Origin of the sequence: Nitratidesulfovibrio sp. D1 (genome assembly GCF_051133415.1) — a bacterium.
Lineage (GTDB): Bacteria > Desulfobacterota > Desulfovibrionia > Desulfovibrionales > Desulfovibrionaceae > Cupidesulfovibrio.
Genome location: NZ_JBPGNZ010000007.1, coordinates 1 through 57,671, shown reverse-complemented (window position 1 = coordinate 57,671; position 57,671 = coordinate 1). Strand labels below are relative to the sequence as shown.

Here is a 57,671-nt window from a genome sequence, read left to right as displayed (position 1 = left end):
TGCAGGATGCGCGGCAGGTGCGCGGCGATTTCGCGGTGGAAGCCCAGGGTTTCCAGGTTGTGCATGTCGCCGATGTGCTGACTGACGAACGCCTTGTCCCCCCGCGTGACACACAGGGTGTTCTTGAGTTCCGGCCCCATGGCCAGCACGCACGGGCCGTCGCCCTCCAGGAACACCGGCCGGGGGGTGAAGCCGCGCGCCCGGCGCAGGAACTGCGGCGCGCCGGTGACCGGGTTGACCCGCGTCACCGAGTCGTCGGTGCGGATCAGGATGTCGCGGTCGTGCAGCAGGAACACGTCGGCGATGGACCGCAGGCGGCGCAACGCCTCGCGGTTGCCGAGGCAGATGGGCTCGCCCCCGGCGTTGCCAGAGGTCATCACCAGCGCGGGCGCGCGCCCCTCGGGCAGCAGCGCGCCGTACAGGCGCAGCAGCACGTGGTGCAGGGGCGTGTAGGGCAGCATCACCCCCACGAAGGGGGTGTCCGGTGAAACGAGGGGCGAGATGAGCGGAGAAATGGGGGGCGGGGTTGCGGAGGGGGCGGAGGCCAGCGCGCGGCACAGCACGATGGGCCGCTCGCGCCCGGCCAGCAGGGCTTCCTCCGCCGGGGAAACGTGCACGATGCGCCGGGCCGTGCCCAGGTCCGGCACCATGATGGCCAGCGGCTTGTGCGGGCGGTGCTTGCGGCGGCGCAGTTCGCCCACGGCCGCGTCGCTGGCGGCGTCGCAGGACAGGTGGAACCCGCCCAGCCCCTTCACGGCGGCGATGCGCCCTGCGGCCAGGGCGGCGGCCAGCGCCCGGATGGCCGGAGTGCCCTCGGGACGGCCCGCGCGGGGGCCGGTGTCGTGCGCCGCCCCCTGCGGCGCGCCGTCCACGTACCACACGCGCGGCCCGCACGCCGGGCAGGCGTTGGGCTGGGCGTGAAAGCGCCGGTCCAGCGGGTTTTCGTACTCCGCCGCGCACTCCGGGCACAGCGGAAAGCAGGCCATGGAGGTCTTGTCGCGGTCGTAGGGGATGAACCGGGTGATGGTGTAGCGCGGCCCGCAGTTGGTGCAGTTGGTGAAGGGGTACAGGTGGCGGCGGTTGGCCGGGTCGTCCATGTCGGCCAGGCAGTCGTCGCAGGTGGCCACGTCGGCGCTGATAAGCACCTCGTGCCCGGCCCCGCCGTCGCCGCTGGCGACGATGCGGAACCCCTCCTCGCCGTGCGCCACGGGGATGTCCTCGCGCGTGCACGAGACCACCCGGGCCAGCGGCGGCAGCTTGTGGGCCAGGTCGTGCCCGAACCCGTCAACCGATGCCGCAAGTCCCTGCACTTCGATGAACACCCCGGCGGCGGTGTTGCTCACCGTGCCGGTCAGCGCATGGTCGGCGGCGATGCGGTACACGAAGGGGCGGAACCCCACCCCCTGGACCTGCCCGGAGACGGTGAACTTGCGGCGCACGAGATCGTCTGGCATGCGGCGACCATAGCGGAAGACCCGGAACGTGAAAAGGCATGCGGCGGCGCGGCCCCCCGTACCGGTTGTCATGGTGGCGGCGCTCTTATAAAGTGCCGCAACGGTCGCGCCACGTCGGGTGCGTCTGGCCGCTTCGCGTCACGTGGCCGGGACGGCTCCGGGGGGCCGTGGCGCGACCGGTATCCGCGCGGAAACGCTGTTCGCGCGCGCAGTCCGGGGTATTTCCCTTGTACAGCGTGCGCCGGTCGGCTAGATAAAACGATTCCCGCCGCATTTCGCCGCCGCATTCCGCCGCCGGACGCGGACGGGAGCGATGCAAACCAATCCGCTTCAAGGAGGAGCCATGGGCGCTGACAAGCTTGGCGCGCGCGTGCGCAAGTACAGGGAAGACCGCAGCCTGTCCCGCGAGGAACTCGCGGACGCGGCCGGTCTCAAGACGGAATTCATCGCCGCCCTCGAGGACGACAACATGTATCCGTCCATCGGGCCGCTACAGAAACTGGCCCGCGCCCTGAACGTACGCCTTGGCACCTTCATGGACGACGCGGTGAGCCGCGACCCCATCGTGAGCCGGCAGGGCGAACGCGAGGCGGACCTGACCATGCAGAAGGCGCGCAACAGGTGCGCGTCGTTCCGCTTCCACTCGCTGGGCAAGGGCAAGAGCGACCGGAACATGGAGCCGTTCTTCATCGAGATCTGTCCGGAGCCCGTGGAGGACCGCAAGCTGTCCTCGCACCAGGGCGAGGAGTTCATCTTGGTGAACAAGGGCTCCATCCGCGTCGTGTACGGCAAGGAAGAGCATGTGCTCGGACCGGGCGACAGCATCTACTACAACTCCATCGTGCCCCACTACGTGGGGGCCGAAGGGGACGCCCCGGCCGAGATCTACGCCGTGATCTACTACCCTTAGGAGTGGAAGGGGCATGGACGAATTCGCAGTGCGCGAACGTACCCTCGGCCAGATACTGGACGAGACCGTCGCCAGATATCCGGACAACGACGCGGTCATCTACGTGGACCGCGACTACAGGCAGACCTACCGGCAGTTCGCCCAGGTGGTGGACGACCTTGCCAAGGGGCTGATGGCCCTTGGCGTGGGGCACGGCGAAAAGGTGGCCGTGTGGGCCACCAACGTGCCCTACTGGGTGGCGTTGCAGTTCGCCACGGCCAAGATGGGTGCCATCCTGCTCACGGTGAACACCAACTATCGCGAGCACGAGATCCGCTATCTGCTCACCCAGTCGGAATGCGAAAACCTGTTCATCATCGACGGGTTCCGCGACCACGACTACGTGCAGACCATCTACGACATGATCCCGGAACTGAAGACGCAGCCGCGCGGCCAGCTTCGCTGCCCCTCGCTGCCGCACCTCAAGCGGGTCATGTTCCTGGGCGCGGAAAAGCACCGGGGCATGTATTCCGTGCCCGAGATCATCAGCATGTCCGCCATGGTCACGGACGAGGAATACGCCGAGCGCCAGCGCGCCCTTGACCCGCACGACGTGGTGAACATGCAGTACACCTCGGGCACCACCGGGTTTCCCAAGGGGGTCATGCTCACCCACGTGAACATCGGCAACAACGGCTACTGGATCGGCAAGAACCAGCACTTCACCGAAAAGGACCGGGTGTGCCTGCCGGTGCCGCTGTTCCACTGCTTCGGCTGCGTGCTGGGGGTGCTGGCCGCCATCAACCACGGAGCCGCGCTGGTGATCCTGGAGAGCTTCAGCCCCATGCACGTCATGGCCTCCGTGGACCAGGAGAAGTGCACCGCCCTGTACGGCGTGCCCACCATGTTCCTGGCCGTGCTGGAGCACAAGCTGTTCGACCGGTTCGACTTCAGTTCGCTGCGCACCGGCATCATGGCCGGTTCGGTCTGCCCGGAACCGCTGATGCGCCGGGTGATCGAAAAGATGTACATGCGCGAGATCACCATCTGCTACGGCCTTACCGAAGGCTCGCCGGTGATGACCCAGAGCCTGGTCACCGACCCGTTCGAGCGCCGCGTGCAGACCGTGGGCCGGGCCATGCCGTGCATCGAGGTGCGCATCGTGGACCCGGAAACCAACGAGGAAGTCCCGCGCGGCGCCCAGGGCGAGGTGGTCTGCCGGGGCTACAACGTGATGAAGGGCTACTACAACATGCCCGAGGCCACGGCCTCCACCATCGATCCCGAGGGCTGGCTGCATTCCGGCGACCTTGGCGTCATGGACGAGGAAGGCTACGTGGTCATCACCGGCCGCATCAAGGACATGATCATCCGGGGCGGCGAGAACATCTACCCCCGCGAGATCGAGGAGTTCCTGTACGGCATGGACGGCGTGCAGGACGTGCAGGTGGTGGGCGTGGCCAGCCGCAAGTACGGCGAGGAGGTGGGGGCGTTCATCATCCCCAAGCCCGGCGTGGAACTGGCCCCCGAAGACGTGCGCGACCACTGCCGTGGCCGCATCGCCTGGCACAAGGTGCCGCGCTACATCAGCTTCATCGACGCCTATCCCATGACCGCCAGCGGCAAGATCCAGAAGTTCAAGCTGCGCGAACTGGCGTCGGAGCTGTTTCCCGAGGCCATGAAGTAGCGTTGGCCCCGAATGGTCTTTTCGTCCGTCTGATTGACGACAGCGCCCCCGGAGCATGCCGCTCCGGGGGCGCTGTGCGTGCGGCTTGATTTCCGGTGCGGTTCCGCGCAGAGTGAAGGTGCGTTGAAGCGCCGCCCCGCCGGGGGCGCGCCTGCCGGTGTCCGGGGCTGGACCCCGCGCACCGGCACGGCGGATACATGCAATGCCACGGAGCGTGAAGGAAACCGCATGTCGCTGGAAGCGGATGTTCTCGTTGCCGGGGCCGGGTTTGCCGGTCTGCGCGCCGCCGTGGCCGCCGCCCTTTCGGGGCGCGGCCTGCGCGTCATCGTGCTGGCCCCGCACGAGGGGCCGGGCGGGTCGTCCTTCGCGGGGCATGCGGGCTCGCTGGGCGTGCTGGCCCCGGCCGACGACGGGGAGCGCGACGTCATCCTGGAGCGCGCCCTGGCCATCGCCCATCCCGGCACGGCGGACCCGGCGCTGGTGAGCCTGCTGCTGGAGCAGGGCGAGGCGCGCCTGCGCGAACTGGAACAATGGGGCGTGCCCCTGACTACCGGGCCGGGGGGCGCGCGGCTGCGCCGTGCCGCCTGCTTCCTGCCCGAAATGGACGTGGCCGCCGTCATCCCCGACTGCGCGGCGGCACACGCGGTCCTGCTGCGCGTGGCCGTGGCCGCCGGTGTCGAGGTGTTGCCGGGTTTCACCCTGGCGGCCCTGGGCGTGGAGGGCGGTCCCCCCGGCAGCGCGCTGTGTCTGGAACCGTCCGGCGCCGTGCTGCCGGTGCGCGCCCGGTCCGTGGTGCTGGCCGTGGGCGGGCCCGCCTCGCTGTTCGCCAGCGACGTGTCCGGACTTGCCCGCACCGATGCAGGACAGACCGGCGCGGGGCTGGGCCTGGCCCGCGACTGCGGAGCCCGCACCGGCAACGCCTCGTTCCTCCAGTTCATGTGGTACGAGGGCGGGCATCCCTTCGCCTTTCTGCCCGAACGGGCTCACGAACTGGAGGTGGCGGGGATGGACGGCGTGCCCGCCGCCCTGCCGCGCGAACTGCGCGGCCATGTGGCCGGTCGCGCCACCCATGCCCCGTGGGGCTGGGGCCTGCCCGACGCCGCGCTGGACGCCCATCTGCTGGCCCGGATGACTCCCGCCGGGGTGGTGCCGGTGCGCTACCACGGCGAACGGGAACCGCGCCTGCTGTCGCTCATGGCCCATGCGGGCAATGGCGGCGCGCTCATCGACGGGGACGGGCGCACCTCCGCGCCGGGCCTGTTCGCCTGCGGCGAATGCGCCACCGGCATGCACGGGGCCAACCGCATCGGCGGGGCCATGGTGCTGGCCGCCCAGGTCTTCGGCCATCGGGCGGGCATCGCGGCGGCCCTGCACGCCCATTCCGTGCTGATGCCCCCGCCGCCCACCGCGCCCGATGCGGCGGAGCGCCAGTCCTCGCGCCATCCCCTGCGCCTGCGCGAGGCCATGCAGCGCCACTGCCTGCCGGGCATCCCCGGCGAGGCGTTGCAGACGGCCCGGCCCGGGCTTGCCGGCGCCACCGGCCCGGAACGGCAGCGGCAGGAACTGGAATTGTTCGTGGAACGGCTGAAGGCCCTGATGCAGTTGCCCGCCGTGGACCTGCTGGACCGCGCCCGCGTGCTCTCCGCCCTGACCGTGGCCGAACACCGCCTGCGCCGCCTGCGCGCCGAGTGCGCATCCAGTGCGCCCAATGCGCCCGGTGCGTCTGACGCGCCCGTCGCCGTGGCGTAGGGGCCCACGCGGGCGCATTCGGGCGCATTCCCCCATTCCCCCGCTTCCTTCATGGCCGCATGGAGCTCACGGACGCTTCCCGGCCCGCCGTGCGGTTGCGCACGCATCCGCGCGTCCGCGCCGGTATCCGCCTCCTGCGGCGCGTCACGCGCCAAAAAGGAAGGCCGCCCCCGCGAACGGGAGCGGCCTCGAAATCAGGCGGAAACGAAACCTACTTGATGATCTTGAACTCGCCGCGGCGGTTCTTGGACCAGGCAGCTTCGTTGTGACCTTCCACGGCGGGGCGTTCTTCGCCGTAGCTGATCATTTCCAGCTGACCGGCGTTCACGCCGGACATCACCAGGTACTCGTAGGCGGCGCGGGCGCGACGTTCGCCGAGGGCCAGGTTGTATTCCTGGGTGCCACGTTCGTCGCAGTGGCCTTCCACCAGCACGCGGATGGAGGGGAACTTCTTCAGCACGTCGGCCTTCTGCTTCAGCACTTCTTTGGATTCGGCCTTCAGGTCGAACTTGTCGAAGTCGAAGTAGACTTTGGCGTCGGTGATGATCTGCTGGGCCCGGGCAAGGGCTTCCAGCTGGGCACGACGGGCGGCGTCGTCCTCGGTGGCCATGGGGGCGCTGGTGCCTTCAGGGGTGGCGGCGACCTGCTTTTTGGCGCAGCCGAAGCCGGTGGCGAGAACCAGGGCCAGAGTCAGGACAAGCCCAAAGCGCTTTGCGGTGTTCATGTGATTCCTCCTAGACAGCTCTTCGCTCCAATAGAATTATGCAGAGAACGGTTCCTTTCCTTTATCCCTTTCCGTCGGCTTCGGCCGCAACCCTAACACCCCCGGAGTGGGACAGCAGTAATGGTATCTCTACGCCGTTTTTTGTCAAGATGGGGGATTGCGGTATCTCCACTTTCCCGCACGATTTTTTTCCGGCCCGGGCGGCCGGGGGGCCGCAATGCCCCGCCCGGAACGTTTCCCGCCGCCGCGCTGCAACCCCCGCCCCGTGAAACATCAGGGGCCGGGGACCGCCGCGCGCCGTGCGGGCCGGTGTCGATGGCGGGTTTGCGCCCCTAGTCGGGGATCATGCCCCAGTCGGGGAACGACGCGTCCCCCGCGCCCGTGGGCACCCGCTTGGCGTCGCCGCCGTGCCGGGTGATCAGGTAGATCTGCTTCGCGCCGCTGCGGGTGGAGGTGAACGCCAGGAAGTAGCTGTCGGGCGCGAAGGACGGGGTTTCGTCGGTGCCGGGGCCGAAGGTGACCTGCCGCTCCGACTGGGTGACCATGTCGTACACGAAGATGCGGTGCCCGAAGTCGGTCATGCGGGCAAAGGCGATCAGCGTGCCGTCGGGGCTGATGGACGGGGCGGTGTTGTAGTTGCCGCTGCGGCTGATGCGCGTCACCTGCCCGGTGGTCAGGTCCTTCAGGAATATCTGAGGGCCGCCCAGGCGGCTGGAGCAGAAGGCCATCTTGGTGCCGGTGGCGTCGAACGAGGGCGAAACGTCGATGGAGGCGCTGTCCTCCAGGGTGCGTTCCTTCTGGAACACGTGGTTCAGCAGGAAGATGCCGGGGTTCTTGCCGGTGGAAAGGCTGACCGCCACCTTGTTGTCGGGCATGAAGGTGGGCCCGATGACGGTGTTGCCCGGAAACTTGATGCGCTGGGTCTGGCGGGTCAGGCGGTCCCATACCCCGAGGGCGTGGGTGCGGTCGTCCATGTGGCTGAACACGATGAACCGCGCGTCGGGCGACCACGACGGGGACAGGGCTTCGCCCGGCAGGTTGGTGATCTGGCGCAGGTCGCGGCCGGTGGGCTTGCTGAGCCAGACGTCCTTCTTGTTCTTGCCGCCGGACTTCACGAAGGCCAGGGTGGACTTGAAGAACTCGCCCCGGCCGGTCAGGGCCTTCATGAGGTCGGAGCAGAACCGGTCGGCCACGTCGGGCAGCTGCGTTTCCTGGATGTCGTAGTAGCCCTTGCCGAACACCAGCTTGCCCGAATACGCCTCGTACACGCGCAGTTCGACAAAGGGCTTGCCGGGCGCGTCGCCCTGCGGCCAGCCCGCCGTGACCACAAGGTCGGTGCCCGCAAGCTGGAAGCGCTTGAAGTCGATGTCCGGGGCCTTGTAGCTTTGCAGCACCGTGCCGCCCAGGATGGCCTTGGGGTCGGTCAGGCGCAGGAACGGCAGGAAGCTCAGGTTTTCGCGGATGATTTCGTTGAGTTTCGCGCCCTGGCCGGTCACGGGCGTTCCGGGCGCGGGGCCCAGCGGGTCGGCCAGGGCGAGGTTCAGGCTGCCCTGGCCGGGGCCGTAGATGTCGATCTGCACGGGGCCCGCCGCACGGGCCGGAGCCGCCAGCGCGCAGCACGCGATGAGGCACACTGCCGCCAGAAGGCGGTGGATGGCACGATGCTGTCTCATCTTTTTCCGATCATTTCCTGAAGGTTGAAGTTGAGCACAAGGTCCTGGAATTCCGGGCTGGGCGGCGGCGGCAGCATGCCGGTCTTGCCCAGCGCCTTCAGGGTCGACGAGTCGAAGTCGGCCCGGCCCGAGGATTGCTCCACGTTGAAATCCTGGATCTGGCCGTTGGGGGCCACCTTCACCCGCACCCGCACCTGGAGGTTCTCGCGGTTGGCGAGGGCGGGGAATTCCCAGTGGCTGCGCACGATCTGCATGACCTGCATGGTGTACACCCCGGCGATGCCGACGCCGCCGGAGCCGTCGCCCCCGCTGCCGTCACCGCCGCCCGCCGCGCCGCCCCCGCCGCCGCTCTTGCCCACGGTGGCCTGCAGGGCGGACAGGGCGCTGGCCACGTCCTTGGCCCCCTGCGCGCCCGAGGTGACGCCCGCGCGGGACTTGCCCTGCTCGGGCGCGCCGCCGGTCTTGGTCTGCACGTCGGCCAGAGCCTGCTTCAATACGTCCTTGGGGTCCGGAGCCTTGGGCGCGGGCTTGGGCTCCGGCTTGGGAGGTGCGGCGGCCGTGGCGTTCTTGGAAACGTCCTTGGGCGGTTCCGGCTTGGCCTGCTGCTCGTCCTTCTTTTCGCTGATGGCCTTGGCGTCGGGCTTGGGTTCCGGTTTCGGCTCGGGCTTGGGCTCCGGTTTGGGTTCAGGCTTGGGCTCGGCCTTGGGCGCGGGCTTTTCCTGCACCTCTGGCGTGGCCACGGGCGCGGCCTTGGGCGACGACGCCGTGGGCGCGGGAGCCGGGGCGGCCTGCGGCTGCGCGGGGCCGGGAGCGGGCGCGGGCGGGGCCTTGGGGCCGCCGGGCGCGCCCAGGCTCACCAGGTCCACCTGCACCACGGGCATGTCCAGGCGCACCGGCGGCGACGCGGGCCAGAAAAAGACCAGCAGCACGATGGCGCAGTGCAGGCTGAGCGACAGCAGGAAGCTTGTGTAGCGCATGTCGACCCCGGCCTACCGCGCGGCCTTGCCGCGAAGGATGTGGAACCGGACCGTGCCGTCCTTGCATGATGACGGGATCATTTCTTCTTCGGGTCCTCGCGTTCCGCCACGACGCCGAGCTTCTCGATGCCCGCCGCCTTGATGTGACCCATCACGTCCACCACCACGCCGTAGGGCACGGCCTTGTCGGCCTGGAGGAAGAGCAGCTTGTTCTTTTCCTTGACCAGCCGTTGCAGGTAGCCTTCCAGTTCCTCGATGGTCACCTTGTACTCGTCGAGGTACATCACCCCGTCCTTGCGCACGGTGAGCAGCAGGTGGTCGCTGTCCGCGGGCAGCACCTGCACGGTGCGCGTCTGGGGCAGGTCCACCTCGAGGCCCTCGGTCATCATGGGGGCCGTGACCATGAAGATGATCAGCAGCACCAGCATCACGTCCACGAAGGGCGTGACGTTGATTTCGGCGACGAAGCCGCCCTTGTTGCCGACGGAAGCGCCCATGGGCTACCCCCGGTCCGTGCGGTCGGCGCGTTCAGCAGAGGGGCGGGCCGCGCCGCGATGGGCGTTGATCTCGCGCTGCACGCGGTTCAGGAACGCGCCCGCGAAGTTGACCAGCTGCACCTCGATGTTGCTGATCATGCCCAGGAAGATGTTGTAGCCCACGGTGGCAGGGATGGCCACGAACAGGCCGATGGCCGTGGCGATGAGCGCCTCGGAGATGCCGGGGGCCACGGTGGCCAGCGAGGCGCTCTTCATCTGGCCGATGGCGTGGAACGAATGCATGATGCCCCACACCGTGCCGAACAGGCCGATGAACGGGGCGGTGTTGGCGGCGGTGGCCAGGAACGACAGCGAGGCGGAAAGCCGGGTCATCTCGTTGCCCACGCCCTGGCGCAGCGAGCGGCGCACGTTGTCGGCCACCACGTCGCCCGAGCTGCCCGCCTCTTTCAGGCGGTTGAACTCGGCCACGCCCTGCTGGGCCACGTGGTACAGGGGCGAGGCGGCGTCGCCGCCCAGCGACTGCACGGCCTCGCGCAGGTCGCGGGCCTTCTGGAAGCGGTCCAGGCCGTCTGCGGCCTTGCGCTGGGCGGCTTTCAGGGCGAACCACTTCTGGAACATCAGCGTCCAGCTGCCGATGGACATGAGCACCAGAAGGGCGAGGACGAACTTGGCCACCAGGGTGGCCTGGGAAAGAATCGAAAGAATGCTGGTATTATCCATGACGTTGGGTGTCTCCACCGTAGTTGAGTTGTACCGTGCGGCTGGCTGGCGGCAGAGCGCCGTGGCGCCGTGCGTGGCCGGGAGGGGGGCGGGCGGGGCGTGCTGCGCGGCGCCGCAGGCGTCCGGTTTCGCCGGGCCGCGCCACACCGTGGGCGCGTCCGGCACCCCGCCCTCCATTTAGTCGTCTCGGGACAATGATGCAATGGGATTCCGGGGCTCCGGCCCGAAAAGGGGCGCACTTTTCCGGGAGCGGCGGAAAAGCGGCGCGGGGCGCGGGCTGCCGCCGCCCGGCCACGGGCCGCCGCCCGTGCGCATGCGCACCGCGCCGCGCGCCGCTCCATTCGGCCGGGTTGTGCAAAGGCCGCACTCCGCGCGGCGAGGGCATGTGCACATTGTTGCAAGTGCGCCCGGCCCCGGCTACACTCCGGCGCGTATCCGGTCCAGCCATGGGTGCCGTGCCCGGCCCGGCCCGGCCATGGGTGCCGGACCATACCATATCAAGCAGCCGCATGTCCGGGCTTCACCCCCGGCGCACGCCGGACACACTCCCCATTCCACGCAGCCTCCGTCAGGAGTATCCATGCATCGCACCACCGCCACTGGCCCGTCGATGACGCCACGCCGCATGCGCCGCCCCGCGCTCGCGGCCATTCTCTTCCTGGTGCTGGGCGCGGCCCTGGGCGCGGTCCTGGCCGGTCCCGGACTGATGGTTCCGGCGCTGGCGGCCGACGCGGCCGCGCCCGCTCCCGGCATGCCGGGGGGCATGGCCGCCACGGCCAGCGGGGGCGAATACGACATGCGCCGCGCCGTGGAATCGGCCCTGCGCGACAATCAGGGCGTGGTGGCCGCCCGCGCCGGGCGCGACGCGGCGGAAGAAGGGCGCAAGTCGGCGCGCGGCGCGTTCGGCCCGGCCGTGTCCACCTCCTACGGCTACGACCGCCTGAACGAGAAGCCCCGCTCCATGTCGCGCGAACTTGACGACGACACCTACACCTGGACCGTGGGCGTCAGCCAGCCGCTGTTCACGGGGCTGAAGCTGCTGTCCACCTACCAGAGGGCCGCGCTGGAAACCGAGCGCCAGTCCCTGACCCTGGACAAGTCGCGCCTGGACCTCACCGTGCAGGTGCAGGAGGCCTTCCTGGCCTACCTGAAGTCGGGCGAGAACGTGCGCAGCGCGCGCGACGCCCTGAACCGCCTGCTCGAACAGGCCAAGGTCACCCGGGCCTTCTACGACGTGGGGCTGCGCCCGCGCCTGGACGTGTTGCAGGCCGAGGTGGACGTGTCCAACGCCGAATCGCTGCTGATCACCGCCGAGAACAATCATTCCACGCAGCACGCCCGGCTGAACACCCTGCTCACCCTGCCCGTGGCCGACGACACCGCCTACGTGGGCACGCTGGTGCCCGTGGGCTTCGACATGACCCTGGAGCAGTGCCTGGAGCGCGCCTACCGCAACCGGCCCGACGTGCGCATCGCGGGCAAGGCCGTGGAGATAGCGGGCAAGGACGTGCGCATCGCGGACAGCGGGCTGTACCCGCAGGTTTCGGCCAACTTCAACTGGGCCACGGATGGCGACCATCCCGACGTTTCGGGCAGCACCCTGAGCCCCACCGGGTTCAGCCAGTGGTCCACCGGGCTCAGGGCCGAGTGGAGCGTCTTCGAGTGGGGCCGGACGTGGTATTCCGGCCAGCAGGCCCGCCAGGTGGAAACGCAGGTGCGCGCCGAAGAGGCCAACCTGCGCCACGAGGTGGCCTACGAGGTGCAGTCGCGCCTGCTGACCCTGACCGATTCCTCCAAGCGCATCGCGGTGGCCACCAAGGGGCTGGCCCAGGCCGAGGAGGCCTACCGCGTGGCCGTGGCCCGCTACCAGGCCCAGGTGGGCACCAACACCGACGTGCTGGACGCCCAGGCCAAGCTGACTGCCGCCGAGGCCGCCCTGACCGGGGCCAAGGCGGAATACCTGGACGCGCTGTCCAAGCTGTGGGCGGCCATGGGCGAGCTGAAGCCGTCCCTAACCGACGGGTAGGGCACCGACGGATAGCGGCGCGGCCGGAAGGCCGGTCTCGCCGTGGGGCGGACCGGGCAGCCGGGACGCACGGAACGTTTCAGGGCCGCCGGGGCAACCGGCGGCCCTGCCGCGTTTCGGGCGTGCGGCTCCACTTCGCGGTGCGGGCCGAGTCTTTTTCCGCCCAGCCCTTGACATGGGGTCTCACAAACAGTAACCATTACCAATAAATAACGTGAGGTCCCACATGACCCAGCAGCAACAGGCCCGTCTGCAACAACAGACCCGCATGACCAAGCAGCGCATGGTCATCCTTGAAGAACTGCGCCGCGTGCACTCCCATCCCACGGCGGACGAGATCTACGGCATGGTCCGGCAGCGCCTGCCGCGCATCAGCCTGGGCACCGTGTACCGCAACCTCGACCTGCTGGCCGAATCGGGCGATATCCTGAAGCTGGAGTCGGCCGGGTCGCAGAAGCGCTTCGACGGCAACATCACCCCCCACCAGCACGTGCGCTGCACCCAGTGCGGCCGCGTGGGCGACGTGATGGAACCCGTGCGCGTGCCCGACATCACGGGGGCGCGCGCGCCCGGCTTCATCATCCTTTCCGGACGGGTCGAGTTCGAGGGGGTGTGCGAGGTCTGCGCCTCGAAGAACTGAGCGCCCGGTTGTGAGCCCAGTCGCGAGCCCGGTTGTGAGCCCAGTCGGCTGCACGTCACTCTTGCGCGGGATGCGTGGTGAATGTACGGTCGCGCGATGGAGTTTTGACGGGGCGTCAGGGTGCATGACGGCCAACTGCATGGGTTGAGCGCACGAACCGTATAGGGTTCGTGCCCCATCCGCGACCGGCGGCGTCACCGGAACCCGGCATCCGGCCGCGCTGCCGGATGCGCCATCAGGCTACCTTCCCTTTTCACCCGGAACACGACGACAATTACAAGGAGCAGTCATGAAAGCCCTGAAAGGCACCAAGACCGAACGCAACATCCTGACCGCCTTTGCCGGCGAATCGCAGGCCCGCAACCGCTACGACTATTTCGGCGCCCGCGCCAAGAAGGACGGCTTCGTCCAGATCGCGGACATCTTTGCCGAAACCGCCAGCCAGGAAAAGGAACACGCCAAGCGCCTGTTCAAGTTCCTTGAAGGCGGCGAGGTGGAGATCGTCGGCGGCTTCCCGTCCGGCATCATCGGCGACACCCACGCCAACCTCATCAGTTCGGCGGCTGGCGAACACCACGAGTACACCGAAATGTACCCTTCGTTCGCGCGCATCGCCCGCGAGGAAGGCTTCGACGAGATTGCCAAGGTGTTCATGAGCATCGCCGTGGCCGAGGAATTCCACGAGCGCCGCTTCCTGGGCTTCGCCAAAAATGTGAAGGAAGCCCGCGTGTTCGTGCGCGAATCGTCCGTGGTGTGGCGCTGCCGCAACTGTGGCTACCTGCACGAAGGCACCGGGGCCCCGGACCTGTGCCCCGCCTGCGCCCACCCGCAGGCCCACTTCGAACTGCTGGGCATCAACTGGTAGGACGTTGCATCCGGATGCGGGCGGCGCAACGGCCCGCCGGTGCAACGGCATGGAACAATAATGAAGGCCCGCCGGGTTCCCCGGCGGGCCTTTTCGTGCGCTGCCGCGCGCGTGTGGCTACTTGCCCATCTGGCGGGTTGCGAATTCCAGCATCTTGCGCGCCTCGTCGAAGTCGGGCTTCAGTTGCAGCGCGGCCGAGGCGGCCTTGGCCACCTTGTCCCACTTGCCCCAGTCCACGTACAGGCGGCCGATGTTGAAGAACAGGTTGGGGTCGCGCCCGGTGTACTGGGCGGCCTTGAAGTAGTATTTTTCCGCCACCTCGAACTTGCCCATCCTGCGCAGGGCCATGCCGATGCGGTTGTACAGGTGGACGGATTCCGGGCTCTGGTCCAGGGCCTGGGCCAGGTAGTCGAAGGCGTCCTCGTACCGCCCGGCCTTCAGGAACCGCTCGCCGATGTCGCCCTTCAGCGCCGGGTCGTCGCTGAATTCCACCACCAGTTGCCGGAACACGTCGTTGGCGGCGTCGTAGTCCTTGTCGTCCAGCAGCTTCTGGCCGCGTTCCAGTTCGGCGGCCTTGCGGGCCTCCAGCAGCTTGATGTGCTCCTGCGCCTCGTTCACGGCGGCCTCGTTCACCGCCTTGACCAGTTCGCGCACGGTGTCCAGCACCTGGCGTTCCGCGCCGGGCTTGTAGTCGATCCTGAGCGGAAAGACCTTGCGCAGTTCGGGATCGTTGTCGAGGTAGGCGGAGGCGTCGGCCAGCATGCGCTCGAATTCGTCGCGCTCGGCCTTCATCAGCGGGTTTTTCAGCACCAGCACCAGCGCTTCGTGAAAGGACTGGGCGGCGGGCATGACCTTGCCCTGGCGCAGCAGGGTGCGCACCTGGGTGAGCAGTTGTCGGGCCTTGGTGAGATCGTTGGACATGCATCGCCCCCGGAATGGCGTCGCGTGGGTGGGGCAGGGCCCCGTATGCGAAGGGGCGCGGCGTGCCTGTACCGCGCCCCCTGCGTCAGGCTGCATTCAATGGCGCAGGTGATCCCTAGCGGCCCACGGCCTCCCGCACCATGCCCCTGAAACGGGCGAAGAAGTACCGGCTGTCGGTGGGGCCGGGGCTTGCCTCGGGGTGGTGCTGTACGGCCAGGATGGGTCTGGTCTTGTGGGCGAACCCTTCCAGCGTGCCGTCGTTCAGGTTCACATGGGTTATTTCTATGTCGGGCAGGCTCTCGATGTCCACGCAGAACCCGTGGTTCTGCGAGGAGATTTCGATGTGCCCGGTCACCAGGTCCTTGACCGGGTGGTTGCACCCGTGGTGGCCGAACTTCAGCTTGTGGGTGGTGCCGCCCAGGGCGTGGCCCAGCAACTGGTGACCAAGGCAGATGCCCGCCACGGGCATGCGCTCGGTCATCACGCGGATCTCGCGCACTTCATCGGTAAGGGTGGCCGGGTCGCCGGGGCCGTTGGACAGGAACACCGCCTCGGCCCTGCTGGCCGCCACCTGCATGGCCGTGAACGACGGCGGCACCACCAGCAGGTCGAAGCCCTGGTCGGTGAGCAGGCGCAGGATGTTCCACTTGATGCCGTAGTCGTACACCACCAGGCGCGGGCCGGGGCCGGGCCAGGCGTACGAGCCGTCGGCGGCCAGTTCCACCGGCTGCGGGCGGGCGCCGTCCCAGCGGTAGGGCGCGGCGGGGGCCACCCTGGTGACCAGGTTCTGGCCTTCCATGGTGGGCAGGGCGCGGGCGCGGCGCACCAGTTCGTCGCGGTCGTCCGTCTCGGTGGAGATGATGCCGCGCATGGCGCCGTTGATGCGCAGGTGGCGGGTCAGGGCGCGGGTGTCGATGCCCTCGATGCCCATGACGCCGTGCTGCGCGAGATAGTCGGGCAGCGACATCTTTGCCCGCCAGTTGGAGGGCGTCTTGCAACATTCCTTGACGATGAAGGCCTCCACATGGACCTTGCCGGATTCCATGTCCTCGGCGGTCACGCCGTAGTTGCCGATGAGAGGGTAGGTCATGCAGACCATCTGCCCGGCGTACGAGGGGTCCGTAAGGACCTCCTGGTAGCCCGTCATCCCGGTATTGAAGATGACCTCGCCGCCCGATTCGCCGCGACCGGTGAACGAGCGCCCCTCAAGCACGAAGCCGTCTTCCAGGGCCAGGAAAGCTCTCATCCTTCGTTCTCCCCAAGCAGGTTGATGATGATGCCGATGTCTTCGGGCCGGTCCACCCCGTGGGTACGGTAGGTGGTGGGCACGACCCGGATGGGAATGCCGTTTTCGAGCAGCCGCAACTGCTCCAGTTTTTCGCGCCGCTCCAGGGAAGAGGGCGGCAACTGCGTGAAGGCGCGCAACGCCTCCAGCCGGAAGGCGTACAGCCCGACATGACCGAGGTAGGCCGGGCCGTGCGCGTTGCCGCCCCTGTCGAAGGGGATGGCCGCGCGCGAAAAGTACAGCGCGTCGCCGTTGGCCGCCGTGACCACCTTGACCCGGTCGGGGCTGGCGGCCTCCGCCGCGTCTATGGCCATGGCCAGGGTGGTCACGAGCACCCGCGCCCCGTCCGCGCCGTTTGCCCTGTCCGGCCCATTCGGCCCATTTGGCCCGTTTGGCCCGGCGGCGAACGGGCTCACCAACTGGCTGAGCATGCGCGGGTCCAGCGCGGGTTCGTCGCCCTGGATGTTCACCACCACCGCGTCGTCGGGCAGCCCCTTGCCTTCGGCGTCGCGCAGCAGGCAGGCCGCCTCGTACACCCGGTCGGTGCCGCTTGCGTGGTCGGGCCGGGTCATGACGAAGGGCACCCCAAGCCGGTGCGCCGCCTCGGCGATGCGTTCGTCGTCGGTTGCCAGCACCACCTCGCGCAGTTCCGGGCAGCGGGCCGCGCGGCGGTACACATGCCAGAACATGGGCATGCCCGCGATGTCGGCCAGCGGCTTGCCGGGAAAACGGGACGAGGCGTAGCGGGCGGGAATGATGCCGTAGCAGGAAGGGGATGCCGTCATCTCGTCGGGTGGCCGCCGGGCGGCCTGCGGTTGGGGTGCGGAGTCATTGGAATGAGACTCCGGGCGCGAAACTTTCGGACAGTAACCGAAAACCGCATGCCGGGAAAGCGTCTTGTGCGTGTTTTTGCATCACCCCGGAATGTCTGACGAAAATGTAAAATTGGGGGGGCCGTGCATGGTGCGCCGCCGCCCATGCCGGCCAGCCGGTAACCGCCGTCGCCTGCCGGTGCGCGGCGCGCGCGGTTGACCGCTCTCTTCAGGTGTAGCATAACTCCGCTTCTCGCGCGGGCAAGGCCCGCCCCCCCTTTTTGTCGCGCCGCCCCTGTTTCCGGCCCGCCAGCGTCCCTCTTCCGGGCGTCCCCACCAGACCGGGACAGAGCCGGGACAGAGCCGGGCGGAACCTGACGCACCTGACCAATTCCAGACCCATTCGAGGACCATTGCCGTGAGCAGCAGACTGGAACGCGAGGCCGCGCGCCGCCGCACCTTCGCCATCATCAGCCACCCCGACGCGGGCAAGACCACCCTGACCGAAAAGCTGCTGCTGTTCGGCGGGGCCATCCAGATGGCCGGTTCGGTCAAGGCCCGCAAGGCCGCCCGCCACGCCACCTCGGACTGGATGGCCATGGAGCGCGAGCGCGGCATTTCCGTCACCACCTCGGTCATGCAGTTTCCCTACCGCGACCGGGTGGTGAACCTGCTGGACACCCCCGGCCACCAGGACTTTTCGGAAGACACCTACCGCGTGCTCACCGCCGTGGACTCGGCCCTTGTGGTCATCGACGCGGCCAAGGGCGTGGAAGCCCAGACCCGCAAGCTGATGGACGTGTGCCGCATGCGCGCCACGCCGGTCATGACCTTCATCAACAAGATGGACCGCGAGGCGTTGCACCCGCTGGACGTCATGGCCGACATCGAGCAGCACCTGCGGATCGAGTGCGCCCCCATGACCTGGCCCATCGGCATGGGGTCCAGCTTCAAGGGCACCTACGACCTGCTGCACAAGCAGTTGCATCTCTTTTCCGCCACCCATGGCGGGCGCATCCAGTCGGGCATCGTCATTCACGGCGTGGACGACCCGCAACTGGACGAATACCTGGGCGACCAGGCCGAGCAGTTGCGCATGGACCTGGCCCTGCTGGAAGAGGCGGGCACGCCCTTCGACGAGCAGCGCTACCTGAAGGGCGAGCTGACCCCGGTGTTCTTCGGCAGCGCCATCAACAACTTCGGCGTGCGCGAGATGTTGGACATGTTCGTCGAGTTCGCCCCCGGCCCGCAGCCGCGCCCGGCCGCCACCCGCGTGGTGGAGCCCGGCGAGGAGGCGTTCACCGGCGTGGTCTTCAAGATACAGGCCAACATGGACAAGGCCCACCGCGACCGCATGGCCTTCCTGCGCATCTGCTCCGGCACGTTCACGCGGGGCATGCGCCTGAAGCACCACCGCACCGGCAAGGACGTGACCGTGGCCAACGCCACCATCTTCATGGCCCAGGACCGCACCGGCGTGGAAGAGGCCTTTCCCGGCGACATCATCGGCATTCCCAACCACGGCACCATCAAGATCGGCGACACCTTCACCGAGTCGAAGGAAGCGCTGAAGTTCGTGGGCATTCCCAACTTCGCGCCGGAGCATTTCCGCCGGGTGCGCCTGAAGAACCCGCTGAAGGCCAAGCAGTTGCAGAAGGGGCTGGAGCAGTTGGCCGAGGAAGGTGCGGTGCAGCTGTTCCGCCCGCTGGTGAACAACGACTACATCCTGGGCGCGGTGGGGGTGTTGCAGTTCGACGTCATCGTGGCGCGGCTGGCGGACGAATACGGCGTGGACGCCGTGTACGAGGGCGTGGGCACGCACACGGCGCGCTGGGTGTACTGCGAGGACAAGAAGATCTTCGCGGACTTTCAGGACTACCATCGCGGCGAACTGGCCGTGGATGCGGAAGGAGCGCTGGCCTACCTGGCCCCCAACCCGTGGCGGCTGGAATCGGCCATGGAGCGATATCCCAAGGTAGAGTTCCGCACGACGCGGGAGATCAGTTAGCGCGCGCCTTTTGCCCGCTGGCTACGTCAAACTTCGCCTGCCATATCGGTCGAATACCAAAGAGTATACTCCCTCATGCCAGGCTCGTTTTCCTTGCCAGCGAACAAAAATCGCGCGCTATCCCTCGGCACTTCGTAACGAAGAAAAGGCAATGGGACAGCGGGAACAGAATCAGCAGTAATTTTTCTGAATTCCCCCAAAACGCATGGCGCCCGGCATATGCCGGGCGCCATGCGTTTTGGGGGAATTCGAAGAAGGGAGCGGTAGATGGATGTGGGGCGTCGCAGCCTACCCCCTGCCTGTCGCCCCCCGCTTTTCGCGGTAGCGGGCCACCTGGGTTTCGATGGCCGCGAACAGGGTGTCGCGGTTCACCGGCTTGGCGATGAAGTCGTCCATGCCTTCGGCCAGGAAGCGGTCGCGGTCGCCCTGCATGGCGTGGGCGGTCAGGGCGATGACCGGCACATCCGCCCAGGCGGCCCCCTGCGCCGCCGCCTCGCGGATGCGGCGGGTGGCCTCCAGCCCGCTGACCACGGGCATCTGCACGTCCATGAGCACCACGTCGAAGGGAACGTGTCCGCCCTGGCCATCCGGCCCGCCGGTCGCGGCGGCTCCGGGTTCCATGGGGCAGCCGTCGCGCAGGCGGTCCAGCGCTTCCTGGCCGTCGATGGCCAGGTGCACCTCGTAGCCGCGTTCCTGCAGGAAGAAGGTCAGGAATTCGCGGTTCAGGTCGTTGTCCTCGGCCAGCAGCACGCGCAGGGGAGGGGCCGTTTCCGGCTCGGCCGTGCCGTCCGCTCCATGGGCCAGGCGGACCGGACGGGCAAGGCGCAGGTCGGTGGCGCCCTGCGCCCCCTGCGGGGCGTCTTTGTCCACGGGCAGGGTGAACCAGAACCGGCTGCCCTGGCCGGGGATGCTGTCCACCCCGATGTCCCCGCCCTGCAACCGCACGATGTGCCGCGAGATGGCAAGGCCCAGGCCGCTGCCCCGGTGCCGCCGGGCGTGCGTGCCGTCGGCCTGCGAGAAACTTTCGAACAGCAGGGGCAGCTTGTCCGCCGCGATGCCGGAGCCCGTGTCCTCCACGCTGAAGCGCAGGCAGCCGCCCGGCCGGGGGCACGACTCGCTGCGGCGCACGTCCACGTGCACCCTGCCGGAATCGGTGAATTTCACGGCGTTGCCCGCCAGATTCACCAGCACCTGGCGCAGCCGCAGCGGGTCGCCCTGCATCTGGGCGGGCGCCTCCGCGTCGATGTGCACGGTGAGTGAAAGCCCCTTGCGTTCCGCCTGCACGGCCAGCGGCGCCAGCGCGTCGTTGACGGCGGCGCGCAGGTCGTAGGCCACCTGGTCCAGCCCCAGCCGCCCGGCCTCCATGCGCGAGAAGTCCAGCAGGTCGTTGATCACGTGCAGCAACCCCTCGGACACGTTGCGGATCATGGAAAGGTAGCGGGCCTGTTCCTCGTCGTGGGCATGGGGCGTGGTGTCGTGCTGGCGCGAGAGGGCCACGTCCACGATGCCCAGGATGCCGGAGAGCGGGGTGCGCATCTCGTGGCTGATGTTGGCCACGAACTGGCTCTTGAGTTCGCTGGCGCTTTCCGCCTCTTCCTTGGCCCGTTGCAGGGCCTGTTCCGCCTCGTACAGGCGGCTGATGTCCTGGAAGGCGCCGCGCGCCCGCACCGGCCTGCCGTCCGGACCGCGCTGCACCATGGCCTTCATCTGCCCCATCATCCGCCGCCCCTTGGCCGTCAGCAGGGGGATGTTGTCCCAGAAGACGGATTCCGGCTCGTCGGCGGGTTCGGTGAGCATCCGTTCGAACTGCGCCACGTAGTCCGGGGCGTACATGTAACAGCCCTCCAGCGGGCGGGGCAGCGGCGTGCCGGGCTCCACCTCGAGCAGGGCGTACAGCCCCGGCGACCAGTAGGTGGCCACGTCGTTGGCGATGTCGAAGTCGAAGCTGCCAAGGCCCGCGATGAGCTGGGCCTCCAGCAGCCGGGCTTCGCTGTCGCGCAGGGCCTGTTCGGCCTCGTGCAGGCGGGTGATGTCCTGGAAGGTGCCGCGCATGCGCAGGGGCGTGCCGTCCGGCGCGCGCTGCACCACGGCCTGCATGTGCCCCATGCCTCTGCGGCCCCGGGCGGTGAGGAAGGGGATGGTGTCCACGAGGATGCTTTCCGGCTGGGGAATGCGCGAGGCCAGCAGCGCTTCGTACCATCCGGCGCGCTCGGGCGCATGGATGACGGTGCCTTGCGAGGGGGCCGTGGGGGGCGTGGCCGGGTCCAGTTCCAGCAGGGCGTACAGGCCGGGGGACCAGTAGTCGGCCCGGTCGCGCGTGAGGTCGAACTCGAAGCTCCCGATGCGCGCGATCTGCTGCGCCTCCAGCAGCCGGGCCTCGCTCTGGCGCAGGGCCTGTTCGGCCTCATGCAGGGGGGTGATGTCCTGGAAGGTGCCCCGGATGTGTTCGGGCAGGCCGTCCGCGCCGTGCCGCGCCATGAGGTGCAGCCGCCCGAACCCGCGCCGCCCGGTGGCGGTGACGTAGGGGAACGAGCGCTGGAGGGTGGTTTCCGGCCGGTCGGCGGGGGCGGACAGGAACGATTCGAACCACGGGGCCGTCTCCGGCGCGTGGCTGAGGAATGCCTGCACCGGCGCCAGCGGGCCGTCGTGCGGGTCCAGTTCCAGCAGGCGGAACAGGCCGGGCGACCAGAACGCCTCGCCCTCGTGCAGGTTCACCGAATAGCTGCCCATGCGGGCGATGAACTGGGCCTCGTTGAGCCGGGCCTCGCTGTCGCGCAGGGCCAGTTCCGCCTCGCGCAGGCTGGTGATGTCCTGGAAGGTGCCCTGGGCGTGCAGGGGCAGGCGGTCGGGCCCGCGCGTGACCCGGCAGTGGAACTGCCCCCAGCCCTGCCGCCCGCCCAGGGTGCGGTACGGAAAGATGCGCTGCAATTCCGTCACCGGCTCGTCCGAAATGCTGGCCACGTGTTCGTGGTACCAGCCCAGTTCTTCCGGTGCGTGGAGGGTGAACACCTCGGCCGGGGGCGGGGGCGGCAGCGCGGGATCGTGGCCGAGCATCTCGTACAGCCCGGCGGACCACACGAACGCCCCGGTGTCCAGGTACAGTTCGAAGCTGCCCATGCGGGCGATCTGCTGCGCCTCCTGGAGGCGGGCCTCGCTCTGGCGCAGGGCCAGGCGGGCGGCCTCGCGCTGGGTGATGTCCTGCAGCACGGCCATGCACCGGGCGGGCGTGCCGGTTTCGCGGTCCTCGTGCAGGGGGCGCAGGCGCACCTCGTGGATGCGCTCGTTCACCGCCATGGTGAAGGTACGCTCGGCGCCCGCCAGGGCCACCTGCAACTGTTCCTCGAAGGGCAGGGCCGCCTGCGGGGGCAGCACGTCCGAAGGCGTGGCCCCTTCAAGCCGCTGGCCTGGCGCCAGCAGGCCGGTCAGTCCCAGCCCGTCGGCCAGCAGGCAGCGCATGCCCTCGTCGAAGAGCATGATGGCCCCGTCGGGATAGTTTTCGGCCAGGGTGCGGTAGCGGGCCTCGCTGCGGCGCAGCGCGGTCTCCGCCTCCAGGCGCCGGCCGCGCTGGCGGCTGGCCGACCAGGCCAGCAGCGAGACGGCCATGCACAGGGCCAGGGTCATGCCCGCGTTGGCCACCGTCTGCCGCCGCCACACGGACAGCGCCAGGTCCAGCGGGGTGTGCATGGTCATGCGGAACGGAAAGCCGCGCAACTGGTGCACCGCCACCAGCGCCTCGGGCGTTTCCACGATGCGCAGGCCGGGCATGATGATCCCCCTGCCGGACATGCCATCGTCGGGCATGTCGGCCAGGGACGTGCCGTCGAGCGAGGGCGGCGTGTCCGGTGGCCCGTCCGGCGCAGCGTTCCGCGATCCGTCCGGCCAAGCTCCGGTGGCCGCGGCCACCGAGGCGCGCAGGCAGGCCGCCCCGGCATCCGGAGGCCACACCACCAGCGGCGAGGCATCCTCGCCGAGCAGCGCGGTGCATTGGGCCTCGTCCGGGTCGTAGTCCTGGTAGCGGTCATGGAAGGAAACGGGGTCGATCAGGGCCGCCAGCGCACCGGCGAAGCTGCCGTCCGGCCCGGAGATGCGGCGGCTCAGCAGCATCCGGGGGGGCGCAGCCCCATGCTGGCCCTGCGGCTCCGGCAGCCTGACCACGTGGAAATCGCGCAGCAGGTCGCGGTGGGCGGCCAGCACCGCAGCCACGGGCAGGGGACCGGCAGGGCCGGGGAAGGGGCCGGTGGACGCCACCACGTGCCCGTCCGGGGCTACCCAGGCCAGTTCCATGGCATGGGGGCGCAGCAGGTCCAGCCGCTGGGCCAGCATCCTGTCCAGGGTGGGCCGGGCCGTGTCCCGGTGTTCCGCCACGTCCAGGGCCAGGCCGGCCAGCGAGATGTCCATGGCCTGCAACAGCCCGCCCACGTGTTCGCCCATCAGGCGCAGTTGCCCTTCCAGCCGCAGGCGGGCCATGTCCATGTGGCGTTCGCGCTCGCGCAGCATGTGGGTGGCGCTGGTGGCCACCACCGTCGCCAGCACCACCAGCAGCACCCAGCCCAGCATGCTGTCGCCAAGGCGGGCCGGGGGAACGCGGCGGCGCGTTCCGGACCCGTGGCCGTCGGAAAAACGCGGCCTTTCGGGCGGTGCTGGCGCGGCGGCGTCAGCCATGGCTGCGCCCGTCGCCGGCATCCCCGCCGGCGCTGTTCCCAACGAGGTCATGCCCAACGAGGTCATGCCCGGTCGCGTTCCGGCCGGGGGGCGGTGTTTCGGCGGGCAGGGCCATCAGCGCCTCGGTGTCCTCGAACAGCCGTTCAAGGATGGAGTTGGAAACCAGCATGCCGCCGCGGGTCAGCCGCAGGTAGCCGTCGCGGATGCGTAGCAGCCCTTCGCGGTGCAGCGCGTGCACCAGCCGCCGGTGGTCGCGCAGGAAGTCGCGCCCGGTCAGTTCGCGGTAGGCCCTCACCCGCAGGCCGCGCGCCGTGCGCAGCCGCAGCATGATCAGTTCCAGCACCCGCGTCTGCGGGGTCAGCCGTTCGGCCTCGGCGCCCACGCGGCCCTCGTCCACCTGACGGGTCCAGGCGGCGTGGTCCTCGGGGTTGTTCCAGCGCAGGCCGCCGATGGTGGATGCCGCCGACGGGCCGAGGCCAAGGTAGTCCTCGCCTTCCCAATAGCCCAGGTTGTGGCGGCACTGGAAGCCCATGCGGGCGAAGTTGGAAATTTCGTAGTGGATGTAGCCTTCGGATTCCAGCAGTTCCGCCCCATCCATGAACATGGCGGCCTGGGCGCGCTCCGGCGGCAGGTCCAGCCTGCCGGAGACGCAGTCGTCCTCCAGCGGGGTGCCGGGCTCCAGCGTCAGGCCGTAACAGGACAGGTGGTCCGGCCGCTGGCGCACCACCTCCTTCAACTGCTTCATCCACTGGCGCAGGGTCTGGCCCGGCAGGCCCCAGATCAGGTCCATGCCCACGTTCTGGAAGCCCGCCGCGCGTACCGCCCGGTAGGCGTCCAGCGCCTCGCGCGCGCGGTGCGGCCTGCCCAGGGTGTGCAGCATGGCGTCGTCCAGGCACTGCACGCCCATGGACAGCCGGTTCACCCCCACGGAGAGCAGGGTGCGCAACTCCGACGGACGCAGCAGCGATTCCGGGTTGCCCTCCATGCTGATCTCCGCCCCCGGCTGCACCGCGAACGCCTTGCGCACCCGGTCCAGTATCGCCCCCACGGTGCGCGCGGGCAGCAGGCTGGGCGTGCCCCCGCCAAAGAATACCGAGGTCACCGGTACGCCGCCCATGCGGTCGCCCCACACGGCCAGTTCGCGCAGCAGGGTGTCCACGTAGTCGCGCACGGCCGCCGCCGCCCCCATCTCCAGCGAGTGGAAGGCGCAGTACCGGCACTTGCGCCGGCAGAACGGCACGTGGATGTACAGCAGCATTGTGTGTGGCGGTGTTTTGTATGCCTCCGGCGGGCAGGGGGCGCTGCCCCCTGCACCCCCGTTTCGGCTGTGTATATTGGGACAGTTTTGTACGCCCGGCGGCTATCGCTCTGCGATGTGGTAAGCCCAACTAAAAAGTTTGGGGGGGAGGGGTCCGGGGAGGGAGACCCTTTTCAAAGGGTCCCCTCCCCGGAAGATTTTATCTTTGTTTTTGTTCGACTCCCGTAGCCGTTGCGAAGTCGCGGGCGAAGCGTTCGGCTTCGCTGTACAGGCAGCCGCAGTAGTTCTGGCGGTGGATGCCCCATTCTTTGGAGGTATCGATGCCTTCCTGCCAGGCGGTACGGAAGTCGCGGTACAGGAAGGGCGCGTTGCCGTCGGCGGCGATGCCGTGGCCCACCTCGGCGATCATGTCGTGGCGTTGGCGGCGCGAGTAGAGCAGGCTGGTGGTGAAGGCGTCGTAGCCGTCGCGTTCGGCGATGGCGCGGGTGCGTTCAAGGCGGGTGGCGTAGCACACCCGGCAGCGCACGCCGGGTTGTTCGCGCCAGGCCATGTGGCGCAGCCAGGCGGCGGGGTCGTACTCGGCGTCGCGCCAGATGACGGGCAGGTCGAGCCGCCGCGAGACTTCGTGCATGGCCTCGCGGCGGCGCAGGTATTCCTGCACGGGGTGGATGTTGGGGTTGAGGAACAGGGCGGTGACCTCGTGTCCCTCGTCGCGCAGCATCCGCACCGTGGCGATGGAGCACGGCCCGCAGCAGACGTGCAGCAGGACGCGCATGGCGTTACCGGGCGGGCCTGATGTCGAGATGCACGCCGAACTGGCGTTCCAGGTCGAGCAGGCGTTCGCGCTTGTGGTTCAGCAGGTGCATGGCAAGCTCGGCCCCGGTCTCGAAGACGAACGACGGCGTGCCGTGCGGCAGGGCGCGCAACTGGCGGTGGATTTCGCGCAGGGCCTGCAACGACTGCCACTCCATGTTGCGGCGCAGGCCGGACCCCTTGCAGCAGGGGCAGGTTTCCATGGTGATGGCCAGCGCGGACGAGCCGGTGCGCTGGCGCACCACCTGCAACAGGCCGAAGCGGCTCATCTTGCCCACGTCGTGGCGGGCGCGGTCGTTCTTCATGGCGTTGCGCAGGGTCTTTTCCACTTCGCGCCAGTGGTTGCGGTCCCGCATTTCGATGAAGTCGATGACCACCTGGCCGCCGATGTCGCGCAGCTTCAGTTGCTGGGCCACGGTTTCGGCCGCTTCCATGTTGGTCTTCAGCGCCATGGATTCGAAATTGGTCTTGCCGGAGATCTTGCCCGAGTTGATGTCGATGGCCATCAGCGCTTCGGTCTGGTCGAAGACGAGACGGCCGCCGGAGGGCAGGGTGACCTCGCGCGAGTAGATCTGCTCCAGTTGGCGCTGGATGCCGAAGCGTTCCCACAGGGTGCGGGACTGATCCTTGTAGACCTTGACCAGGCTGCCCTTGCGCGGGAACAGCAGCGAGGAATAGTCCTCGATGAGCGTGGCGGTGTGCTCGTCGTCCACCCACACCTCGGCCACGTCGTCGCTGAGGTAGTCGCGCACCGCGCGAGAGGCCAGGTCCGGCTCCTTGTAGATCAGGCAGGGGGCGGATTCCTCGGTGCCCTTCTTGCGGATGTCCTTCCACAGGCGCTTCAGGAATTGCAGGTCGCGCTGGAGGGTGGTCTTGCTGGTGCCCGCGCTGACGGTGCGCACGATGACGCCAAGGCCGGGGCCGGGGTTCAGCCCTTCCAGCATTTCGCGCAGGCGGCCGCGCTCCTCGTCGTCCTCGACCTTGCGCGAGACGCCGATCTGCTCGCGCCCCGGGGTGAGCACCAGGAAACGGCCCGGCATGGACAGATAGGTGGTCAGGAACGCGCCCTTGCTGCCGGTGGGTTCCTTCACCACCTGCACCAGCACTTCCTGCCCGGCCTTCAGCACCTTCTGCATGAGCGGGTACTTCTTGCCCTTGGTCGCGTCGTGCGGGGTGTTGTAGTATTCGGGGTGCACCTCGTCGATCTGGAGGAAGCCGTTTTTTTCGGCCCCGTAGTTGACGAAGGCGGCCTGAAGGTTGGTGTCGACGTTGTTGATGATGCCGCGGTAGATGTTGCCCTTGGTCTTGGCCTGGTGGACCATCTCCACGTAGTATTCCTTGACCAGGTTATCCTTGGCGCCTTCCTCGGCAAGGGCGACTTCCACCTGCTCGCCGGGCAGCACGCTGATGAACATCCTCAGCTTGCTCTTTTTCGTTGTCATGCAATCCTCTGCGGAAAAAAGTGTAAAAATTCAAAAGTTCGCAACATGCTGCCGTGCCTGCGGCGCGCCCGCGCGGGAATGCGCGCGGGGTTCGCAGCGCAGCCGGAGGGGTGCGGACGCGCCGTGCGCGTGGCCACCCGGAATGGACGCGCATGAGCGCGTTTTCTTCCGGGCCGGGCGGTCGGTGCGCCCGTGCACTTCCGGTGCGTCGCCGCGACAGCGGCCGCCCGGCGCTACCCGTTGCGGGGTGTGCGCCCGGCGTGGAAAATTTCGCCGTCCGTATCGCGCGGCAGGGCCGTTTCGGCCACGGGTGCGCATGCGCCCCGCGCCGCCAGCCCGGCCAGCGCCCTCCGCACCGCGTCCAGCGGGGCCCCCAGGGCCTTCGCCAGTTGCGGCGCGGTCTGCGGCCTGCGCGTTATGGAGCGCAGCACCGCCTCTTGCAGGTTCCCCGCGTCCATCCCGCTATCCATGGGGGTATCCATGGCGGCATCCCCGGAAGGATGCCCAGGGGAAGAACGCGCGGGGGCATCCGCGTCTGTTTCACTGGCCGCACGGCAGGGACCGTCATCCGGTTCCGCCGCCGTGGGGGCTTGTTCCGCCGGTGCCGTGGGCGCACACCCGGCGGCCGTGTTCAGTTCGCCGCTCCAGCGGGCCAGCACGTCCCTGCCCACGGGCAGGGCGCGCGGGCTTGCGCCCGGCCGCGACAGGGTGGTCACGTCCACCCGGTGGGGGGCCAGTTCGCGCACGTAGTCACGCAACAGGGCGAGGTTTTCCGCCGTGTCGTTGATGCCGCGCGCAAGCAGCACCTCCAGGTAAATCCGTCCGCCGAACCCGCGCGCGAACCCCAGCAGGCCGTCGGCCACGCCGCGCGCGGTCACGCCCTTGCACGGGCGGTTCAGCGCGCGGAATTCCGCCTCGACCAGCGAATCCAGCGAGGGCAGCACCACGTCCGCCCCGGCCAGGTCGGCGCGCACGTCGTCCCGGTGGAGCAGGGTGGAGTTGGTCAGCACCGCCACGGGCACGCCGGGCAGGATGTCCCGGCAGCCCGCGATGATGCGGGCAAGGTCGCTGTTCAGGCAGGGTTCGCCCGAGCCGCCCAGCGTCACGTGGTCAAGCCGGATGGCGGCCTCGGCGTCGCGCCAGCGGGCCAGTTCGTCCAGCAGCACGCGGGCCGGGACGTACGGCGCCCGCTCGCAGGTGTGCACGTCCGTCGCGCCCACCTCGCAGTACAGGCAGTCCATGGAGCACACCCGCCCGCCAAGCAGGTCGAGGCCGAGCGAACGGCCAAGGCGGCCGGAGGCCACCGGACCGAACACGTGGGCAAGGGGCATGCTGTCCAGAACGTCCTCGTGCGGGAAATGCGTGCGAACGATGCGTGCACGGCGCGGCGCGGGCCGCACCTTTCACCGTGGGGTGCATCAAAACGGGTTTTCAGGAAAAAAGCAAGCGGGGGCGGGAAACCGGTGGGGTTCTCTGGCCGTTTTGCAGGGCCCCGACGGATGATGCAGGGGCAGGGACGCGCACTAGCACGCGCCGGAGCGGCCGTCCATTGGAATGTTGCATGCCCCGATGGCGCCCGGCGCGGAGTACCGCATGCCGGATGCGGCACGGGGGGTGTCCGTGCATGTCTGGACAGAACCGGGCATATCGGGCGGACCCGCGCGGCCTCTCCGTTCGCCTCGTCCCGCCGTGCGGGCCGCCGCTTCTTGACACCGCACCCCTGTCCCGGTAGGCCCTTCGTTCCATAGGGCCGGGACCGGGCCTGCCATCGGCGGCGGGCGCGGCCCCGGGCGCGCGCACGGCGCGCGCCGCCCGGCTTCGCGCGTGCGGGCCGGTTGCCGGTGAACCATCAGGAGGAATTCCCATGCCCGCATACGGAGAACTGGTCATCCTGCAAAGCCCGCGCGGCAAGCGCTACCTGCGCCGCGTCGAAGAGGGCAACGATCTGCACTGCCAGGAAGGCGTGCTGCCCATGGCCGACCTTGCCGCCGCCGAGTACGGCACCGAGGTCCGGACCAGGCAGGGCGTGCCCTTTCGCGTGCAGCGCCCCACCATCACCGACCTGGTCAAGGGCGTGAAGCGCCAGACCCAGATCATCTATCCCAAGGATATCGCGTACATCTGCATGCGCCTTGGCGTCGGCCCCGGCCGCACCATCATCGAGGCGGGCTCCGGTTCCGGCAGCCTGACCGTGGCGCTTTCGTGGTTCTCTGGCCCCACCGGCCGCGTCTGCACCTACGAGGCGCGCGAGGAATTCTACAAGCTCTGCCGCCGCAACCTCGACTGGGCGGGCGTGGGCCAGAACGTCACCCAGTTCAACCGCGACATCGCGGAAGGCTTCGAGCAGACCGACGCCGACGCCCTGTTCCTGGACGTGCGCACCCCGTGGGACTACCTGCACCACGTGGTCCGCGCCGTGAAGCCGGGCGCTGCCCTGGGCTTCCTTGTGCCCACCGTGGACCAGGTGTCGAAGCTGCTGCACGGCATGGAAACCGGCCCCTTCGACGACATCGAGGTCTGCGAAATCCTGGTCCGCCGCTGGAAGCCCGTGGCCGACCGCCTGCGCCCCGAAGACCGCATGATCGCCCACACCGGGTTCCTCATCTTTGCCCGGCATCAGGAACGCTCCGAAGAATGGGACTCGTTCCGCACCCTGGGCACCCGCGAACGCAAGCAGGAAGCCGCCCGCCAGGAACGCCTGGCCGCCGCGCGCGGCGATGCGGATACCCCGGACGGCGACGACAGCTTCGAGTAATACTATTTCGGGGGAAGGAAGGGGAACTTTCCCGAAGGTTCCCCTTCCTTCCCCCGCTCTCCGCCTTTAATTTTCACTTCGGAACCGTCATGAACTTCACCATCCAGAATCTCAGCAAGTCCTACAACGGGCAGGACATCCTTGCCGACTTCTCGCTTGAGGTGCAGTCGGGGGTGCGGCTGTGCGTGTGCGGTCCCAACGGGTGCGGCAAGTCCACGTTGCTGCGCATCATCGCGGGCGTGGAGTCGGCGGACGGCGGCAAGGTGCTGCTGCCCAAGGGCTGCCGTCTGGGCTACGTGCAGCAGGAACTGGGCGACGACGTGCTGGACCGCCCCCTGCTGGACTGGGTGCTGGACGTGCTGCCCGCGTGGCACGACTTCTGGGCGGAATGGGAGGCGGCCACCCACGCCGGGGACGAGGCGGCCATCCGCAGGCTGGGCGCGAAGCAGGCGGAGCTTGAGCAGGTGTACGGGTACAACCCGGAACACCGGGCGCGGGCGGTGCTGTCGGGCCTCGGCTTCGCGGAGCGCAAGTGGAGCCTGCCCATCCGCAAGCTGTCGGGCGGCTGGCGCGAGCGCGCCAAGCTGGCCCGCGTGCTGACCGCCGGGGCCGACGTGCTGCTGCTGGACGAACCCACCAACCACCTCGACCTCGAAGCCGTGGAATGGCTGGAAGCCTTCCTGATGGACTACAAGGGCGCGCTGGTGTTCGTGGCGCACGACCGGGTGTTCATGGACAAGGTGGGCACGCACGTCCTGTACCTTGGGGCCGGCAAGCCCATGTACCGGCGCGGCACGTTCAGCCAGTTCGTGGCCTTGCAGGAAGAGGTGGAGGGCCAGCGCGAGCGCGAGGCCCAGCGGTTGCAAGAGGAAATCGCCCGCAAGATGGACTTCGTGCGGCGGTTCCGGGCCAAGGCCACCAAGGCGCGGCAGGCTGGTTCGCGCCAGAAGATGGCCAAGAAGCTGGAAAAGGAACTGGAGAACTACCGGCCGGAGCAGAAGCGGCGCGAACTGGACTTCTCGTGGCCGGAGCCCGCGCGGGCGGAAAAGACCATCCTCAGCGTGGTGGACCTGGAATACACGTTTCCGGACGGCACGGGCCTGTGGCCCGGTCTGACCTTCAACATCTACCGGGGCCAGAAGATCGCGCTGGCCGGTCCCAACGGGTGCGGCAAGTCCACGCTGCTCAAGGTCATCGGCGGCAGGCTGGAGAAGAGCGGCGGCTCGGTGGTCATGGGCACGCTGGTGCGCATGGGCTTCTTCAGCCAGCACCAGTTGGAGACGTTGAACCCCTCGGGCACGGTGCTGGGCGAAATCCGCCGCCTGTCCGACCCGCGCACCACGGAAGAAGAACTGATGAGCGTGCTCGGGCTGTTCCTGCTCGGGCAGAACTATTTCGACCGGGTGGTGGGCGAGCTTTCCGGCGGCGAGAAGAGCCGCCTGATCCTGGCCGCGCTGTTTCTGGCCCGCTGCAATTTCCTGGTGCTGGACGAACCCACCAACCATCTGGACCTGGAAAGCCGCGAAGCGCTGGTGGAGGCGTTGCAGAACTACGAGGGCACCATCCTGATGGTGGCCCACGACCGGCACCTGCTGTCCAGCGTGGCCGACGAGATATGGGCGCTGTCGCCCGCCGGGGTGGCGGTGTACGAGGGCGGGTTCGAGGAATACGACGCGGCGCGCCGCCAGCAGGGCGAATCCGGCAGCCTGACGCCGGGCGCGGGCGAGGCCAAGCGCGAGACCCCGTCCCTTTCGCGCGACGACATGAAGCGCATCAAGCGCGAGCAGGCCGAGCAGCGCAACGCCCTGTACAAGGAACTGAAGCCCAGACAGGACGCCTACGCCAAACTGGAAAAGCAGTTGGAAACGTCGCTGGCCGAACAGGCCGAGGTGGAGCAGACCCTGGCCGACCCTGCGGTGTACGCCGATTCGGCGCGGGCCACGGAACTGCTGAAGCGCTTCGGAGAATTGCAGCGGCAGGGCGAAGACCTGTTCGAGAAGATGAGCGAACTGGAAGCGGTGATCGCCGATCTGGAAACGCGGCGGGCGGCGTTGACCGTGGAAGGGGCGTAGCATGGGCGCGGGCTCGTCGAAACCGGCAATACCCGTCGCGGACGCCCCCGCGCCGCCCGCATCCACGCAGTCCCCGGCCCGGCGCATCGCCGTGGTGGCGGGCATCCTGTGGGACGGGGGGCGGTTCCTGGCCGTGGAGCGCCCGCAGGGCAAGCCGCAGGCCGGGTTCTGGGAATTTCCCGGCGGCAAGATAGAGCCGGGCGAGGCCCCGGCGGACGCCCTGGCCCGCGAACTGCGCGAAGAACTGGGCGTGACCCCGGTGCAGGCCGCCTTCTGGCGCACCGTGCGGCACGACTACCCGCACCTGTCGGTGGAACTGCACTTCTTCCACGTCACCGGGTTCACCGGCACGGTCACCGCGCTGGAAGGCCACCGCTTCGCGTGGCTGACCTGGGACCAGGCTATGCGCCTGCCGTTCCTGGAGGCGGACCTGCCGCTGGTGGCCGACCTGCGGGATGGTCCCGTACCGGGCGGCGGGCCGGGGCAGGGAAGCGAAACGGCGCGCTCGTCTCAAGGAAACGACTGCCCGTAGGGAGGGCATATGGAACAACTGTTGTGGATCATGCTGGCCCTGCTGGCGGGGGCGACCCTGCCCACGCAGGCGGGCATCAATGCGGCGTTGCAGGCGGACTGGGCGCGGCATCCGGCCCTGGCCTCGCTGATTTCGTTCACGGTGGGCACGGCGGCGCTGGCGCTGTACGTGCTGGCCTCGCGCATTCCGTTTCCTTCGGTGTCCACGTCGTCGGCGTGGCAGTGGACGGGCGGGCTTCTGGGCGCGTTCTTCGTCACCGTGGTCACCTTTCTGGCCCCGCGCCTGGGGGCCACGGCCATGATCGCCCTGGTGCTGGCCGGGCAGATGGCGGCGTCGGTGACGCTGGACCACTTCGGCCTGCTGGGCTACCCGGAACGTCCGCTGGGGCTGGCGCGTTTTGCCGGGCTGACGCTGGTGGCGGTGGGGGTGTTTCTGGTGCGCCGTTTCTAGCCGGGGAACCCCCCGCGCACGACGCCAGGCGGTCAATTGCGTTCCGCCGCGCGTCGGCATATGGTGAACGGCTGCGGCCGGTAAGGGCTGCCGTCAGGTGCGGCGACCCCGGCGCGGGCCGCGGCATGGTGGGGAATCGGGGAAGTCCCGGAACGTCGAGGGAAGCCGGAATACGGCGGGCGCGGGTCCGCCTTCAGGCGCAAGGAGTGCATCATGTCCAAGGAAAGACTTGTCGTCGCCGTGTGCGGGGCCACCGGGGCGGTGGGCCGCGAAATGCTGAACACGCTGGAACAGCGCGAATTTCCCGCGGCGGAGGTCATCCCCTTCGCCTCGGCCCGTTCCGCGGGCAACAAGGTGCCCTTCATGGGCGGCGAACTGACCGTGCGCGAACTGACCGAAGATTCCTTCCGGGGCGTGGACATCGCCCTGTTCTCGGCGGGCGGCGCGACCTCGGAGAAATTCGCCCCCCATGCGGTGCAGGCCGGGTGCGTGGTGGTGGACAACTCCAGCGCGTGGCGCATGGACGAGCGCTGCCCCCTGGTGGTGCCCGAGGTGAACGCCCACGCCCTTGACGCGCACAACGGCATCATCGCCAATCCCAACTGTTCGACCATCCAGATGGTGGTGGCGCTGAAACCCCTGCACGACGCGGCGAAAATCACCCGCGTGGTGGTTTCCACCTATCAGGCCGTTTCCGGCACCGGGCAGAAGGCCATCGACGAACTGGAAAAGCAGGTGCGGCAGATGTTCAACATGCAGGAACCGGACGTTGCCGTGTACCCGCACCGCATCGCCTTCAACTGCCTGCCGCAGATCGACGTGTTCATGGACAACGACTACACCAAGGAAGAAATGAAGATGGTGCTGGAAACCGTGAAGATCATGGAGGACCCCTCCGTGAAGGTCACCGCCACCTGCGTGCGCGTGCCCGTCTTCTACGGCCATTCCGAGTCGGTGAACATCGAGACCGAGCGCAAGCTTTCCGCCAGGGAGGCCCGCGCCATCCTCGCGCAGGCCCCCGGCGTGCGGGTGTACGACAACCCCGCCCAGAAGATGTACCCCATGCCCATCGACGCGGCGGGCGAGGACGAGACCTTCGTGGGCCGCATCCGCGAGGACGAGACCATCGCCAACGGCCTGAACATGTGGATCGTTTCCGACAACATCCGCAAGGGCGCGGCCCTGAACGCCGTGCAGATCGCCGAGGCGCTGGTGGAGCGCGACCTGCTGAAGGTACGCGACCCGCAGCTTTTCCTCCGCTAACGGCGCTAACGGCGCTAACGTCGCTGACGTCCGGCATCGAGTTCACGAATCCAGCGATGCGGCCGTCCGAGTCCGGCAAGCCCGGCCGGGCGGCCGCGCGTCCGTCCGGCATCGTGCCGGCCGCCGCCCCTCGCCATCCCCTGTCACAAGGAGCGATCACGCCGTGATCCCCGTGCTTGATACCGACGACTACGTCGCCCGCCTGCTGTCCCGCGAACGCCCCGGCGAAGCGGGCATCCTCGCTTTCTACGAGCACCGCGTGGGCGCGGTGTGCCGCAACCCGCGCCTGATGCTCATGCCCCTCGACGACCACCTGGCCCATCGCGGCGACGGCATCTTCGAGAGCATGAAGTACCTGCACCGCCGCATCTACCAACTGGACGCGCACCTGGAGCGCATGCGCCGCTCCGCCGCCGGGCTGTACCTGGCCCCGCCGTGCGCGTGGGAGCGCATGCGCGAGATCATCGTCGAGGTGGCGCAGGCAGGCGGCGAGGCCAACGGCTCCATCCGCGTGCTGGTGGGGCGCGGCCCCGGTGGCTTCGGCATCGACCCCGCCGAATGCCCGGAACCCAGCCTGTACGTGGCCGCCTACCGTTTCACCCCTAAGCCCGAGGCGTGGTTCGACAAGGGGCTGACGGCCTTCCGCAGCACCATCCCCGCCAAGCAGGGCTACCTTGCGCGCATCAAGAACGCCAACTACCTGCCCAACGTGCTCATGACCCGCGAGGCGCACGAGCGCGGCATGGACGTGCCCTTCTCGTTCGACGAGGAAGGTTGCCTGGCCGAGACCGCCATCGCCAACGTGGCCCTGGTGGACGAAACCGGAACCCTGGTGGTGCCGGAGTTCACCAACGCCCTTGCGGGCACCACCGTGCTGCGCGCCGTGGAACTGGCCCAGGGCGAACTGCCCGTCAGCTTCCGCAAGGTGCGCGAGCAGGAACTGCACGCCGCCCGTGAAATCCTGGTGCTGGGCACCAGTTCCGACTGCGTGGCCGTGGTGGCCTACGAAGGCCGCCCCGTGTGCGACGGCCGCCCCGGCCCGGTCTCGCGCCGGTTGCGGGCGTTGCTGCAGGCGGATTTGCTGGAAAACGGCGTGCCGTTCTAGGGAAGTGAAGATGTGAAGCACGCGGGGGGGAAGGGGAGAAACTTTTGGAAAAGTTTCTCCCCTTCCCCCCGCACCCCCCATCCCCTCTTCAAAACTTTTCAATGGGTGGGATGAGGATATATTGCGTTGGACAGGGATGCTACTGTTGTTGAACGCTACCCCCGAATGAAAAGTTTTGGGGGGAGGGGTCCGGGGAGGGAGACCTTTTTTAAAAGGTCCCCTCCCCGGTCGGAATGTTTTTATATGCGGGAATACGCGCTGCCATGACCACCGACACCGCCATGCACATCATCCTGCTGGACCTCGGGCGCGAGATGCGCGGGGGCCAGTTGCAGGTGTTCTACCTGGCCCGCGCGCTGCACCGCAGCGACGGGTTTTCGGTGGTGGTGGCCTGCCCGGCGGGCGCGCCCCTGGCGCGCGAGGCGGCGGCGGCGGGCATTCCCGTGCTGCCCCTGCCGGGCCGCCGGTCGTGGAGCCCGCGCGCGCTGCTGGCCCTGCGGCGCGAGGCGCGCGGCCACGGCGCGGTGGTGCTGCACACCCACGACGCCCGCGCGGCCAGCCTGGGCGCGCTGTGCAAGGGCACGTGGGGGGCAAAGGTGCGGCTGGTGCACACCCGGCGGGTGTCCTATCCGCTGGGCCGGGGCCTGAGCCGCCGCAAGTATCTGGCGGCCGACGCGGTGGCGGCGGTCAGCGCGGAGACGGGCGGCGTGCTGGCGGCGGCCGGGCTGGACCCGGCGCGCATCACGGTGATCCATTCCGGCATCGACCCCACCCGCTACTACCCCCGGCGCGAACGCGGCGACGGCCGCTTCGTGTTCGGCATGGTGGGCGCGCTCACCCCGCAGAAGGGGCACACGGTGCTCATCGAGGCGCTGGCGGCGTTGCAGGCGCGCGAGGCCGCGCACGCGGATGATGACGCCGGGGAAGTGCAGGGCGGACCGCTCCTGCCCCCGTGGGAAGTGCGCGTGGTGGGCGAAGGCCCGCTGTTCGGCATCCTGCTGGACCGCGCCGACGAACTGGGCGTCTCGCCGCGCATGGCCTTTCTGGGACGCCAGGACAGCCGCCGCATGCTGCCCGACTGCGACGCCCTGGTGGTGCCTTCCGTGCACGGCGAAGGCAGCAGCGGCGTGATCAAGGAAGGCTGGGTCACCGGGCTGCCGGTGATCTGCTCCGGCCTGGCCTCCAACCTGGAACTGGTGCGCGACGGCGAGAACGGGCTGGTGGTGCCCCCCGGCGACGCCGAAGCCCTGGCCGAGGCCATGCACCGCGTAGCCGGCGACGCCGCCCTGCGCGCCCGGCTGGTGGAAGGCGGCACGGCCAGCGTGGCCCACTACACCGACATGCGCATGGCCGAAGCCTACATGGCCCTGTACCGCCGCCTGCGCTAGGGGCTGTTTCTAAATTGTCCTTTCGCCCGTTGGCTGACCGACCCGAAGGGCGCGAAGCGTGCCCGTTACGCGAGCTTGCGAGTGTTACGGGCATCGAGCGCAACGCGGTCAAACTTCGTCTGCCATGGCGTTGCTGTCCTTATCCGTAAGACTCGCAAGCTCGTCTAACGGCTAAGGCTCGGTCGAATACGGTAAGAGTATGCTCTGCGGTCGCCATCCGTAATGCTCGAAGACTCGCATAACGGCTGCCGCGCTTTGCGGTCCTCATCCGTAAGACTCGCGCTGCGCGCTCGCCTAACGGCTGCCGCACTCCCTCATGGCAGGCTCGTTTTCCTTGCCAACGAACGAAAGTCCTAATTTGGAAACAGCCCCTAGGGACTGCTTTCAACCGGTCCTTTCGCCCGTTCCGACCCGAAGGGCGCGAAGCGTGGCCGTTGGGCGAGCCTGCGAGCCCTACGGACATCGTGCGCAACGCGGTCAAACCTCGCCTGCCCTGTCCGGCAGCCCTCGCCTGCCGTCTTCCCTTCCATCTTTTTCCCCGCCATGTTTCGGCCCGTTCCGGGCCGGGCGCGACATGCGCACGCCCGTCGCGCACGTGTCGTGCGCCGATGCGTTGTTGCGGCCATTGCAGGGGGCTTCCGTCATGCGAGTGTTCACTGCCGCACGCGGGAGATGCCGCATCCGTGGATGGTGCGGGCCATGCAATTGCGGGACTGCATCTGTGGCGCAAGGGATGCCGCGCCATCACCAGGTGCGCGAGGCGCCGTGCGGCGCTGGCGAGTGGCCGGTGCTGCAATGGCCGGGAACACGCAGGGGGCGCATACCTTGCGCCAAGGAGCCAAAGGTAGGGTTTGCCCGCAGTGACAGGGGGGCATCATGCGGTATAGATACACCGCAAGTGAGCCGCGAGGGGGATTCTCCATGACCTGGGTGTTCATGATCGTGGCGCTGGCGGTGTTGGTCATCCTCATCGCCCGCGACCGGTGACGCCCCTGCGGCAGCCGTGCGCCAGCGGCGGAACGGAGGGCGGAGGGGCAGAGCCCGAGACAAATGGGCCGGAGGGGCAAAGCCCGAGACAAATGGGCCGGACGTGCATCGTCCGGCCCATTTTTCGCGTGCGGCGTGCCCGTCTTCTCACGTCTTCCGGCGGGTTCCGCAACGGACAGGGGCCGGACGACGTATCGTCCGGCCCCTGCGTCATGGTCCGGGGTGGCGGCGCGGCGGGACGCCCGTCACGCCGCGCGCGGGTCTAGCTGGCCGGGGCGGCAGCGGGCGGCGGCACCAGGCGGTTCTGGCCGTCCCACACGCGCGGGGCCTTGGGGGTGAGCGGGATGTACTTGAACCACTTGTGGGTGGCCATGTGGGCCGGGTCCATTTGCAGTTCGCGGCTGTGCTTCAGGATGGGCGGCACGATCTTCTTGATGTCGCCGTCCAGGTCCTTGGCGGTGGTGAAGGCCGCCGCGCGGATGGCCACGTCCACGGCCTTCTGGCTGTACTGCTGCGACTGGGCCAGGGTGTTCAGGGCCTTGGTGGGGTTGTGGAAGCCCACGCTGTTCTCGGCCGAGATCAGATCCCAGAAGAACTGGCCCTTGCGGCACATCTGGCGCGCCTCGATCATCAGGGCGTCGTAGTCCGGCGGCTTGGGCCCGGCGTATTCGTCGGCCATGCGGATGGCCTCGTGCGCCTTCACCGAGATGTCCTGGGCCACCATCAGCTGTTCCCACACCTTGTTCTGGGTGAACAGCACCCGCTGGCGCAGGTAGTCGGGGGTCTTGTCGGTGTGGCACTGGCGGCAGGCGCGCAGGTCCGGGTCCTTCAGCGGCGACGTCCAGTGGTGGGTGGACATCTTCTTCTTGCCGTCAAGCCGGACGTAGGACATGTGGCAGTCGGCGCAGGATACCCCGGCCGCGCCGTGCACGCCGTTGACCCACGTTTCGTATTCGGGGTGCTGGGCCTTGAGCATGGGGGTCTTGGACACGGGGTGCACCCAGTCCACGAAGTTGCCCTCGAAGCCCTTGGTCGTCGTGTTGCCGTGGGTCTTGTAGTACTCGAACATGTCCTCGGGGTCGAAGCCGTTGGCCCACGGGAACACCGGCTTCTTGGCCGCACCGAATTCCTTGTCCTGGAAGTAGTATTCCACGTGGCACTGCCCGCAGACCAGCGCGCGCTTCTCGTTGCGGGGCAGGTCCTTGAATTCCTTGTTCTGGGTCTTCAGGTAGTCCTTCAACGGTTCGCTGTACAGGCGCAGTTCCATGGTCTGCGGCTCGTGACAGTTGGCGCAGCCGATGGTGTGGTCGTCCACGTCCAGCTTCTGGCGGAACTCGTGGAAGTCCTTGGCCCAGAAGGCGTCGCCGTTTTCCTTCACCCATTCCATCATCTTGGGCGTCTTGCAGTTCCAGCAGGTGGAGGGCAGGCCCGCCTTCTCGCTGTAGTTGTTCAGCCGGTCGATGTGCAGGATGTCCTTCACCGCGTAGGTGTGGCCCCGCGCGGCGCGGTATTCGTAGCTGAAGGGATACCCCAGCCACAGGTTTTTCAGGTACGGCTGGGCGTGCTTGTACCCTTCGGGCAGGGGATTCACGTTGTCATTTTTGTTATAGGCCACGGAGCCGCCGTACTCGGTCATGATCTGCGATTCGTTGTTGCGCAGGTAGGTCTCGTAATGCAGCGGGAATTCCGGCTTGAAGGCGGAATTCTTCAGTTCTTCGGCCGAAAGCTTGGTCTTGTACGTTGGCGTCATGGGCTCCGAGGGCTCGGAGCAGCCCGCCAGCACGGCGAGCGCCATGGCCATCAGCGCGACGAGAAGGCGACGGCTAGACATCGGCGGCACTCCTTCTGGCGATGGGCAACTTGGGGGTGTGGGGGACGTGACGGTGGCAGTCGGTGCAGTACTTCTTGGTTTCCATGGACACGGTCATGGTGGTGGCCACGTGGCAGCGCCGACAGTTGGCCTGCACCACGTCCTTGGTTTCTCCGCCGGGGTGGATCAGGTCGGGGATGGTGCCAAGGGTTGTCGAATAGATGTCGCGCGTGCCTTCCTTGGCCTTGAACGGCAGCTTGACGAGCAGGTTGTGCGGCGCATGGCATTCGTTGCACGCCAGCTTCGCGTGCGGCGAGCGCTTGTGGGTCAGCGCCGCCTCGGCCATGGAGTGGCAACTGCCGCAGAACATGGCCTGGTCCGTGGCAGTCATGGCCAGGGCCGCGCCCACGGTGACGGCAACGCCCGCCAGCGCGGCCACGAGCATGATGCGCCATGGTCGCCCGGTGGAGTTGCTCCGCAGTGCATGCATGGTTCCTCCTCCTGTTGGTGTGTCGTGCCCCTGTCCGGCGCGAAGACCGGCATGGCGTTCCGCGCGGGTGCCGCACGGAGCCGCCGGGGTACGGATATCCGCATGATTGCGGAGTATCCGGACGGTTGGCGACGGCGCCCGGCGGCATCCACCCGGTGGTTCGCGGCGGGCATGGCAGGGGTTCCCGCTCCAGTATATGGGAAAACAACATCCCGTGATACAATGATTTTTAGTTGGAGTCGCGAAGTCTGAACTTTTACAATTTTCTGATTTATGGTGCACCATGCTGCTTTATCAGGATAAAGCATGGCGTATTGGTGCGCCGTACAGCCGGAGAGACCGCGCCGCGCCTGTGGCGAACAGCGGGGCGGAAGACCGGCAAGGCACGGCGGACAAGGAATTTGCGGGGCGATGCGGATCTATCCAGTGGGAACAACAGGAAAAATACTGCATAAGCGTGCAACATGCGCCATGGCGGCGCGGGAGTTCAGCGCAAGGCCGGTGGAGGCGTCCGGGAGGCCGGGTTGAATGCGCACATTCAGAAAATTATTTGTTTGAATACAAGATATTAAGCATTATTTTGTTTCAAAATTGTAAAAATATGTAGTACAAATATGTAATAAAAATTCCAATATCACCACAGGCAAACGCGCGTTCTTGCCGTTTTTGGAATTTTCCGCTATCGCACGTGAACCCGCTGCGGATTGCGCATTCGTGTCATTCCGGGGCGGAGTCCACGCCATCCGGAGAACGCGTCCATGTGTCGATTGTTCGCCTTGACCTCGACGGAGCCCGTCTCCCCCATGGTGGCCATCAATGCCCTGAACGTGATGAAGGAAGGGCATGACGGTTCCGGGGTCGGGCTCTATCTTTCCGGTCTTTCGGGACCCTTCGCGGAACATCCCGAGTATCCCATCCTCTCCGGCATCTTCACCGAAAAGGGCCTCAAGCGGCTCGACGGAATCATGGACGACCTGGGGTTTCGTCCGTTCCATTCGGTGTCGATCATCAAGTCCAATCCGCCCACGGGCACGCCTAAACGCGGCGTGTACCTGGCCCGCGCCTACGAGCCGCCGAAAGCCTGGGCGGACATGTCCGGGGCCGAGCGCACCGCGCAGCTGGTGCAGACCCGCGTGGCCATCCGCCAGCAGGGCGAGGCCGAGCGCGACATGATGGCCTTCTCGTTCTGGCCGGGCGTGGTGATGCTCAAGGAAGTGGGCGACCCGCTCACCGTGGGCGAGTACCTGGGCCTTGACCGGCCCGACCTGCATGCCCGCCGCATCCTGTGCCAGGGCCGCCAGAACACCAACTACGCCATCAACCTGTACGCGTGCCATCCGTTCTTCATCGAGGGCGTGTGCACCATGACCAACGGCGAGAACACGGCGTTCATCCCCATCCGCGAATACCTCTCGTCGCGCAACGTGCCCGGCTACACCGGCTACCAGTCCGACTCCGAGGTATTCACGCACATCATGCACTTCACGCACTACAAGCTGGGCCTGCCGGTGGAGGCGTACAAGCACGTCATCACCCCGCTGTCCGATGCCGAAATGGCCGGTCACCCCGACCGCGACATGCTGGCCCGCCTGAAGGTGCTGTGTCGCAAGATGATCATCGACGGCCCCAACTGCGTCATCGGCTGCCTGCCGGACGGCGCCATGTTCATGGTGCAGGACCGCAAGAAGCTGCGCCCCGGCGTGGTGGGCGGCAAGCCCGGCATGTACGCCTTCTCGTCCGAGTTGTGCGGCCTCGACGCCGCCATCCCCGACCGCGACAAGACCCTCGACTTCCAGCCCATGCATCTGGACACGGCCTACGTCCGTCCCGAATGCCAGGAGGTGACCATATGCAGCCAACTGCAGGCATTACCCCGTCAACGCTGAGCGTGAAGGACCTGCCCTGGCAGGTGGAGTGGAACAAGGACACCTGCACCCTGTGCGGGCGGTGTACCTCCGTGTGCCCGGTGAACGCCATCGAGCTTGCCGTGCACAGGAAGCGCGTGGTGGAAACCTCCACCGGCCTCATGCAGAAGCCGAAGAACAGCTATTCGGTGTTCCACGGCATCCGCCAGCGCACCGACGCGGCCTACGCCTGCATCGGCTGCGCCATGTGCACCATGGTCTGTCCCAACAACGCCATCCGTCCCATGCGGCTGGACGAGGGCACCACGCTGCGCTTCCACAACAACCGGGGGGGCCACGCCCGCACGCGCGGCGGCCGCCGCAACGCCCCGGACAGCCTGCTGGACCAGATCAAGTTCATCCGCATCTCCATGCTCACCGACCCCGCGCTGGACGCCGGGCGGCACGAGTTCGAGCTGCGCACCCTGCTGGGCCGCGTGCTGCCGCCCGAGCAGGGCCTGGCCGCCTTCCAGGAGAACGGCTGGGTGCCCGCGGTGCGCGAAATCTACCCGCTGGTCATCGGCTCCATGTCCTTCGGCGCGCTGTCGCCCAACATGTGGGAAGGCTTGCAGATGGGCGTGGCCTACCTGAACGAGGAACTGGGCATGCCCGTGCGCATGTGCACCGGCGAGGGCGGCTGCCCGCCGCGCCTGCTGCGTTCGCGCTTCCTCAAGTACGTCATCCTGCAGATTGCTTCCGGCTACTTCGGGTGGGACGAAATCCTGCACGCCATCCCCCAGATGAAGGAAGACCCCTGCGCCATCGAGATCAAGTACGGCCAGGGCGCCAAGCCCGGCGACGGCGGCCTTCTCATGTGGCACAAGGTCAACAAGCTCATCGCCTCCATCCGCGGGGTGCCGCCGGGCGTATCCCTGCCCAGCCCCCCCACCCACCAGACCCAGTATTCCATCGAGGAATCCGTGGCCAAGATGATCCAGTCCATGAGCATGGCCTGGGGATTCCGCGTGCCCGTCTACCCCAAGATATCCGCCACCACCACCGCGCGCGCCGTGCTGAACAACCTGGTGCGCAACCCCTACGCGGCGGGCCTGGCCATCGACGGCGAGGACGGCGGCACCGGGGCGGCCTACAACGTGTCCATGAACCACATGGGCCATCCCATCGCCTCGAACATCCGCGACTGCTACCACGACCTCGTGCAGCAGGGCTGCCAGAACGAGATTCCGCTCATCGCGGGCGGGGGCATCGGCAAGAACGGCAACCTCGCGCACAACGCCGCCGCCCTGATCATGCTGGGCGCCAGCATGGTGCAGGTCGGCAAGTACGCGATGCAGGCCGGGGCCGGGTGCGTGGGGTCGGAAATCGACCGGTGCAACATCTGCAACCTGGGCCGCTGCCCCAAGGGCATCACCTCGCAGGACCCCCGCGTGTACCGCAGGCTGGACCCGGAAAAGGTGGCCGAACGGGTGGTGGACTTCTACCTGGCCTTCGACACCGAACTGCGCAAGATCTTCGCGCCGCTGGGCCGGTCCACCTCGCTGCCCGTGGGCATGTCCGACGCGCTGGGCATTGCGAACAGGGATGCGGCCGACCGGCTCGGCATTCAGTACGTCGTCTAGCGCGGGGCATTCGGGGCCTTTTGCCCTCCGGCGTCGTCAGGCTGCGCCGTTCATTCCGGTCACGTACGAGAAGAGTACGCTCCCTGCATGAACGGCTTGCCTTCCTCGCCGGAGAACAAAATTCCTCCGAATGCCGGAGAACGGCCACGAGTGCCGAGGAGTATCGCCGGAAGGCGAAATCCCTTCGGATGCACGGGCCGGATTGAGAAAAGATTCCGCGCGGCGGGGCCGAAAGAGCGTCCGCGGCGCGCCAGATGCAGACAACGCCGGAAAGGCAACCATACAGCAGCGGAGTGACGGTATGTCCCCCAGCGACGTGGTCCGCGTAAGCGGCATGGAAGACGGAAAGCGCGTCGAATCGCGCATACTCGAGGAACGCCTGCAAGGCGCGGTGCGCGACGGCGCGCGCCACGTGGAGGTGGATGCCTGCGGCCAGCACGGCATCGGCGGGCGGTTGTGGATTTCGGAGAAGGAGCCCGTGCATGTCGCCGTGCGCGGGTCGTCCGGCCAGCGGCTGGGTTCGTTGGGCAGCGCCGGAACCACGGTGGAAGTGTTCGGCCCCGCGTCGGACGACGTGGGCTGGCTGAACGCGGGCGCGGACATCGTCGTGCACGGCAACGCGGGCAACGGCGCGTGCAACGGCATGGCCCAGGGCCGGGTGTTCGTGGCGGGCAACATCGGTTCGCGCGGCATGACCATGACCAAGCAGAACCCGCGTTTTTCCGCGCCGGAACTGTGGGTGCTGGGGAGCGTGGGCGACTATTTCGCGGAGTTCATGGCGGGCGGCACCGCCGTGGTCTGCGGCGTGGGCGCGCAGAACCCCGCCAACGTGCTGGGCTACCGTCCCTGCGTGGGCATGGTGGGCGGGCGCATCTTCGTGCATGGCCCGCACGAGGGCTTTTCGCAGGCCGACGCCAAGCAGGTGCCCATCGACGATGCCGCCTGGGCGTGGCTGACCGAACACCTGGCCGGGTTCCTGGCCGCCATCGGCAAGTCCGAGCTTTTGACCGGGCTGTCGGTGCGCGAGGACTGGCAGTGCATCGCCGCGCGCGGCCCCTTCGAGAAGACGGGCAAGAAGCGGAGGGGCATTTCCGACTTCCGCCGCAACGTGTGGGAGAAGGAACTGGGCATGGGCGGTCTGGTGGGCGACCTGACCTCGGTTGACCGCAGCCCCATCCCGCTCATCACCACCGGCGAGCTGCGCCGCTTCGTACCGGTGTGGGAAAACGCGAAGCACATGGCCCCCTGCCAGTCCAGCTGTCCCACCGGCATGCCGGTGCAGGAGCGCTGGCGGCTGGTGCGCGAGGGCCTCATCGACGAGGCGGTGGACGTGGCCCTGGCCTACACCCCCTTCCCGGCCACCGTGTGCGGCTACCTGTGCCCCAACCTGTGCATGCAGGGCTGTTCGCGCAGCCTGCAACGCATGAAGCCCGTGGACATCACCCAGATCGGCAAGGCGGGCGTGGCGTCGCGCGCGCCCAAGCTGCCCCCGCTGACCGGGACCAAGGTCGCCGTCATCGGCGGCGGCGCGGCGGGCATCTCCGTGGCGTGGCAGTTGCGTATGCGCGGCATCGCCGCCACCGTGTACGACATGGAAAAGGAACTGGGCGGCAAGGTCAGTTCGGCCATTCCCGGCAGCCGCATCCCGCAGGACGTGCTGGACGCGGAACTGGCCCGCGCCCGCGAAGTGCTGCCCCACGTGCACCTGCAACAGCGCCTGGGCAAGGACGAGTTCGCCCAGTTGAAGTCCGACAACGACTTCGTGGTGCTGGCCACCGGGGCCAACACCCCGCGCATGCTGCCCGTGCCCGGCAAGGAACTGGCCCGCACCGCCCTGGAATTCCTGAAGTCGGCCAAGTCCGGCTCCGGCAGCGTGGGCAGGCGGGTGGTCATCGTGGGCGCGGGCAACGTGGGCTGCGACGTGGCCACCGAGGCCGCGCGGCTGGGAGCGGAATCCATCACCCTCATCGACATCCAGACCCCGGCGGCCTTCGGCAAGGAACGGGAGGAGGCGGAACACGTGGGCGCCACCTTCCGCTGGCCCTGCTTCACCAGGGAGATCACCCCCGAAGGGCTGGTGCTGACCACCGGAGAACTGCTGCCCGCCGAAACGGTCATCTTCTCCATCGGCGACGCGCCCGGCCTCGACTACCTGCCCGAGGACATCGCCGTGGAGCGCGGCCACGTGGTGGTCAACGACATCCAGCAGACCACCGACGCGCGCGTCTTCGCCATCGGCGACGCGGTGCGCCCCGGCCTGCTCACCCAGGCCATCGGCATGGGCCGCAAGGCCGCCGAGGCTATCGTCGAGATGGCCGAAGGCAAACGCCCCGTGTCCGACACCCGCACCATGATCGACTATTCCCGCGTCAAGCTGGAATACTTCGACCCGCGCATCGACAACTTCCAGGACCTCGGCCAGTGCGGCGACGCCTGCGCCAGTTGCGGCGCGTGCCGCGACTGCGGCATCTGCGAGACCATCTGCCCGCAGGCGGCCATCAGCCGCCGCGAGGTGCAGGGCGGCTGCGGCTTCGAGATGGCGGTGGACGGCGAAAAGTGCATCGGCTGCGGCTTCTGCGCCGGCGCCTGCCCGTGCGGCATTTGGAATCTGGTGGAGAACACTCCGATGGAATAACCGAGCGCACGCCCCGGACAGCTACTGACTCAAAGAAAACGGGCGGCCCTTCCGTACGGAAGGGCCGCCCGTTTAGACTGTTGACAAACCCAAATTCTTGCGGGGGAGGGACCCTTTTGGAAAAGGGTCTCCTCCCCCGCACCCCCTCCCCCCAAAACTTTTATTTGTGTTTCCTGAACATTGCGAAAACACAAAGCATGGGGTTCCAAGGGGCTCGGCCCCTTGGCCGCCGGAGGCGTCCAAAAAGCAGACGTTGTCAGCAACCTGAGACGGGCGGCCCTTCCCATGGAAGGGCCGCCCGTTCGTATTGCGGGAACTTCATGGGGGTTATCGGAGAATGAACCCCATGACCCTCAAGTCCTTGGCCCAGCAGCCCCACGGCCCGGTCAGGAAGGCGACCTGCATGGTCTTGGGGTTGAAGCGCACCTTGGCGTCCTGGTCCAGGTGGCACTGGCGGTCGTAGTTGGTGTGGGTGATGCGCAGGGTCCAGGTGCCGTCCTTGTTGGGGCAGGTTTCCTCCACGTACACCGGGTGGCCGGTGGGCATGCCCCGGCCCTTGTTGGCGTCCAGCACCATCACCGACCCCGGCGTGGGGGTGCGGGTGGTGGCCCCGTTGCGCTGGGCGCAGGCGAACCACTGCACCGGGCTGGTGTCGCCCAGGCGGCAGGTGTCGATGCCGGTGCGGCAACGGGCGTAGATCAGGCTCTGCGGCTGGCAGCGTCCGGTGACCTTCACCGTCTTGCCCTTCTTGTCCTTCTTCGTGGTGGTTGCGCCGGGGCGCAGCGAATAGCACTGGCCGCGCACCTTTTCCTGGTTCATGGACACGCACTGGCCCTGCAAGACGCCGGTCAGCGGGTCGCACGCGGCGTCGTCCGGAGTTACGGGCGAGTGCGGCTTGCCGGCGGTTTCGCGCATTCTGGCCGCTTCGGCGTCCTCGGCGTCCTGAGCAGCAGGGGCGGCGGGCTGGGCTTGGGCCGCAGGCACGGGGGGCGCGGCATCGGCCACAGGCGCGGGTTTGGCGCAGCCGGAAAGCAGCAGGGCCGTGGTCAGCAGCAGCGCCAGCAGGGGGAGGGAACCCCGCGTGGCGGCCATGGCGGAAAGGCGAAGCGGGCGGATGCCGGGCACGGTTCCTCCGGGTGGATGGCGGTTGGCTGCGGGACAGTGGAGGGGCAGGCCCGGTGCGCGGGCGTGCATCATGACGCTCCCGTGGCCGCCGTTGTCGTCGTCTATCCGGGCGGGTGCGGTGCGTCAATCGGATGATGCCTGACGATGCCGGACCGATGGCGGGGGGTTGCGGCGGGCTGCCGGTACGATATGGTGGGGCCGGGTATCGCAGGAACAACCGGAACGCACGGGGTGAACGATGCACGCGGCACAGGGGCCATATGCACGAGGAGAACGCGCCGGACAGGGAAGCGGCCACGCGGCGCACGGCAGGAAAACCGGCGCCGTGCGCCGCGCGGCCTGCATCGCGCTTCTGCTGCTGGCGGCGCTCGTTCTGCCCGTCCGCCCGGCCATGGCCCTGGACGACATCGCCAACCTCAAGGGCATGGGGGTGGTGGCGGCAGGGCAGGTGAAGCGGCTGGACTGCCCCATGTCGGGCCGCTTCGATTGCAACTCGTGGCCCACCAATTTCCTGAAATTCGAGTACGAGAACATCTGCTTCGCCACCGACCCCGGCGTGTGCGGGGCCTACTGCAAGGGCATCCTGGCCACGGACAAGGGCAAGACGGTGTATTTCTTCGAGTCCCTGCCGGGGGGCGACCTGGCCCAGCGCAGGGCGCGGGGGTACGAGTGCCCGCCCGGCTTCTAGGGCTGATTCTGTCCGGCCCGCATCATACTCCGCATGCCCGCAAGGGGCACCTTCCGATGGTCAGACGCCGGGGCGCGCCGGGATGTCATGCTTTGCCCGTACCTGCCGATATGCTACGGAAAGCGCACGCCTCGCCGCGCGGGGTCGCGCCCGTACATCTTCCGGAGGTCCCATGCCCGCCACCGACGCCCCCCTCGCCAAATGGATGTTCCTGCACCTGCTGCACGGCCTCAGCCAGTCCGGCTACGCCATGGCCGGGGCCAACGAACTGCTGGGCGAATTGGACAAGCTGCCCGCGCAGCAGCGCAAGGCGCGGGTGTTGTTCGGCACCGGGCTGCTGCGCCAGGCCCTGTTGCTGAATCCGCTGGATGGCGGGCTGCGCGGGCTGGTGGGGCAGCTCGGCGCAATGGCCGCGCCGTCGCCCGTCTACGCGGCGTGGCTGAAGGCGACCGCCGCCGTGCTGGACGGCCTGCCGCAGGTGCCCGCCAACGAAGCCTTCGGCCGGGCCTGGGACCTGCCCGCCGACCCGGACGCGGTGCTGGCCGCGTGCCGGGAATCCCCCGCGCCGGGTGACATGTTCGCTTGCTTGATGCGCTTGTGGGAAATGGGCGCGTGGGAACAGACGGCGGCGGGCATCGCGCATTTTCTGGCCTCTCCGGCGGCCCCGGCGGGCGCGGGCGTGCTGGCCCACGCCGCCCACGCGGCGGGCGACGCCGCACTGCGCGACGAACTGCTGGCCAAGGCCCTGCCGTGCCCGCTGACGACCCTGCTGCGCGCCCGCATGGCCGAGGCGGCCGACGATCTTGCCACGGCCCGCGCCCTGTACACGGAGGCGCTGGACGCCGAGCCCGCCCTGCTGTTCCTGGTGCGCCACCTGGCCCAGATGGGCAGGCCCGAGGCCCCGGCCTCGGTGCTGGAGGGGCGGCGCATCGGCGTGGGCTTCTACACCTGGAACAAGTTGCAGGTGACCCTGGACACCCTGGCCAGCCTGCTGGCCTCGGACATCGGCGGGGCGCACGTGGCGCTCATCAACAACGGGTCCACGGCCTTCTCGCGCGACGAGTTCGAGGCGGGCGTGCGCGCGGTGGCCGCCGGGCGGCAGGTGGAACTGATCCAGCTGCCCATCAACATCGGCGCGCCCGCAGCCCGCAACTGGCTGTGGCACCTCGATTCCATGCGCGACCGGGACCTGCTCGCCTTCCTGGACGACGACGTGCTGCTGCCGCGCACGTGGCTGCGCAGCTACGTGCAGGACATGGACGAAATGCCCGGCACCGTGGTGGTGGGCCCACAGGGGGTGAACCCCGGCAGCCTGCCCACGGTGCAGTACGTGGCCCGCTATTTCGAGAAGACCGGCAAGCACCTCATCCGGTTCACCAACAACGCGCCGCTGGTCATGGATTTCGGCCAGTACGGGCAGCGCCGCCCGTGCCTTTCGGTGATGGGCTGCTGCCACCTGCTGGACAAGGCGGCCTGCGCCCGGCTGGGCGTGCCCGATTTCGACCTGCGCTTCTCGCCTTCGCAGGTGGACGACCTGGAGCACGACATCCAGGTCTGGAAGGCGGGCGGCCGAGTGGTCTACGACGGCCGGGTGCGCGTGGTGCACCGCCAGGACGCCGGGCGCGCCGCGCCGCTGTCCGAGGCCTCGTGGGGGCACGTGTGGGGCAACCACTACAAGATGGAACGGAAGTTCACCGAGCAGGAACTGGCCCACGTGGACCGCGCCACCCGCGCCGCCGACGTGGCCGATCTGGTCGCGGCCTACGAGTCGGTGGCCGCGCAGTTGCCCTCCGCCGCGCGGTCGTACGCGGGCCTGTGCGTGCGCACCTTGCAGGCGGCGGTCGGGGAGAACGTGTTGTAGGCGAGGCCCGCGCTGGCGCGGGACAAGGAAATGACGGCGGCGCGTTCCGGAAGGGGCGCGCCGCTTTGGTGCGTTGTGCGTGAGGAAGAGGCGGGGGCTTCCAGGGGCTGTCTCCAAGTTAGGATTTTTGTTCGTTGGCAAGGAAAACGAGCCTGCCATGAGGGAGTATACTTTTTTCGTATTCGACCGAGCCTTAGCCGTTAGGCGAGCGCGCAGCGCGAGTCTTACGGATAAGGACAGCAAAGCTATGGCAGGTGAAGTTTGACGATGCCAACGGGCAAAAAGACAATTTAGAGACAGCCCCTAGACGTAGCGGGCGCGTACCGCCCGAAACAGCTCGGGCATGCGGTCGTACTGGTGCACCAGCACGGCGGGCACGCCCGCGTCGTTCAGGATGTCGCCGCGTTCGTCGGTGGGGGGCGGTGTCGCCTTGTAGCCCAGGGTCAGGATGGGTCCGGCGTTGTCGTGCACGGTGACCTTGGGCAGGTGGCCGCCGTGCAGCAGATGGTTGTGCACCCCCTGGTCGTACCCGGCCATGCCGATGGGGGGCGCGGGCGGACCGTCGGGTAACCGTGGGGTCTGTAGCGGCGGGGGCGTTGGCGAAAACGGCAGCAGCAGCCCGGTCAGCCGTTCCAGGTAGTCCGTCATGGCCGCGTGGCCGCCCACCGTGGTGCCGGAACAGGAGATGCGCCGCCCCGCCAGCGTCCGCCATGCCGCCTCGCCCAGGTGCCCGGTGACCCAGCGGGTCATGTACGGGCAGGCGTCGATGGTCATGCGGGCGTCTTCCAGGGTCACGTTCAGGCCGTCGGCCCACGGGAAGGAGAACGGGTCGCGCTGGAAGATGACGTCGCGCACGTCGGTGATCAGGACGCGCGCGTATGGCCGGGGGGCCTGCCGCAGCAGGTCCAGGTACAGGAAGTAGCGCAGGGCGTTGTAGGGCAGGTGGGCCAGCGCGGGCGGCCGTTCGAAGGGCAGGATGTCCGCGCCCATCTCGGCCATGCGGTCCGTGTCGCGGGTGGTGGGCGAGGTGAACAGCACGCAGCGCCCCGTGAACCCCGTGGCCCGCAGGGATGCGAGGAACGGGCGCACGTCGCCCGCGTGGTACCCGGCGGCCAGGCCCATGACCAGGTCGGGGCCGGTCGGATCGTGTGCGGCCGGGCCGGAAGGGCCCGAATCCGGGGAGCGTGGGGAGTGCGGGGCCGCGCCGGGCGGCATGTGGGCGGGGGGCGTGGTCACGCCACAGGCTTGCCCCGCGCCGCGCCAAAAAGCAAGCGGCGTCGCGGCCATGTCAGGCGGATAGCCGGGCGAAGTTCCGGATGCATTCCGGACGGCAGGGGGGCGGGCTACCCCGGCGCGTCAGCAGATATGGGGGACATGGGGGGCATGGCGGGCAGGATGGCCGCCCGCAAGGCATCGAAGGCGGCCTGGTGCGGGGCCTGCCGGGCGCAGGCATGGCCGGGGGCGTGCATGTCCACCGGGGCCACCCGGCCTTCCGTCAGCACGGCGGCCTCGTCGCAGAACAGCGGCACCAGTCGTACGTCGTGGGTAACGAACAGGTAGGCGGTGCCCGTGGCGCGGCGCAGTTCGGCCAACAGGTCCAGCACGCGGGCCTGCACCAGCATGTCCAGGCTGCTCAGGGCTTCGTCCAGCAGGATCAGCCGGGGCCGGGGAGCCAGGGCGCGGGCGATGCACACCCGTTGCAGCTGTCCGCCGCTCAGGCGGTGGGGCAGGCGGTCCAGCAGGGCCGGGGACAGGTGCACCTGCTCCAGCAGTTCGCCCGCGCGGGCGCGGCGCTGGCGGCGGTCGAGCGTGGTGAAGTTCTCCAGCGGCTCGCCGATGATGCGTTCCACGGTCAGGCGCGGGTTCACCGCGTTCACCGAGTTCTGGAACACCACCTGCACGTGGCGGCGGTCCCTGCCGAGCCCGCCGCGAACATTCCGCCCCATGAAGCGCACTTCGCCGCCGTCGGGCCGTTCCAGCCCCAGGGCGATGCGGCACAGGGTGCTCTTGCCCGCGCCGCTGGGGCCGACCACGCCGGTGCAGCCGCCCTCGCGCACGGTCAGATCCACGCCGCGCAGCACCTGCCGCTCCTGGCGCGGGGCGAACCACCCCCCGGTGCGGTAGCTGCGGGTGACCCCGCGCAGTTCCAGCAGGGGCGGGGCGTCCGATGTGGATGCGGCGGCGGATATGGCCGTGACGTCGGCGGGATACATGGCACTCTCCTTCATGGACGGCCTCCGGAAGTGTCGGCGGAAGCGGAGGCATGCGGCGCGGCGGACGGACCCGGCCTTGCATCCGGCCCTTGCGGCGGGCACGGGCCGTACAGCCGGTGGTGGGCGGCCAGCAGGGCGCGGGTGTACGGGTGGCGCGGCGCGGCGAACAGGTCGCGCGCGTCCCCCTGTTCCACCACCCGGCCGTGGCGCATGACGGCCATGCGGTCGGCCATGCGGGCCGCCACGCTGAGGTCGTGGGTCACCAGCAGGATGGCCATGTGACGCGTGCGCCGCACCTGGTCCAGCAGGTCCAGCACGTGGGCCTGCGAGGGCAGGTCGAGGTCGGTGGTGGGCTCGTCGGCGATGAGCAGGGAAACGTCCAGCACCAGGGCCAGGGCGATCATCACCCGCTGGAGCATGCCCCGCTCATCTGGAACGGATAGTGGCGCAGGATGGCGTCCGCATCGGCAAAGCCCACCTCGCGCAGGGCGGACAGCGCGGCCGCCCGCCAGTCGGGCCGGGTGCCGTTGGCAGAAACGACGGATGGATGCGCGGCAAGGGTTTCTTCAAAATGCGCACCGATGGTGAACACGGGGTCGAAGCAACTGGCCGGGTTCTGGAGCACGTAGGCGGCTTCGCGCCCGCGCAGCAGGCGCAGCCGTTCCGGCGGCGCTCCGTCCACGGCCTGCCCGTTCACACGGATGCGGCCCGCCGCGCGGACCACGCTGTCGGGCAGCATGTCCAGCAGGGCCATGCAGGTCAGGGACTTGCCGCAGCCGCTGGGCCCCACCAGGCAGACCACCTGGCCGCGCTCCACCGTCAGGTCTACCGGACCGACCAGAGGGGGGCCGGCCAGAGGGGGGGAGACCGGGGGAGGAGATGCCGGGGACTGTGCGCCGTCCGGGCCGCCGGGGCGGGCCACTGCGCGGCGCAGTTCCAGCCCGCGCACGGCCAGTGCGGGAGCGGGCGCGGGCGTGGCCGCAGGGGTGGGTGCCTGGGATGCCATGTCGCTCATGCCGCCCCCTGGCGCGCGCCCGCGCGGATGCCGTCTGCGTCCGCCGGGCCGTCTTCCGTGTCCGCGTATTCCCCGGAGCCGTCCAGCCCGTCTCCGTCATGGGCGTCATGCGGCGCGCAGTCCGTCTCGTGCGCGGCGGCGGGGTCCAGCGCGTCGCGCAGGGCGTCGCCCAGCAGGTTGAAGGCCATCACCGTCACGAAGATCATCAGGCCGGGGTACAGCAGCAGTTCCGGGTGGGCGCCGATGTATTCGCGCGCGTCGCCGATCATCACCCCCCATTCCGGCGTGGGCGGGCGCACTCCCAGCCCCAGGAAGGACAGGCCAGAGACGTGCAGCAGCATGTGGCCCACGTCCAGCCCGGCCATGACCAGCATCTGGGCCAGCACCGGCGGCAGGATGTGGCGCAGCACCAGCCGCGCCGGGCGGGTGCCCGCCGCGCGCGCGGCCAGCACGTATTCGCGCTGCTTCAGCCCCAGCACCAGCCCGCGCGCGAACCGCGCGTACCAGGCCCAGTGGGTGCAGGCCACGGCGATGATCACGTTGGTCAGCCCCGAGCCCAGCAGCCCCACCAGGAACAGGGCCAGGATGAAGGTGGGAAAGGTCATGAACACGTCGCAGGCGCGCATGAGCAGGCCGTCCACCCGGCCGCCCGCGTAGCCCGCCACGCAGCCCACCGTCAGCCCCACCGCCACGATGGCGGTCAGGATGGCGGCCACGGCGAACAGCGAGACCCGCGTGCCGTGGCACAGCCGGGCCAGCACGCTGCGGCCCAGGTGGTCTGTGCCCAGCGGTTCCTCCAGGCTGGGGGCCTCGAACTTGCGGGCGATGTCCACGTCGTCGGGGGGACGGGGGGAGAAGGCGGGCGCGAACACGGCCATGGACAGGATGATGCACAGCAGGGCCAGCGCGGCCAGGGCCGTGGGCCGCGCCAGCAACTGGCGCAGCAGTGTGCCGCCCGGGGCGGCGTCCATGAGGAGTTCCGGACTCATGCGGGGGCTCATGCGCGGTCCTCCCCCAGGCGGATGCGCGGGTCGGCCCACGCGTACAGGATGTCCACGGCCAGGTTGCACAGCACGAAGATGGCCGTCATCAGCAGCATGAAGCACTGCAATATGGGGTAGTCGCGGTTGTACACGGCGGACACCGCGTAGCGGCCCACCCCCGGCCAGGCGAACACCGTCTCCACGATCACCGCGCCGCCCAGCAGTTCGCCCACGTGCATGCCGAGGGATGTCAGCACCGGGATCAGCGAGTTCTTGAACATGTGCCGCCACACCACGCCGCGTTCGGAAATGCCGCGTGTTCTTGCATACATGACGTGCCGGGCGTGCATGTTTTCCAGCAGGCTGGTGCGGATGAGCCGGGTGTTGATGCCCATGGACATCAGCGACAGGGTGACGGCGGGCAGCACCAGGTGTTCGAAGCCGCCGCGCCCCAGCGCGGGCAGCCAGCCCAGCTTGACGGCGAACAGCCACACCAGCAGGAAGCCCAGCCAGAAGTTGGGCAGGGATACGCCGGTGTAGGACAGGGCGCGGGCCGCGTTGTCCAGCGGACGGTCGCGGTGCAGGGCCGCGCCGACCCCCAGGGGGATGCTGACGGCCAGGGTGAGCAGCAGGGCCGCCCCGGCCAGTTGCAGGGTGGCGGGCAGGTAGTGCAGCACCTCGGCCAGCACCGGGCGGCCGGTGACGTAGGAAGTGCCGAAGTCGCCGGTGACGGCGCGGGCCAGCCAGCGGGCGTACTGTTCCCACAGGGGCAGGTCCAGTTCCAGCATGCGGCGGGCCGTGGCAAGGGCTTCGTCGGTGGGCGGGATGCGCGACAGGCGCAGGTAGGCCATGGCCGGGTCGCCCTGGGCGGCGCGCAGCAGCAGGAAGACCACCACCGACACCAGCAGGAGGAGGGGGACGAGTGCGGCGAGGCGTTTCAGGATGTAGACGGGCATGCGTGGTTTCCGGGGCTGGGACGTGAAGAGATGTGCGCGCGGGACGCCGGTGCGGAAAAGAGGCCGGTGCTGCACCGGCAGGCAGGGAAGGGGAAGGCGGCGCGCGGCCGCCTTCCCGCTCCTTGTCCCTATTTCAGGCGCATGTCCTCGAAGGGGATTTCCGAGTCCATGGCCCCGAAGCGCACCCCGTCCACGCGGGCGGTGTGCACCACCATGCTGCTCTGGTAGGTCAGCGGCAGGTACACGGCCTGTTCGTGCAGGGTGGTCAGGATGTCGCGGTACAGGTTCCGGCGCGCGGTTTCGTCGGTGGTCAGCAGCACCTTGCCGATGTTGGCGTCGATGTCGGCCTTCATGGGCAGGCCAAGCTGCGCCTGGTAGTCGGCGTGCGAGGGCACGCGCATGGAACTGACGAAGGAATGCGGGTCGTAGGGCGCGCCCCAGGTGTCGCCGAAGACCATGCCGAACGCGCCGTTCTTCTGGCGTTCGCCGATGGCGTCCTCTTCCTCGCCGATCAGGTTGGCCCGCACGCCCACGCGCGCCAGTTCCGATTGCAGGAATTCCGCGATGGCCTTCTGCAGGGCGTCGTTGCCCACGAAGCACAGGTCGACGGAAAGGGGCTTGCCGTCCTTCATGCGCGGCCCCTTGGGCGCGGAGCGCTTCCAGCCCGCCTCGTCCAGCAGGGCTTCCGCCCTGGCGGTGTCGTGGGCGTAGGGGGCCAGCTTCAGGTCGCAGTAGGGGGCCGTGGGCGGGAACAGGGCGTCGGCGCGCTGCTCCGCGTTCAGGAAGATGCCCTTGACCATGGCGTCCTTGTCGATGGCGTGCAGGATGGCCTTGCGCACGGCGATGTCGGCCGTGGGGCCGCTCTTGCTGTTCAGCGCGATGACCCGGCTGGCCTGCGGCGGCGAAAGGAAGGCCGCGTACGCGCCGCCCTTCTTCAGGGCGTCGAAGGCGTCCAGGCTGATCTGGCCGCCGCCGTGACCGCCCCCGCCGAACACCAGGTCCAGTTCGCCCGCCTGCAACGCCACCAGCCGGGTGTTGGGGTCGGGCACGACCTTGACCACGATGCGCCTGATGGCGGGCTTCTTGCCCCAGTAGGCGTCGTTGCGCTCGAACACGTCGTGTTCGCCCTTGCGGGTTTCCACCAGCTTCCACGGGCCGGTGCCGATGGGGGCCTTGATGCTGTCGTTGGTGTTGCCCGACGGGGGGAACGCCGAGGGCGACAGGAAGCGCACCGGCCGGATCAGCGCCAGTTCCTGCAACGCGGGGTAGTAGGCGTTCTTGAGGACAAGGCGCACGGTGCGCGCGTCGGGCGTTTCCACCCTGTCGATCTGGGCCACCAGTTCCAGCCAGTCGTGCCGGGCGCGGTTGGCCAGCACCGTCTCGAAGTTCATGCGCACGGCCTGCGAATCGAACGGCGTGCCGTCGGAGAAGGTCACCCCCTTGCGCAGCGTGAAGGTGTAGACCTTGCCGTCGGGTGATACGGTCCAGCTTTCGGCAAGGCACGGCTCGATGGCGCCGCCCTTGGCGTATTTCACCAGCGGTTCGTACACCATGCCCTGCGCGAACATCTGGTTGGGCGAATACTTGTGCGGGTTCAGTTCGCCCACGTTGGAAGGCCAGGAATAGCGCAGGGTGTCGGCCGGTGCGTCGGCGGCGTACGCGGCAAGGTGGGTGGCCGGGCCGCCCGCCAGCACCAGGGCGAACAGCATCAGGGCGGCGAGCACCGGCAACAGCAGCGCCCGCAGCCGGGGGCGCGGGAAAAGGGCGGCGGCGGAAGGCGGCCGGATCGGCATGTCGTTCTCCGGATTTTGAATGTGTATTTCGGATAAAAAAATGTAGAATGTGCTACTTTGAATGCCAGAGCTGAAATTTCATGTCAACGCAGGAATGGCTGGCCCCGGTGCTTTTGCATGCAACAGCTTGCAATAGAGGAATTTCGTGCGGAAAGACCCGGATGCGGCGGAGAGGGGAGGAGGGACACGAGCCTGATGGCCGCGGGCGCGGAAGGGCGGGTGATCGCCGCAGCCTTCTTCACGCCGGAACGGCGGGCAATCTCGCGGAAGGGCATGGGGTGTGAGCAGCCATCCATGATATTTCCACGAAATCATGCCGGGGACCTTTCAAGGACGCTGCGGCGGATGTAGAATGGGCGGCGGGAAACATGAAAACAGTCACGATTTTTCAGGACGGCCAACAGTCACGAAGATTTTATTTTGCATGACTCTCGGCAGGTGTTATCTTGTACGTATGAATTCCCCTGCGGCGAGCCGTTCGCCAGGGCAGTTGCATATCCAACACAGCCATGAAAGGAGAACCATCATGAAAGTCAGCGCCCGCAACCTGATTCCCGGCAAGGTCAAGGAAATCACCGTCGGTGCCGTCAACTCGGAAGTGATCATCGAAGTGGCTCCCGGCATCGAGATGGTGTCCATCATCACCAAGCGCTCGGTGGAAGACATGGGCCTCAAGAAGGGCTCGGACGTGAAGGCCATGGTCAAGGCCTCCAACGTCATGCTCGTGATCGATTAATCCACCCGGCGGGCGCGGGCGGCGGCATTGCCCGCCGGGCAGCGCCACCCGCACCGTAGCGGCGCATCAGCCGCCACGGCGTCGCATGACGACGAAGCCCCCGCTCCGGAAGGAACGGGGGCTTTTTGCATGTAGAAAACCCCGCGCTATGCGCGGGGTTCTCGTATGCTTACAGCTATGGTGGTGTAAGAAAAACTCCTTTTGATTTGTTATGGAAGACCTGCGGTC

General features: G+C 68.3%; 44 protein-coding genes (1 of these 44 running past the window's edge). 20 read left to right on the top strand and 24 right to left on the bottom strand.

Annotated elements, in window-relative coordinates:
* Positions 1-1,454 carry the 5' portion of a carbamoyltransferase HypF gene (hypF, locus tag ACR4XJ_RS14180; RefSeq protein ID WP_434755817.1) on the bottom strand. 1,006 nt of this gene lie to the left of the window's left edge, so 1,454 of the gene's 2,460 nt are visible here — the first part of the coding sequence; it begins with the start codon at positions 1,452-1,454; its stop codon lies beyond the left edge, outside the window.
* A 343-nt stretch (positions 1,455-1,797) separates the two neighbouring features.
* Between hypF and ACR4XJ_RS14175 the strand changes: the two genes are divergently transcribed.
* From ACR4XJ_RS14175 to ACR4XJ_RS14165, 3 genes are all read left to right on the top strand, one after another.
* Positions 1,798-2,364: a helix-turn-helix domain-containing protein gene (locus ACR4XJ_RS14175; protein ID WP_434755816.1), complete on the top strand. Its 567-nt coding sequence runs from the start codon at positions 1,798-1,800 to the stop codon at positions 2,362-2,364.
* A 13-nt stretch (positions 2,365-2,377) separates the two neighbouring features.
* Positions 2,378-4,030 (top strand): AMP-binding protein, encoded by a 1,653-nt coding sequence (locus tag ACR4XJ_RS14170; protein ID WP_434755815.1) that lies wholly within the window; start codon positions 2,378-2,380, stop codon positions 4,028-4,030.
* A 228-nt stretch (positions 4,031-4,258) separates the two neighbouring features.
* Positions 4,259-5,779 carry an FAD-binding protein gene (locus tag ACR4XJ_RS14165; RefSeq protein ID WP_434755814.1) on the top strand — a complete coding sequence of 507 codons (1,521 nt, stop codon included), beginning with the start codon at positions 4,259-4,261 and terminating at the stop codon, positions 5,777-5,779.
* A gap of 211 nt (positions 5,780-5,990) precedes the next feature.
* Here ACR4XJ_RS14165 and pal read toward each other — a convergent pair whose 3' ends face one another.
* The 5 genes from pal to tolQ all read right to left on the bottom strand — a co-directional run bounded on the left by pal (position 5,991) and on the right by tolQ (position 10,370).
* Complete coding sequence (gene pal / locus ACR4XJ_RS14160) at positions 5,991-6,503, bottom strand: peptidoglycan-associated lipoprotein Pal (RefSeq protein WP_434755813.1); 513 nt, start codon at positions 6,501-6,503, stop codon at positions 5,991-5,993.
* Between the two features lie 332 nt (positions 6,504-6,835).
* Complete coding sequence (tolB, locus tag ACR4XJ_RS14155; protein ID WP_434755812.1) at positions 6,836-8,176, bottom strand: Tol-Pal system beta propeller repeat protein TolB; 1,341 nt, start codon at positions 8,174-8,176, stop codon at positions 6,836-6,838.
* Positions 8,173-9,153 carry a cell envelope integrity protein TolA gene (tolA, locus tag ACR4XJ_RS14150; RefSeq protein WP_434755811.1) on the bottom strand — a complete coding sequence of 327 codons (981 nt, stop codon included), beginning with the start codon at positions 9,151-9,153 and terminating at the stop codon, positions 8,173-8,175. The genes tolB and tolA overlap by 4 nt, the downstream gene beginning before the upstream one ends.
* 77 nt (positions 9,154-9,230) lie before the next feature.
* Entirely contained in the window at positions 9,231-9,650 is a 420-nt protein-coding gene (gene tolR, locus ACR4XJ_RS14145; RefSeq protein WP_007526107.1) for a protein TolR, read from the bottom strand.
* 3 nt (positions 9,651-9,653) lie between these two features.
* Complete coding sequence (gene tolQ / locus ACR4XJ_RS14140) at positions 9,654-10,370, bottom strand: protein TolQ (protein ID WP_434755810.1); 717 nt, start codon at positions 10,368-10,370, stop codon at positions 9,654-9,656.
* A 580-nt stretch (positions 10,371-10,950) separates the two neighbouring features.
* On the opposite strand from tolQ, the gene ACR4XJ_RS14135 reads away from it, so the two are divergent.
* The 3 genes from ACR4XJ_RS14135 to rbr all read left to right on the top strand — a co-directional run bounded on the left by ACR4XJ_RS14135 (position 10,951) and on the right by rbr (position 13,901).
* Positions 10,951-12,396 (top strand): TolC family protein, encoded by a 1,446-nt coding sequence (locus tag ACR4XJ_RS14135; RefSeq protein ID WP_434755809.1) that lies wholly within the window; start codon positions 10,951-10,953, stop codon positions 12,394-12,396.
* Between the two features lie 226 nt (positions 12,397-12,622).
* Complete coding sequence (locus ACR4XJ_RS14130; protein ID WP_434755808.1) at positions 12,623-13,036, top strand: Fur family transcriptional regulator; 414 nt, start codon at positions 12,623-12,625, stop codon at positions 13,034-13,036.
* 289 nt (positions 13,037-13,325) lie between these two features.
* On the top strand, positions 13,326-13,901 hold the full coding sequence (gene rbr, locus ACR4XJ_RS14125; protein WP_434755807.1) for a rubrerythrin: 576 nt from the start codon (positions 13,326-13,328) through the stop codon (positions 13,899-13,901).
* 117 nt (positions 13,902-14,018) lie between these two features.
* Here rbr and ACR4XJ_RS14120 read toward each other — a convergent pair whose 3' ends face one another.
* From ACR4XJ_RS14120 to ACR4XJ_RS14110, 3 genes are all read right to left on the bottom strand, one after another.
* Complete coding sequence (locus ACR4XJ_RS14120) at positions 14,019-14,822, bottom strand: tetratricopeptide repeat protein (protein ID WP_434755806.1); 804 nt, start codon at positions 14,820-14,822, stop codon at positions 14,019-14,021.
* Between the two features lie 115 nt (positions 14,823-14,937).
* Complete coding sequence (gene carA / locus ACR4XJ_RS14115) at positions 14,938-16,068, bottom strand: glutamine-hydrolyzing carbamoyl-phosphate synthase small subunit (RefSeq protein WP_434755805.1); 1,131 nt, start codon at positions 16,066-16,068, stop codon at positions 14,938-14,940.
* The gene (locus tag ACR4XJ_RS14110; RefSeq protein WP_434755804.1) at positions 16,065-16,892 is read right to left on the bottom strand and encodes a 3-deoxy-manno-octulosonate cytidylyltransferase; all 828 of its coding nucleotides are present in this window, start codon (positions 16,890-16,892) and stop codon (positions 16,065-16,067) included. Before ACR4XJ_RS14110 ends, carA begins: the two co-directional genes overlap by 4 nt.
* A 445-nt stretch (positions 16,893-17,337) precedes the next feature.
* Between ACR4XJ_RS14110 and ACR4XJ_RS14105 the strand changes: the two genes are divergently transcribed.
* Positions 17,338-18,927, top strand: coding sequence for a peptide chain release factor 3 (locus ACR4XJ_RS14105; protein ID WP_333506438.1), 1,590 nt, complete (start codon positions 17,338-17,340; stop codon positions 18,925-18,927).
* Positions 18,928-19,215: 288 nt separating this feature from the next.
* Here ACR4XJ_RS14105 and ACR4XJ_RS14100 read toward each other — a convergent pair whose 3' ends face one another.
* The 5 genes from ACR4XJ_RS14100 to ACR4XJ_RS14080 form a co-directional block, all read right to left on the bottom strand.
* Complete coding sequence (locus tag ACR4XJ_RS14100) at positions 19,216-23,589, bottom strand: ATP-binding protein (RefSeq protein WP_434755803.1); 4,374 nt, start codon at positions 23,587-23,589, stop codon at positions 19,216-19,218.
* The gene (hemW, locus tag ACR4XJ_RS14095; protein ID WP_434755802.1) at positions 23,582-24,847 is read right to left on the bottom strand and encodes a radical SAM family heme chaperone HemW; all 1,266 of its coding nucleotides are present in this window, start codon (positions 24,845-24,847) and stop codon (positions 23,582-23,584) included. Before hemW ends, ACR4XJ_RS14100 begins: the two co-directional genes overlap by 8 nt.
* Before the next feature lie 199 nt (positions 24,848-25,046).
* Positions 25,047-25,622 (bottom strand): epoxyqueuosine reductase QueH, encoded by a 576-nt coding sequence (locus ACR4XJ_RS14090; protein WP_434755801.1) that lies wholly within the window; start codon positions 25,620-25,622, stop codon positions 25,047-25,049.
* A 4-nt stretch (positions 25,623-25,626) separates the two neighbouring features.
* Entirely contained in the window at positions 25,627-27,102 is a 1,476-nt protein-coding gene (locus tag ACR4XJ_RS14085; RefSeq protein WP_434755800.1) for an Rne/Rng family ribonuclease, read from the bottom strand.
* Between the two features lie 233 nt (positions 27,103-27,335).
* Positions 27,336-28,433, bottom strand: a complete 1,098-nt coding sequence (locus tag ACR4XJ_RS14080) for a radical SAM protein (protein WP_434755799.1) — start codon at positions 28,431-28,433, stop codon at positions 27,336-27,338.
* A 533-nt stretch (positions 28,434-28,966) separates the two neighbouring features.
* Here ACR4XJ_RS14080 and ACR4XJ_RS14075 point away from each other — a divergent pair.
* The 7 genes from ACR4XJ_RS14075 to ACR4XJ_RS14045 all read left to right on the top strand — a co-directional run bounded on the left by ACR4XJ_RS14075 (position 28,967) and on the right by ACR4XJ_RS14045 (position 36,667).
* Entirely contained in the window at positions 28,967-29,857 is an 891-nt protein-coding gene (locus ACR4XJ_RS14075) for a tRNA (adenine-N1)-methyltransferase (RefSeq protein ID WP_434755798.1), read from the top strand.
* Between the two features lie 89 nt (positions 29,858-29,946).
* The gene (gene abc-f, locus ACR4XJ_RS14070; protein ID WP_434755797.1) at positions 29,947-31,929 is read left to right on the top strand and encodes a ribosomal protection-like ABC-F family protein; all 1,983 of its coding nucleotides are present in this window, start codon (positions 29,947-29,949) and stop codon (positions 31,927-31,929) included.
* 28 nt (positions 31,930-31,957) lie between these two features.
* Positions 31,958-32,461: a (deoxy)nucleoside triphosphate pyrophosphohydrolase gene (locus ACR4XJ_RS14065; protein ID WP_434755931.1), complete on the top strand. Its 504-nt coding sequence runs from the start codon at positions 31,958-31,960 to the stop codon at positions 32,459-32,461.
* Between the two features lie 9 nt (positions 32,462-32,470).
* Complete coding sequence (locus ACR4XJ_RS14060; protein ID WP_434755796.1) at positions 32,471-32,911, top strand: DMT family transporter; 441 nt, start codon at positions 32,471-32,473, stop codon at positions 32,909-32,911.
* Between the two features lie 213 nt (positions 32,912-33,124).
* On the top strand, positions 33,125-34,174 hold the full coding sequence (locus ACR4XJ_RS14055) for an aspartate-semialdehyde dehydrogenase (RefSeq protein ID WP_434755795.1): 1,050 nt from the start codon (positions 33,125-33,127) through the stop codon (positions 34,172-34,174).
* 163 nt (positions 34,175-34,337) lie between these two features.
* Positions 34,338-35,279: an aminotransferase class IV gene (locus tag ACR4XJ_RS14050; RefSeq protein WP_434755794.1), complete on the top strand. Its 942-nt coding sequence runs from the start codon at positions 34,338-34,340 to the stop codon at positions 35,277-35,279.
* A gap of 263 nt (positions 35,280-35,542) precedes the next feature.
* A complete protein-coding gene (locus ACR4XJ_RS14045; RefSeq protein WP_434755793.1) occupies positions 35,543-36,667 on the top strand; it encodes a glycosyltransferase family 4 protein in 1,125 nt (374 codons plus the stop codon).
* Between the two features lie 1,249 nt (positions 36,668-37,916).
* Here the strand turns inward: ACR4XJ_RS14045 and ACR4XJ_RS14040 are convergent.
* Positions 37,917-39,485, bottom strand: a complete 1,569-nt coding sequence (locus ACR4XJ_RS14040; RefSeq protein ID WP_434755792.1) for an ammonia-forming cytochrome c nitrite reductase subunit c552 — start codon at positions 39,483-39,485, stop codon at positions 37,917-37,919.
* Entirely contained in the window at positions 39,478-39,954 is a 477-nt protein-coding gene (locus ACR4XJ_RS14035) for a cytochrome c3 family protein (protein WP_434755791.1), read from the bottom strand. The genes ACR4XJ_RS14040 and ACR4XJ_RS14035 overlap by 8 nt, the downstream gene beginning before the upstream one ends.
* Positions 39,955-40,712: 758 nt before the next feature.
* Here ACR4XJ_RS14035 and ACR4XJ_RS14030 point away from each other — a divergent pair.
* The 3 genes from ACR4XJ_RS14030 to ACR4XJ_RS14020 all read left to right on the top strand — a co-directional run bounded on the left by ACR4XJ_RS14030 (position 40,713) and on the right by ACR4XJ_RS14020 (position 46,073).
* Positions 40,713-41,840 carry a glutamate synthase gene (locus ACR4XJ_RS14030; protein WP_434755790.1) on the top strand — a complete coding sequence of 376 codons (1,128 nt, stop codon included), beginning with the start codon at positions 40,713-40,715 and terminating at the stop codon, positions 41,838-41,840.
* Entirely contained in the window at positions 41,804-43,438 is a 1,635-nt protein-coding gene (locus ACR4XJ_RS14025) for a glutamate synthase-related protein (RefSeq protein ID WP_434755789.1), read from the top strand. The genes ACR4XJ_RS14030 and ACR4XJ_RS14025 overlap by 37 nt, the downstream gene beginning before the upstream one ends.
* A 301-nt stretch (positions 43,439-43,739) precedes the next feature.
* A complete protein-coding gene (locus ACR4XJ_RS14020; protein ID WP_434755788.1) occupies positions 43,740-46,073 on the top strand; it encodes an FAD-dependent oxidoreductase in 2,334 nt (777 codons plus the stop codon).
* Between the two features lie 327 nt (positions 46,074-46,400).
* Here ACR4XJ_RS14020 and ACR4XJ_RS14015 read toward each other — a convergent pair whose 3' ends face one another.
* On the bottom strand, positions 46,401-47,198 hold the full coding sequence (locus tag ACR4XJ_RS14015; protein WP_434755787.1) for a hypothetical protein: 798 nt from the start codon (positions 47,196-47,198) through the stop codon (positions 46,401-46,403).
* Between the two features lie 325 nt (positions 47,199-47,523).
* Between ACR4XJ_RS14015 and ACR4XJ_RS14010 the strand changes: the two genes are divergently transcribed.
* Positions 47,524-47,886 (top strand): hypothetical protein, encoded by a 363-nt coding sequence (locus ACR4XJ_RS14010; RefSeq protein WP_434755786.1) that lies wholly within the window; start codon positions 47,524-47,526, stop codon positions 47,884-47,886.
* Between the two features lie 172 nt (positions 47,887-48,058).
* Positions 48,059-49,747, top strand: coding sequence for a glycosyltransferase (locus ACR4XJ_RS14005; RefSeq protein ID WP_434755785.1), 1,689 nt, complete (start codon positions 48,059-48,061; stop codon positions 49,745-49,747).
* 303 nt (positions 49,748-50,050) lie between these two features.
* Here the strand turns inward: ACR4XJ_RS14005 and ACR4XJ_RS14000 are convergent, their stop codons facing one another.
* From ACR4XJ_RS14000 to nikA, 7 genes are all read right to left on the bottom strand, one after another.
* Complete coding sequence (locus ACR4XJ_RS14000; protein WP_434755784.1) at positions 50,051-50,983, bottom strand: hypothetical protein; 933 nt, start codon at positions 50,981-50,983, stop codon at positions 50,051-50,053.
* 107 nt (positions 50,984-51,090) lie between these two features.
* Positions 51,091-51,960, bottom strand: coding sequence for an ABC transporter ATP-binding protein (locus tag ACR4XJ_RS13995; RefSeq protein ID WP_434755783.1), 870 nt, complete (start codon positions 51,958-51,960; stop codon positions 51,091-51,093).
* Positions 51,961-51,971: 11 nt separating this feature from the next.
* Positions 51,972-52,379: a hypothetical protein gene (locus ACR4XJ_RS13990; protein ID WP_434755782.1), complete on the bottom strand. Its 408-nt coding sequence runs from the start codon at positions 52,377-52,379 to the stop codon at positions 51,972-51,974.
* Positions 52,364-52,975, bottom strand: coding sequence for an ATP-binding cassette domain-containing protein (locus ACR4XJ_RS13985; RefSeq protein ID WP_434755781.1), 612 nt, complete (start codon positions 52,973-52,975; stop codon positions 52,364-52,366). The genes ACR4XJ_RS13990 and ACR4XJ_RS13985 overlap by 16 nt, the downstream gene beginning before the upstream one ends.
* A complete protein-coding gene (gene nikC, locus ACR4XJ_RS13980; protein ID WP_434755780.1) occupies positions 52,972-53,976 on the bottom strand; it encodes a nickel ABC transporter permease subunit NikC in 1,005 nt (334 codons plus the stop codon). Before nikC ends, ACR4XJ_RS13985 begins: the two co-directional genes overlap by 4 nt.
* The gene (gene nikB / locus ACR4XJ_RS13975) at positions 53,973-54,914 is read right to left on the bottom strand and encodes a nickel ABC transporter permease subunit NikB (protein WP_434755779.1); all 942 of its coding nucleotides are present in this window, start codon (positions 54,912-54,914) and stop codon (positions 53,973-53,975) included. The genes nikC and nikB overlap by 4 nt, the downstream gene beginning before the upstream one ends.
* A 128-nt stretch (positions 54,915-55,042) precedes the next feature.
* Positions 55,043-56,707, bottom strand: a complete 1,665-nt coding sequence (nikA, locus tag ACR4XJ_RS13970) for a nickel ABC transporter substrate-binding protein (RefSeq protein ID WP_434755778.1) — start codon at positions 56,705-56,707, stop codon at positions 55,043-55,045.
* Positions 56,708-57,233: 526 nt separating this feature from the next.
* On the opposite strand from nikA, the gene ACR4XJ_RS13965 reads away from it, so the two are divergent.
* Positions 57,234-57,443, top strand: coding sequence for a TOBE domain-containing protein (locus tag ACR4XJ_RS13965; protein ID WP_333506009.1), 210 nt, complete (start codon positions 57,234-57,236; stop codon positions 57,441-57,443).
* Positions 57,444-57,671 lie beyond the last annotated feature (228 nt).

Coding starts and splice junctions, on each gene's coding strand:
- carA (WP_434755805.1), bottom strand. CDS start 16,068: ATGAGAGCTTTCCTGGCCCTGGAAGACGGCTTCGTGCTTGAGGGGCGC.
- abc-f (WP_434755797.1), top strand. CDS start 29,947: ATGAACTTCACCATCCAGAATCTCAGCAAGTCCTACAACGGGCAGGAC.
- ACR4XJ_RS14175 (WP_434755816.1), top strand. CDS start 1,798: ATGGGCGCTGACAAGCTTGGCGCGCGCGTGCGCAAGTACAGGGAAGAC.
- hemW (WP_434755802.1), bottom strand. CDS start 24,847: ATGCTGCTGTACATCCACGTGCCGTTCTGCCGGCGCAAGTGCCGGTAC.
- ACR4XJ_RS14005 (WP_434755785.1), top strand. CDS start 48,059: ATGCCCGCCACCGACGCCCCCCTCGCCAAATGGATGTTCCTGCACCTG.
- ACR4XJ_RS14120 (WP_434755806.1), bottom strand. CDS start 14,822: ATGTCCAACGATCTCACCAAGGCCCGACAACTGCTCACCCAGGTGCGC.
- ACR4XJ_RS14025 (WP_434755789.1), top strand. CDS start 41,804: ATGCAGCCAACTGCAGGCATTACCCCGTCAACGCTGAGCGTGAAGGAC.
- ACR4XJ_RS13985 (WP_434755781.1), bottom strand. CDS start 52,975: ATGAGCGACATGGCATCCCAGGCACCCACCCCTGCGGCCACGCCCGCG.
- ACR4XJ_RS14085 (WP_434755800.1), bottom strand. CDS start 27,102: ATGACAACGAAAAAGAGCAAGCTGAGGATGTTCATCAGCGTGCTGCCC.
- ACR4XJ_RS14020 (WP_434755788.1), top strand. CDS start 43,740: ATGTCCCCCAGCGACGTGGTCCGCGTAAGCGGCATGGAAGACGGAAAG.
- ACR4XJ_RS14100 (WP_434755803.1), bottom strand. CDS start 23,589: ATGGCTGACGCCGCCGCGCCAGCACCGCCCGAAAGGCCGCGTTTTTCC.
- ACR4XJ_RS14090 (WP_434755801.1), bottom strand. CDS start 25,622: ATGCGCGTCCTGCTGCACGTCTGCTGCGGGCCGTGCTCCATCGCCACG.
- nikA (WP_434755778.1), bottom strand. CDS start 56,707: ATGCCGATCCGGCCGCCTTCCGCCGCCGCCCTTTTCCCGCGCCCCCGG.
- tolQ (WP_434755810.1), bottom strand. CDS start 10,370: ATGGATAATACCAGCATTCTTTCGATTCTTTCCCAGGCCACCCTGGTG.
- ACR4XJ_RS14135 (WP_434755809.1), top strand. CDS start 10,951: ATGCATCGCACCACCGCCACTGGCCCGTCGATGACGCCACGCCGCATG.
- ACR4XJ_RS13995 (WP_434755783.1), bottom strand. CDS start 51,960: ATGTATCCCGCCGACGTCACGGCCATATCCGCCGCCGCATCCACATCG.
- ACR4XJ_RS14110 (WP_434755804.1), bottom strand. CDS start 16,892: ATGACGGCATCCCCTTCCTGCTACGGCATCATTCCCGCCCGCTACGCC.
- ACR4XJ_RS14030 (WP_434755790.1), top strand. CDS start 40,713: ATGTGTCGATTGTTCGCCTTGACCTCGACGGAGCCCGTCTCCCCCATG.
- ACR4XJ_RS14035 (WP_434755791.1), bottom strand. CDS start 39,954: ATGCATGCACTGCGGAGCAACTCCACCGGGCGACCATGGCGCATCATG.
- tolR (WP_007526107.1), bottom strand. CDS start 9,650: ATGGGCGCTTCCGTCGGCAACAAGGGCGGCTTCGTCGCCGAAATCAAC.
- ACR4XJ_RS13965 (WP_333506009.1), top strand. CDS start 57,234: ATGAAAGTCAGCGCCCGCAACCTGATTCCCGGCAAGGTCAAGGAAATC.
- ACR4XJ_RS14045 (WP_434755793.1), top strand. CDS start 35,543: ATGACCACCGACACCGCCATGCACATCATCCTGCTGGACCTCGGGCGC.
- nikC (WP_434755780.1), bottom strand. CDS start 53,976: ATGAGCCCCCGCATGAGTCCGGAACTCCTCATGGACGCCGCCCCGGGC.
- ACR4XJ_RS14075 (WP_434755798.1), top strand. CDS start 28,967: ATGCCCGCATACGGAGAACTGGTCATCCTGCAAAGCCCGCGCGGCAAG.
- tolB (WP_434755812.1), bottom strand. CDS start 8,176: ATGAGACAGCATCGTGCCATCCACCGCCTTCTGGCGGCAGTGTGCCTC.
- nikB (WP_434755779.1), bottom strand. CDS start 54,914: ATGCCCGTCTACATCCTGAAACGCCTCGCCGCACTCGTCCCCCTCCTC.
- ACR4XJ_RS14060 (WP_434755796.1), top strand. CDS start 32,471: ATGGAACAACTGTTGTGGATCATGCTGGCCCTGCTGGCGGGGGCGACC.
- pal (WP_434755813.1), bottom strand. CDS start 6,503: ATGAACACCGCAAAGCGCTTTGGGCTTGTCCTGACTCTGGCCCTGGTT.
- rbr (WP_434755807.1), top strand. CDS start 13,326: ATGAAAGCCCTGAAAGGCACCAAGACCGAACGCAACATCCTGACCGCC.
- ACR4XJ_RS14040 (WP_434755792.1), bottom strand. CDS start 39,485: ATGTCTAGCCGTCGCCTTCTCGTCGCGCTGATGGCCATGGCGCTCGCC.
- ACR4XJ_RS14055 (WP_434755795.1), top strand. CDS start 33,125: ATGTCCAAGGAAAGACTTGTCGTCGCCGTGTGCGGGGCCACCGGGGCG.
- ACR4XJ_RS14080 (WP_434755799.1), bottom strand. CDS start 28,433: ATGCCCCTTGCCCACGTGTTCGGTCCGGTGGCCTCCGGCCGCCTTGGC.
- ACR4XJ_RS14165 (WP_434755814.1), top strand. CDS start 4,259: ATGTCGCTGGAAGCGGATGTTCTCGTTGCCGGGGCCGGGTTTGCCGGT.
- ACR4XJ_RS14170 (WP_434755815.1), top strand. CDS start 2,378: ATGGACGAATTCGCAGTGCGCGAACGTACCCTCGGCCAGATACTGGAC.
- ACR4XJ_RS14130 (WP_434755808.1), top strand. CDS start 12,623: ATGACCCAGCAGCAACAGGCCCGTCTGCAACAACAGACCCGCATGACC.
- tolA (WP_434755811.1), bottom strand. CDS start 9,153: ATGCGCTACACAAGCTTCCTGCTGTCGCTCAGCCTGCACTGCGCCATC.
- ACR4XJ_RS13990 (WP_434755782.1), bottom strand. CDS start 52,379: ATGCTCCAGCGGGTGATGATCGCCCTGGCCCTGGTGCTGGACGTTTCC.